Consider the following 57,671-nt stretch of genomic DNA (forward strand, 5'->3'; position numbering starts at 1 on the left):
TGATATGATCATTTGAATTATAAGGAAGAACAGTTACATAAAATCCATCATCATTTTTCACCTTACTTGAAACTTTAATATTTCTTATAGGTTGATTAAGATATTTTAATCTATTTTTATATTCATCATTATAACAATATTCACGAGTTAAAGCAGCTCCATCACCTAAACTATAATTTAAACGTACCTCACATTTAGCAAAAGTATCATCTTTCCATTTTTTGAAATCTTTTGTCTTAAGATTACCATTATCTTCTAATTTCTTTCTTAAAGAATTATTATCTTTTGAAATACAATTCAAAGCTTTAGTTACATTGTCAGATTGACACTTATTTTCAGAAGCCTGTGTGCATGATGACCCTAAGGTACTTAAAATCGTTATGCATAAAGTATACACATATCTATTTTTTAAAAAAAACATACTAAATTCCCTTAAAATTAATAGGTAATACAACTTTAAATGGTTTAGGCATTTTACTTTTTAACTCTTCAACAGTTCCATGTGCATGTATAGCCTTGCCATAACCAAAGACCAACCCTGTTTTTACTGCTTGATCATGAAACTTATCAACCCATAGTCTTCTATTATACTCATCAGAATAATATTTATTTGCATAATTTAGATTCCCTCCAACAATAGATCTCTTTCCTTTTGATCTTTCCAATAAGTAAGAGTTAACAAAATTTCTAATCCTAGCACTAACTTTAGCTAAAGGCATATTCTGAACAGAACCGTAAGGCTTTAAGTTTTGGGGACCTGTAATTTTTGAGAACTGTCTAGGAGCATTAACAACGCTTCTAACTGTTCTCCCCCAAACTCCAGACTTTGTTCTATTTAATATAGTATCAACAACTCCTGCTGCTTGTTCATAGAAAAATTTTTCAGTTTTAAACTGTATTATTTCTGTTTCTGTTACTTTCATAATATCAATTATATCATCCCTCGATAATACTAGTTCAGAATCAAATTCAGAGATATTATTTTTTGAAGTCAAACCTGAACACAATAATAATGACCCTTTATTTATTTTATTAATTATATTCAATAATTTTTCGCCATTAAGATCAGCTACCGACTTCTTAAATAAACTATTCCTAAAATATTCATTAGATAGTAATGTTACATCAAAATGCACCCATGTTGTAGCTCCAGACTTTCCACTTTCAAACACTTTGGGTTCTAAATAAATTTTATTTATATGCCGCTTTTCTGAAGCATCCATTTTCTTAGCCATAACATCTTTTCTAATAAACTCCATATCACTTAACTCTGTTGTTCTCGTTCCATTTTTATTAAAGTGAATATCAAGAGCCAATCCCATATGATTTACCGATGTTCTTCCATGTATTTTATTATTTTAACTTCAACCAACCATGATACATGTCACTTTGTAATGACCTAGTGAAGTTTTAGTTATATTATCGAAAGATAAATGATATTTTCTTGTAAAATTTAAAAAATTCTTACGACTGCCTTCTACTATATAATAATAACCACCCCATTCATTCTCACTATAACTCGGACTAGTTAAAAATGAAATTTTTCTTATAATAACGTTATCCAATTTATAGCTAAACATCAAACTCAAATTAATGTTTTTATCTTTTTCTGCAAAGTTCTTAATATTTTCCACATATATATCACCTACAATCAACGAATTATTGTTTATTTTTTATATTTAATTTATCACTCATTACTAAATAATATAATTTAGAAATATTATCATCAGGTTGTTCAGCTTCACAACTTAATGCTTTTACTGTCAAAATTTTATCTAGTGTATACGACTTTGTATTCAATGAAATATCCGTAATCAACATTAAAGATAATTTTAAAAACTTTCTTTTCATATCTGATTCCCAATAGAACTTGTACTGAACGCTAGAATTTTGTGTGATTGGGCGACAGTGTATGTCGCCATGAAGGAGAATCGACTTATACACCGTTGATTTGGAGTTTTCATCTTCAAATGATAATAACTTTGGGGCTAAATGCCCCATATGTGGAACATCTACATATTTAGTCCCGACACTTAGAGAATGATATTTGCATGTAGATAAATAATTCTATAAAAATTTCACATTAGAATCATGAAGATGTAAAAATTATTGTAGGAAAACGGCTTTGTTGCACAAAGCCTTTTCTTCACTTAATTTCCTCAAAAATCAGGATACTATTTTTATTTTTACATAAAGATGTAATTGGATAATCAAATCCATTATTTTTTAAATACATAGAACACTCCAGAATCAATTTATTATCTTTTATTTTTATATCAATTATTTTTTCTTTATTATGTTCCAAAACAGTCTGTTTATTCTCGATACCAATAATTACTGAATTAGGTTTTAAATATGAAAATGGGGTTCTATCTAAAAATGGCTGCCCATCATCTTCATTCAATAAAGAGTTTATAATATAACCAGACTTATGAGTTCTTATTTTAAATCCTTTATCATTAAAAATAAAATCCACAGGCAACCATTCTTGATTTACTCCGAATTGATCTGTGTAAGTATAATAAATTCCACCAGTGTTAGATTTTATAAAATCAATATAAAATTCATCATTTGTCTTCTTATTTAAATCAGAAATTAGTGCCACCTTACCTTTATACCGATGTGATTTAATAGTTTCACACTGATCTAAACCATTACAAACCTGTTTAGCATAATAAATTTTTCCTGAAAAATAATTATCATCTACATCTTTAGCAAAAGAAAAACCTGAGAAACAAAAAAATAAAAATATTGAAATATTTTTAAAATTCATAGAATTCACCACTTTAAAAACCATATAGAAACATGTATTAACAGTTTTTTTTGCAAAAGGATTATTTTAAAAAATTTTCAGCCTTAATATTTATGTAACAATCAAAATTGACTATTTTTAAATTTTAACTAATGCAAGAATTTTAATAATTAATTATAAGTATTAATCACACTTACTATTCCACCCAGAATAATATCGACTATTTTTAAATCGATAAATTGCTTGTTTCTTACCTTTCTTGCTGTAATAGATTAAACTACCCTCTACAGGAACTTTACAATCAGTCGGCATATCAACCATTCCTAGCCAATCAGACTGAGTAATCATAAATTCGTTCGTATATTTCTGACCTGTTGTATAGAAATCCTGTACTAAAAATCCTGTATTAACCTTTCTAATAAATTTTCGACAAAAGGTAGCTTCATTTCTTTTTGATAGTTCAGGTGGACCATCTTCTTGTTTCTTAGCACAAAATAGTGTTACATCAGGTTTTAATTGATTGATTTGATCTTTTGGAATAATACAAGCCAAATATGAACCATCATTCTGTCGTATACAATCCGATTTGGCATTTATAATTTGGGAATTTCCAAAAAATAGTAATGCAATTAAAAGTTTAACTTTCATAAAACTAATACTCTCCTTTTCAAATTATATTAACGTGTTGCATTACTATCGTATACAGGAAAACCTTGTTCCTTAAGATTTTTTAAATTTTCTTCAGAAGCAATATTAATTACTCCATGAATCTCTTCATAATATTTTTTTGGAAGATAGTACTTATATGTTGTAATTGATCTACTATCAACTGTAATCATGTCTCCTTGGTTACCGCCTAGTCTAATAAAATTAGCTGTTCCGGAAATACCTAATACAAAACAAACATGTCCATATCTTTTATCTTCTTCGCTTGTCCAAACTGCAATTGCTCCATAGGCTGGCTTTGATATTTTCACAAAACTAGAATCCCACTTAAATGATTGTGATGATGCTAAAGCTTTACTCATTTTATAATTTGTTTCTTTTAAACAATAATTAACAAATGAGGCACACCATGGATTCTTATCTCCAACCATTGTTTTATATCCAGATTTAACCATCGTATGATAGTTATCTACTTTTTGAATTTCACCTTCTTTCTTTCCTTTCCACTGCTTTGCTTCTCTTATCGCTATTTTCATCCAAGGAGCTATAGATCCCGAGATTAAAGGTGTTGTCTTAGGTTTAATTGAGCAACCATCCAAATAATTACTTTTATAATTCTCACCATCTTTTAAATAATGACTTACTGCAATTGCTATTTCAGATTTCATGACCTTTCCATCTTTAACACCTTTTTTTACTGCATTTCCTTTGTCATCTATAATATATCCATCCATATTATTTTTTGGAAAAGCATTGACCCTTTTCTGTCTAATAGACTCTTCCTCTCCTTGTGGTATTTTCGATATATTATCTGCAAATACAACATGGTCAGGTTTTCCTGATGATACTGGAAATAATACTAACAAGTAAAAATCAATAAATTCTAAATTTTTTCCTTTTTGAGGTTCAAAATATTTTTTTACGTAATCCAAATATTGTGCAGGTGTTAATTTTGCTAATTGTTTTATTCGCCTCAACTCAATATCAGGCTTTCCTTTTTTGGGCTTCCCCCAATAATTTGTTACTTTTTCTATTATTGGCTCTTCACCAGTTATAGCTCTAAAAGTCTTAGGCATAATTTGTATCAAACCAGTGCCACCAGAATTCGATTGATTTGGGGCATCTGCTCTGAAAGTAAATCCACTTTCCCAAGCGAATACAGCCATCAGCATATTTGCCATTTTGATTTTCTTTTCCTCTCCCCAAAGTTCACTAGCAATAGCCACTACCTTTTTACGAAACTCACAATTTACTTTAGCTCCCCATATCAAATCATATTGCTTACATACGCATCCTGAAAGACTCGCAACAGCAACTGGTTTCTTGTTTTCATTATGCTCTTGCTGTACTGCTATTTTTTGAGGAGTGGCTGTCGTAGTAGCTACTGTTGATGTTTTTTTTGCTGCGGTAGGTTGCTGTGTTTTTTGTGTAACAGCTTTTGATGGTGTTGGGCTTGGTTGTACTTGCGGCGAAGCTGACTTATGTTCAACTTGCGTGGTTGATGTTTGCTGCTTTGCTTGTGGCGTAGCCGTTGTACTCGATGAAGAACCACCAGTAGACTTACGATCTGAAATAACATGACCTGTTGTCTTCTTTGCAGGAGGAACTTTAATCACACTATGTTCATCTAATTTAAGTACTGCATTATCATTGCTTTCACCTAGTTCTATCGCCTGATTTTGATAGATTTGGTTTGGTGATTTAATCGAAGGATTTAAAGCCAATAAAGCAGAGACTGTCGTATGGTGCTCTTTTGCAATTTTAGAAAGCGTATCACCTTTCTTGACTTTATATGTACCCCGCCAATACTTCCCTTGATTTCCCTGTGGTAGTAGAGTCACATCAAATTTCATTTTAGGGCTTATCATTTTTACCTTAATATTCTTATTTGGCGTGTGAATTTCCCCAATTTGCTTCATTTTTTGATCATGTGCTTTTCGCACAAATACCGTAAGAATATTTCCTCCCACATATTTAAGGGAAATCTCACCCTGAGCATTGGTCATGCCCTTTTTCACCATATCTTGCTGATTTTTGATTTCATAATACAAATTGGCAATCGGTTTATGCGTCAAATCATGCAAGATGAAAGTAATATCGTATAATTTATCTTTTGCTACAGTCATTTTAAATTAAAACCTTATTCTCTTGTTTCTTCTGAACTATCTGTATCTTCTTGTTCTTCTATTTCTAAGCCCCAAGACATATTGGTATCAACAAATACCTCTGAAGCTTCGGAAGTTGCTGATGTAATTCGGGATGTCCTACCATTATCATCTAAACTTCCTGTAGAAATTCGCCCATCTTTAAATTTTGCAGTATAGGTGAGTTGAGGTAGGTCAAAATCCCAAAACAAATCATAAACATCTAAACGGTTACTAAATAAAGGCGTATTCGGCAATGTCGGAACTTCATAAGACACCTTTTCCCCACTGGTAAACACATGCTGTCCTGCCTTACTCTCAAACTTGCCTCCCGTCGTTGCAAATACCCCATCACTATTGATTTTGAGTTGTGATCCACCCGCTTTTAATGAAATCTCTTTCGGGCTAATGATTTCGATTTTGTCTTCGGTTGATATGAGCTTGATGACTTTACGAGCAATCACTTCAATCGCATCATCCTGTGCTTGTAGCTCTAGCTTGCCTTTACCCGCAAAAGCCTTAAGCCCTTGCTCCGCGGCAAATAGGCTGATTTTGCTTTGTGCCTGTACCACAATATTTTTTTGGGCACTTAAGTTGATATTGGCTTGGCTTCCTTGAGCAATATCTTGTGAAGCTTGCAACAAGATATCTTCTGGCGTGGTCAGTGCAATACCATTCGGTGAAGCCAGCAGCATAAGTGCCTGACGAAAGAGCTTGCCCTGTTCCTGTTTGGCTTGACTATTACTCGTTTCTAAACCTTGGGTATACCCCTCCATAAAACCCTGTATCTGCTGCAAGGCCTTATTTGGGGTAAATTCATTGAGTTTCTCAAACGAACCACACGTCATATATTTTTCAGGATCAATCTTGACTTGTTCAATGATGTTGCCCAGATCTCCCAACACTTGTAGAGGCTGGTCGTTCACTTTAGCTTTTAAACTTGCCAGCTTGCCTTTTAAGACCTCAGTACCCTGCTCCTCAAGATTCTCTATAGTTTGTTTTAAATTGCTGATAGCCTCTTTGGAATCCGTAAACTGGCTCTTAAATTGCTCAACAATACTTTGTGTACTACTGCCAAACGCTCCCATTTCCTGCACAAAACTGCCACAATTTTTCAAAGTCGAGAGAGGGTCACTACTTAAACCATTTTTAAATAGATCAACTGTACTATTCAAAGCCTGTTGGGTATTTTTGATCTCCAAGGATTCAATAAACTTTGGCAAGCGTGACAGGACATTGAGCGCATCGGTCTGTTGCTTTTCAGCAACCTGACTCAGCACTTGCATACTGTCATGCCCTTGTTTAAGCAATGATTGGGCTTCAGCCGCCGCAAGGTGATCGGCAACTGCCTGATCTTGTGCATAGGTAGAAATCAGTAACCCTTTGCCTGCACGCATTGCGCCCCACTGGTCAGTACGCAACTCAAAGCCCTCACCGCGTCCATCACTGCTTGCCTGTTCTTTCGGGTGGCTGAGATTACCGAGATTTAACTGACTTGCTCCATGACTGCTTTGTAACTGGACACTAATTTGTCCTGTAGTGTCGTCAAAACGCAGTTGGTTAAAGCCTGAACCATCGACTTCTTGTGAGCGAATGCCGCTGAGTTTTTTGGTCTCTGGCAGTTGTCCTTTAACATCAAAACGGGTGGGATGACGTTCTGCTTCATGAATACGCCCAAGGACAAAAGGTCGATCCACATTGCCATCAAAGAAATCAATCACCACCAACTCGCCTACCCGTGGCGAGAATCGTGCGCCATAACCTTCACCCGCCCAAGGCGTCAGCACATCGACCCAAGCCGAGTCGGTATCATTGTCATTGCTGCCTGCACCACCATCATGGCTATGATCATCGCTACGGGTAAATAAGAAACGAACTTTAATCCGTCCCCATTGGTCGACATGTATCGTTTCACCTGAAGGACCAACCACACGGGCATGCTGTGGATAAGCACTAGGGCGATGTTGTAGTGGATCATAATCTGGGAGCATGCGAATTTGGCGACGTACCAAAGTTAAATGATTGCCCTGACGTTCCTGCAATGACCAATGACTTTGTTTAAACAGTGCATCGACTTGAATTTGTAAGTCTTTCGGTAAATTATTCTGCTGATATAACTGTTTGCTATAGATCAGAAATTCACGGTCACTACCACTATGCAGATCAATTTCAGGATGCCCTGTCAGTTCAAACCAGTATCCCACCTGTGCATCACGTACGGTGGTTTGTGCCTTAAAGTATTTGGCTTGTAGTTCCTGATAAGCACTGAGTTGCTGATTGAGCTTGTCAATTTGACTGGCGCCCGATGCTGTACTCTGATCTTCTCCATTTAAGTCACTAATCCAAGCAGGACTAATGCTCCATGCCTGTTCGAGACTCAGTTCTTCATTACCTTGTAGTTCACTATGAATATGTGCGCTGAGGTTTGAACCACTGGCATCGTCCTGACTCAGTTGATCGGCTTGCCAACGCTGTATATGCACTGCGGTGGATTGTAAATCACGGTGGGCAACCAGACTGGTCATACTGTCGAATAGTTCAGTCGCACTGCTACGATGGAAACGAATATTCTTTCGCGTAAGTGCAGTAAAAGCGCTGTTGTCATCAATCAGACGTAGCTTTTGGGGCTGAATTTCGCCACTGATTTGAGCAGAGAATAACTGCGTTTCATCTATCAGCCAGTTAATGCCTTCGCTACGCCACAAACGTGTCAAAAAGTCATAATCCGTTTCATTGGACTGCATCACAAACGGGCGAATATCCTCATCCTGCTTTAAGCCTGAACTGTCCAGACTCAGACTCGCAGCAAACAGTGGGCTTTTACTCTGCCACTCTTTAAAAATGACATCGCTAATTTCCGTGACACTTTTATTCATAAACACACGACTATTACGGCGCTTATGCCAAAGACTGGTGGCATCTTGTAAGGTCAATTGATAGACCGTCAATGCACCATCACTTTGCCCTTGAGATGCCGAAGTGATGATGCCTGTGGTACGAAACAGTTGCCCCATATCTGTGACTTGATCAATCGCAACCTGACAGCCAATAAACTGCTTTAAGCTCAAACTGGCATTGGTCGACAGACAAAAAAGTTGTGCGGTTAATCCCTGATTTAACTCATGTTCACCCTGCATGCTTTGCAGAAATACCTGCGAATTTAACGCGGTATTTGAAAACTGGATATGCAAGGCACGCTTTTGCGTGTTTAGCCCCAGTTGCTCTAAAACTTTATAAATCGTATTCAGCATATTGTTATTCGTTTAAAAATGATTTGATGTTCAATTCCTTGTGATTTTCTTTTCCCCACAAAAGAAAAACGCCAAGACTTAAAATATGGGCAAGCAAATTCACTGATTAATCACTGAGCTTTGTTTTTGAAGTAATTTACAGCCACAAGACAGACTATCATTGACTCTTGCTGCCGCCTTGCCCATCACCTGCATGTTGGGATCACCTGAAACAATCGTGGCTACGGTTTTATGCAAAGGGCATGTGGCTTTATCGCCCACACAGGCCACTGCAATACCTTCGATCACAAAAGCACTGTTGCCCGAAATCACCACACCACCACCCGTCGTCGGGCAACCCATCGTGATATATGCTTTTGACATGACAGTTTTCCTTAGAGCACTTCAAATTCAATACGGCGGTTTTTACGACGACCTTCAGGGGTTGCATTGTCTGCAACAGGTTTGTTTGCTCCCATGCCTTCACTACTCAAATTCGTAGCGGCAATGCTTTTGCCAATCAGATAGGCTTTGACGGCTTCGGCACGTTCCTGACTGAGTTTCAGGTTTTTGGTCGCATCGCCTGAGCTGTCGGTATGCCCAATAATTTTGACTTTTTTATTGCCCACTTTATGTAATGCCGTCGCCATCTCATCCAAGATCGATTTACCTGAATCAGTCAATACAGAGCTGCCTGATTCAAATTCAATAATGCGGTTCTTTAAGGCTTGATCGACAATGCTTTGCTCTGCCTGATTGGCCTGTAACTGCTGAGTAAAATGATAGGGGCTTGGAATTAAACTTTGATACTGCTGGACTAAAGGCTGTAATTCATTGGGATTACTGACTTTTCCAGTCAGTTGAACCTGTGTGCCTTGCACCGTTAATTTGCCCTGACTGACCTTTTTCAGATCGGGGCTAATTGCCTGAGTCACGGTATTGCTCCAGTCACTTGGGGCTGACACGGCACGAACCTGTATCTTATCTACAACTTGGTCTTGCCCATAGACACTACGCATTTTGTTTAAAATGGATTGTTTGGTGGTTTGATCAGGAACAACCCCCTCAACCACAACAGGCTGCGCCCAAAGGGCACAACTACTGAACAATGCGCCTATTAAAATAAGACCACGCAGTAAAGCGATTTTGTTGTTATTTGGCATAATTATTCATCTAAAAAAGTCTGTCGAAAAAGTTTTAAACCTTGATTAAGTCCCATCTGACGCTGGCACAATAGCTGTTCCAAAGTGGCCAAACCTGCATTCTGCTCTAAATAGCTGTCAATCCACTGTGCATCAATCAAAGACACCCAATGCTGGCTATGCATGTTGTCCGTGAAAATATCACTCAGTGCCAAAATATCCGCACCTTGGAAACCAAACATCAATACAGGTTGTTCACGATGTAAAATCCCGATCAGTACTTCCGTATTGTGCTGCTGAATAAACTGGCTAATCAGGTTGACCCAAAATGCAGCAATCGGATAACAGTGTTCACGGTTGTGAATCGGCAGAATCAGAACCTTATTCAGGCGACTGGTTCCATTTTTCAAAATGGGTTGTAACAACAAACCTAAAGCCAACATGCTTTGCGCTAATTGATAGACATTCAGATTCAACAATTGTGCAAAGGAGTGCATGGTGTGATGCTCATAAAAATCTTTGCACTCTTGCTGAGTCAACACCGTCACTTGTTTCGGCAAAGCCTCCAGTTGCTGAAGCAGAGCTTCAGCACTCTGCATGTATCGCAACAAGCGGTTACGCTGTTGTAAATCTTCAAGGACAGACTGATACAGATACGGTGCAAAATTCAGGTTGTAATAGGGCTGTTCCACATCTAGCAACTGACTCAGCACCAAAGGAAAGCTCCGCCCTGAACTGTCTTCACTGGTCAGTAAATTTGCCACCAGAAACATATGCTCTTGCGGATTGGCAATAAAAAAATCCAGTGTCGGCAATGCCGCATAATGCTGTTTAAAGTCAGGATGCTGCATTGCATATTGCAGTGCTTCCTTGAGCCACTGATCAATCACCTGAATCAGTGAATATTGCCCCTGTGACTTAAGAAAGTCACCACGCGCAGGGCTTTTTCCATAATAAAGCGGGATACTTGCTAAGGTCTGCATGGCTTATCCCTCCACTGACTGTGATTTCAAAATCATTATGGGCTTCCTTGTACTTGTTGTGGTTGTGCCTGAGGCTGTGGTTTCGCAGTTGGAGCAGGTGCTTGCTGCGCTGCCACCACACGCACGGCTTTATCCGTTGTGACCTTATCGACCAGTTGTAAGCCTGCGTAACCACGGCTTGAACCAATCGCACCAGAACCACCTGCACCGCCGCCGCTGACCAAACGGAAGTTCACTTTCACATAAAGATCAGGGTTTTGCTTACTGCGCCAAACCATCTCGAAACTGCCATTGAGCTGTTTACGCTCAGCACTGTCAATTAGACGGTTAATCCCGTACTCACCTGGTTCATCAAAAATGGTATGGGTCTGACCTTGCAGATCCACCACGGTAATTCGTGCGCCAGGAATTGCTCCTTTGTTTGGCCAAATAAAGTTGACCCATTGCTGAATGCCGTTCTCATACACCATGCGCTGCCCATCAATCTCAATGCTGTAAGACAGAAGCTGTGGATTTTGGATTGGGTAGAACTGGAAGTTCGATTGCGCTGGTGCAGCGGCGGCCGCAGCAGCAGAAGGCGCATTTAACTCGCCTGTTGCCATGCCGTTGCTTGGCGCAACATAATTTTGGAAGTTGGCAACAAACTGTGGGTTCAGACTAATGCCCAAATCTTTCCATGTTTTTGAGGTCAAGTTATAACCACGACGAATCACCAGTGGATCAAGATTCTCTTTGACATAACGTGCAATTGAACCATTTTCACCAAAGATCTGGCTAATTTCGTTACTGGTTGCCTGTAAACTTGCCGAACCATTAAACGGATATTTTTTGCTTAAATTGGTGCTAAAAGGTTGATAAGCCTGCATCATCCAAAGTTTATTGAGTTCATCCTGTGCGGGTGGTAACAGACTTTCAAAAGATTGAGTGAGTGGGCTGACCAACAGTTTTTGCATTAATTGCTGATCGACATCGTTTAGCCCCACCATGATCTTTTCATCGACCTGTTTTTGCGTCTGATTAAACACCGAGTTTTGGTCATTGATGGTTTGTTTCACTAGGGCAATCGCACTTGGCCCGACTTCACCTGCACTTTTCAGATCATTAAATTTGCTACGGACTTGTGACAGATTCGTCATGTATTCATCCAGTAGTGATTTATTCTGCTGATCGTCACGTTTACGTACCAACTGATAGAACATTTGGAACTGCTGGGAAATTGCCCCTTGTGCCTGATTCATGGCTTGCTGCGACAATTTTTGCTCTCCCTGACGCAACACTTTACGTTTAAACCACGCAATAAAGCCTTTTTTCGGTGTCGCCAATTCCGCCTGAACAATCGGATTGTCCCAGTTGGTTTCGATCGCAATACGTTCCATCATGGTTCGGATTGGTGAGTTTTCAGGTTCACCTAAAACATCCATATAGCGAATCTGCTGGGCAAATTGCGGTGCTTTGGCATAATGCACACCATTGAGGAATTTTCGCCATTCAGCAATATATTCCTGTTTATACAAATCAGTAAGTTGCTTGCGAATCTGGCTTGGGCTTCCAGAGAAAGTGAGATCATCCGATTGACGGCTATTCAACACCCAGTCTTTGCTGTCAGTTGGTTTATTCGCTGCATCCTCAATGGCTTGCTGCACATATTCAGACCATGCTTTTTGGGTAAACATGCCTGGTAAGGCATAACTGCCTAGCACGACATTCTTATTGTTATCCCCCACAATTTGCGCCACGGTTAAGGCAGGATAACGCACCGCTGCACGCATTTTAATTTCGTTATAAACACGGTCACGTGCAGGCATACCACGGATCACAGACAATAAGACCTGACGGGTTTGGTCAACCAAAGTACTGTTGGCATCCAAAGTCGGGAACTGTGGATCATTCGCCAAACTCATCGAATACGACAGAATCTGCTCGGCTTTTTTGATCATGTCATCGCGTGGCATTTGCCCTGCATTGGCATCGAGCCATGAACGCCAGAAACGGGTCACCTGATCACTCAAGTGTCCTGCTTCCATATACTGATGATTACTCAGCATCAGATAGGCTTTCAGTGCATTGTAAGCATCTTGCGGGTCGGTATCAGATGCCTGTAAATACTGCTGTGCTTTTGCCGTCGGCTTAATTTCAACATTGCTATGATTGGCTTTCAGTACAGCTTCATTATTTTTAACGCGCTGTAAATATTCAGCGATATTTTGCTGGGTCGGTTGCAGGACGATTTGCTGAATGCCTTTTAAATATTCAGCTTTCAACTGTTCCCGTAACTGATTGCCCTGATACAGACCAAAGCTATATTTTAACGGGCGATGCTCAGCAAACTCATCCAGTTGTTCTAAACGGTTTTGCAGAATCAGCAAGGCATCTAACTGGGTTGACAGATTTTGCCCTGAGCTTTTCTCCATCTGAGCGACTTGCGCCATGTCTGCCTGTACATCGGCAATCAGTTGCTGATTGTTACGGTACGACCAGACCCACGCCCCAAGCACAATCGACACCCCGATCAGTGCCCCCATAAAACTCAAATAACGCTGACGTTTTTTATTCGGATTAATATGCTGCTTGACCAAGTTACGGTCACGCAAAATCACATCGGAAAATAAGCCTTTAATAAAGTAACCATGATTTTGCCCATAGACTTTTTGCGATGCTGCCTCTCCTGAAATAGAATGAAGCTGAAACTCTTGCGCAATCTGTTCGGTCATCGGGCTTTCCACAATCCCCTCTTGCAAGGCACTGGTGAAATAAAATCCGCGAAAGACAGGTTGGAACTGATAAGGATTGTCTTCAAACAGCGTGGACACAAAACTCTTTAATGCAGGTTTAAGTGTTTTAAACTCGAGGGGAAACGTCATAACACTCGGTGAAATGTTCTGAGAATGACGGCGACTTAAATGCGTCATGCTGACACTTTTCAGCCCGTCATACAACAAGTTATAGTGCTGTTCAAACACATCGGCGGCATTTTGCGAAGAGTTCTTTTCATAAGGCAAAGTTGCCCCCCAAGCCTGATTGTATTCTTCGGCATCATAACAATCGAAAAACTCGGTAAACCCTGAAATCAAATCAATTTTTGAAAAGACCACATAGACAGGAACAATCACTTCCAAACGTTCAGTCAAATCCTGAATACGGGCACGTAGATTTTTTGCCAGTTTCAATGAACTTTCAGGGCTTTGGCTAATCAGCTCAGCAATACTGACCGTAATAATCAAACCGTTAATCGGCGATTTAGAACGGTTTTTCTTGAGAATATTTAAAAAGCCCAGCCATTCGGAATGATCTTCGGAGTACACCGAATAGCGTCCTGCGGTATCCAGTAACACGCCTTCAGTCGAAAAAAACCAGTCACAGTTACGTGTTCCACTTAATCCTGCCGACATCATTTGCTGATGACTTTCTTCAAATGGGAACTTCAAACCCGAGTTATAAATTGCCGAGCTTTTACCCGCCGCAGGGTTACCAATAATCATGTACCACGGCAATTCATACAGCGCAGCATTGCCTTTTTTATCACCTAGTTTTGATTTACGGATCAGCTGGATCGAGTCTTTCATTTGCTGATGAATCAGCTGTAATTCTTCTTTGTTATTTTGTTGACCGTATTCAGCCTGTGCTTCTTTTTCAATGGCTTGAGCCAGTTCTTCACCTTGTTTAATGTGACGGCGACGCTGAATCAGCCAGTAAATTCCATAGCCAATCAGCACTAAAATATAGGCCGCCAACAACGCCCAAAACACATAGTGCGGCACATAGTTATAAGCAGAAATCAGCGCAATCAATAAAGAAAGCGCAATAATCGCTTTCGGATTGGTGATGTATTGCCACAAATAGCCCAAAATCGTATACATTATCTGCTCTTATCTTTAATATTTAGTAAATTCATAAACTTAACCTTATGCCACTTCTGTCAGCCTGAGTGCCTCTGAATGCAGCAAAACATGACTGTCAGGATGTTTCAGGTTCGTGACCAGCGCCATACTTTCAGCCTGAATCTGTAATCCAAGCAATACCCCATAAGCCTCTGCTAATGTTTGGCTACTGCCAACGCTGCCATGCTGTAACAGATAGTGCTGCTGCTGAATTGCGGTTTTGGCAAAGTGTTGTTCTGCTTGTTTGACTACTTTTGCCTGTTTCATATCATCGAGTAGCAACACAAAAGGCTGCTCCGCCTGATACTGCGGCAAATCTGTCCATGCTGTTTGCGTGAAGACTTCACTCAACTCAGGTTGTGCACTGGCAATCGACAAAAACTGGAGTGCTTTGAGATCTTGAAGCTGCAAGTTTGGCTGAGCGATACAGCAACTGGCAGCAAACTCGGCAGGGACATAATGGCTCTGTTGCCATGTCTGTTCATCGAGATAATCCTGATCAATCTCAGAGTCAGCGACCAACAGTAACGTCACCCACGTTGAGTTTTGTGCGGCACGTTGTAACTGTTTAAGCGTCATGCTGTAGGCTTGATCTGCATCGACAAAATGATAATCAAGCTTCAATTGATGTGCTTCAAACCCGAGGGATTGCAAGACCGATGTCAGTGCTTCTTCACTTTGCGACTGATCCCAAGTCAATGCCAAGTTATCAGGCAAGATCAGCTGTACATGCAGCCCATCTAAACGACTCACGGCTTGTGGAGCAAGCACTTCGGTAGAACTCTCGGTTGATGCAGCATTGGGATTGACCCAAGCTGGGTGCATGCGATATTCAGTGGACTGCTTCCCGTCATAAAACAAGGTCGACTGCTGAAGATGCTCCGCAATCTGCCATAACACGGTGCTATGCTGTTCAAGCTGTTGCTGAATCAGCGCTTGAATCCGTTGCTGACGCAAAGACAACCAAGAAAACGGTTCATCCTCATCTTGTGCCGTGACTTGCTGATCTAGATCGGCAATGCGATAAGACAAAATCGGCAAGCCATGTGCATTACACAATTCTGAGTCCAGTTCTGCACAAGGGAATTGCTGTAAAGCTTCAATAATGCTTTGATCTTCGCCCAGACCACTCCATGCATGTGCCGAATAAATCTGTACGGTCTGCCATTCAGTTTGGGCTTTTTCTGGCAATGCGGCTTGCTCGGCTTGTTGTTGCTGTTGCAAAATTTGCTGCTGTTTTTGTTGTTTAAGCGCTGCTTGCTTATCCTGATGAGCACGATATGCTCGGTAAATCAGCCAAGGGGAAAGTAAAATCAGAGTGATTGCAACGGGCAATCCGAGAAAATATAAAACAAAATCAGTGGCACTTGGACTATATTGCACATCACGCCAATACAAAATTACCAAAGCACTCACTGCAATAAAAACAATGACTAAAGTTGCTAAGATTTTCTTGATCATGCTGCTGCTCCAACTAATGCATAGCAGGTTTCATCATTATCAACTGTCGCAGGTTGACTGAGCAGGAATGCCCCCTGCCCCAAACCAAGAGAAGTGACAGTGGCAAGTTGTAAGGGCTGAATATCGGCAACATCTAAAATAAGGCGAACATCGACGAGCAATGTTGGGCTACACCAAGTTTGCAATAAATGTTTGAGTTTCTGGCTCAGTGGCTGCTCAGGTAAAAATTCAAGATAATGCTGATGCTTCATCGGGCCAATCTGGATTTCAATTTTTCCGTCCATTTGGCGAATGCTTTCACCACAAAAACTATTCACGCCAAGTTGAGTAGGTTGCAATCCACCTAAACAACTGCGCTGTTCATCGCTCAAATAAAAACGTTCCGTAATAAATTCTTTAATCTCAATCGGCTGTTTAAACACACAGTTCAACACTGTACGTAATGCATGTGCCGTATTGTTTTGCCCCTGCATCAATCCTGCAAATTCTGCAAAATATTCGTCCAGTTCAGACTGTTGATGCTGATCACGAACATAACCATTTAAAGCATGCAGAATATCCAAATAGTCATTTTTCTGTTCAATCTCATAACGCACAGGTAAGTTATAGGCCAAACTGGCATCAACATATTGCGCAGTTAGGCTGTGATTAAACAGATCAAGAAAGGCTTGAGTTTCCTGACGTTGCTGACGTGGGCTCTGCCGAATTTTATGCGTATAAGTATAAGGTAACGCCCCTTGTGTGCCCGTCAGCCCAACCAGTAAATTACGGATTTGGATCTGTTCATCTTGCAGCGTTAAGGCTTCTACTTCACTCGCTGGGAAACTCAAACTCAGTGACGTACCAAACTGAAATGCATCTGCCCAATGTTGCGTATCGAGTTGATAAGGCGCATGCCGCAATAAACGTGTCGCCTGAATAAACTCAAATGCAGTTGCCTGCTCGAAGATCGCTGCAACTACAGAAGCGTCTTGCCACCAACGTTCTGAACGCATTGGTATAACTCCTGCTGGGTTGCATGATCTTGAACCACCACATCAACAAAACTGTTGATCTGAACTTTTAAATTAAAAATGTGGCTCAGCATTTGGCTAAACAAATACAGACTATGTCCACGGAAAACACGGCTATCGATACTGAGCTTGGCTTTTACACCACGAATAAACATCGGGAAAGGCTTGCTATCCACCAGTTTATGCACCAAGAAAAATTCGACGTGTTTAATCGCATCAATCAACAAATGATTTTCTTTGGAATTCGGTAAGTTATATAAACTGAGCAACTCTTTAAGATGTGTGACGGTATCCCCTTTCATCAAAGCCAAGGTATTCAGTGACAAATGCGAAATAATCCGCCACTGTTCTTGCTGATTTTGCTGAAAATACTGTGGTAATGTCGGACGCTTCAATAACACGGCACGGCGCGCCAAACTGCTCTCATTCAAATTCAAAATATTATTGGTTTGTCCCAGTGCTTCATGTGGCAAATCCCGATTGGAACACAGCAATTTGGTACTGATAAAATCCGACTTGGTGGCATAAGGCTCAAGACTTTTCGAGATAATCGAATATCCCATTTCGATCAGTTCAGACTTGAGTTGCTTCGGGTTCAATGCATAAAAAAACTGATCGCGATCTTGTTGATAATGGCTCATCGCAAAAAAAGGCAATACAGGTGTATAGCTTTGTTCCTGATCGGTTTTTTCCCGAATCATATGCATACCCAAAATTGAATACACCTGATAAAACTCAGGGTGATGGACATCGGTAATCAGTGGATATTCGAGTTGCTGATGATTGATCTTTTGCGGTTCAGCCTGCTTCTCAAACAGGTTGACTGCTGGGCTGGTGAACAGTTTGAAATTGGCAACATCCAATTCAGAATAATTACGCACCAAAGCTTGATCATTGAGATTCAGTTTAAAATGGAGCTGTAATTCAAACTCGCGATGCTGTTTTAAATGGGGTTTTAATGCCGCCAAATTCAGATTGAGATAATTGAATTTCTCAGGAAAACAGAAATATTCCATCAGCAAACGATAAGCGTGGTGCGTATGCTGATCAATCGGCAAAAGACTTTCACTTTCCTCAAATCCCATCACACTAAACGGATTGGCAATCTCAATACGTTGCTGTCCGATTTTTAAAGAAAATGCAGTCCCTTGTTTAAAAATACTGTCGAGAACTTGCAGTGGAAAGTGTGAAATCGCATCCAGATAAATCGGCAAATGTTCTTGTGTCATCCATGCTTGAGCATCGCTATAGATCGCAAATTTAAAACTCAGGGTCGCATTTTGCTTGAGCTGCAAATGAGCACTGGGTGCGGTACTAAAGTTTAGATCGGCCAAGCTCATCGGCAACAGTCGTACCGTCTGTGTGGTATTAAACTCACATTGCACCCCTTTAATACTGCGGGATTTCAAGGTGGTTTGAGCAGGAATGATATGGGCTTCTGTCAACTGTTTAAGTTTGCTTGGGTCTTCAAAACTCACCACCGTACAGGCAGGAAATGGGCGCAAATACTGCGGAAACATCACCTCAAATAAAGCTCGGGTGAATACATCGTAACTGTCGGTCAGTTTTTTATCGATTCGTGCTGAAACCAGCGAAAATGCCTGAATCAAACGCTCAATATGTGGATCATCGATTTGTTCTTGATTTAAAGACAGTCGCTGGGCAATTTTTGGGTATTTTTGTGCGAATGCCCGCGACTGCTGTCCAAATTCTTGTAGTTGTTTTTCATAGTAGGGTAAAAGATCATCAATCACAGTAGACCCGCTTAATTCCGTGTAGAAATTACATATTGTTGTGTTGTTGGTTTTAATAAAGCATCAAAAATGACAGGCTCATATAACGGGTGAATGTTTAAATATGCTTGGATACTTAAACACAATGACCCCATATTGTGCCCGTCAAGTAACATCTCTACTTTGGCTTGCTTTAACCGCGGTTCATGGGCTGCAATCGACTGTTCAATAGACTGGCAAATCTTGTCCCGATCTAGCGGATTGGCTGTCGACAACCCCACAAAATCGATAATGCCAAACTGCAAAATGGACTGACTCACCAATGGATACTGGCTCATGTCCTGATCAAGTTTTGCAACGCGACTATTGAGTAAATCCTCCAGATCACGTGCCACCGATTCACGCAGTTGCTGAATCGACAAACCTTGCACATGGTCATGTTCTGGGGTCAAACGGTCGAATAAAGTCGAACGAAACCCATAAGGATACAGATGATCTAATTTCATTTTAGTTATAAATTTTAATTAAATAGAGATTAACAGCATGCTGTTAATCTCTATAACAATCAGCTCAGTCCAATTACGCTGCGTAAGATGCAGTGTTGTTAGAAAGAGACCATTTCTTGGTTACAGCACCTTTCGCTGTACCGCTAATGTCTTGTTGGTTATATGTCCACTCAACCGCAGCATATTTCAAACCAAAGGCTTCAGTCGGCACACCTTCTTCATTCACGTTTGGCGTTACGCTAGAGACAAGAACGTGTTTCAGTTTGATTTGTAAGTATTTAATGCGCTTGTCACCATTGGCACGGTAAAAGTCGATCTGTACTTCATCAAAGGTATAACCTGCTGAACATGCTTCCCAAAGTTTTGGACTGGTTGCATCCAAATCTTTAATAAACAACATGTCAGAGTGCTCAACACGTTCTGCGGTGTGACCACCTACGCTACTTGAAGTCGCTGATTTTGGTTGGCGAATGTTGTGTGACCAAGAATTCACTTCTAACCAGTCTTTATGTTCTGAGTCACGAGATTCGCCGTCAACTTTGTATTTGCCACGAAACTGGACGTAGATGTCTTTCATTTAGGAATTATCCTTTTTTAATTTAAAGTTATTATGTAGTTGGCTCTAATTAGTTAGAGGGCTGAGGTAACTCAGCAACAAGTCTCAAAGAAACTGATAACTCGTCCAACTGGAAATGCGGTCTTAAAAAGACCACGGATTTGTAGTGACCTGGACGAGCCGGATCTTCTACAACCTTGACTGATGCTTCACGCAGCGGGTACTGCGCTTTGGCTTCTTGCGAAGCCCCATCATCAAGCAAAACGTATTGCGACAACCATCCATTTAAAAATGCTTCGACATTCCCCGCGGAAGCAAAACTTCCAACTTTATCGCGCATCATGGCTTTTAAATAATGGGCAATACGCGATACCGCCATGATGTATTGAATCTGGCTTGACAGCGCAGAATTCGCATTCGCCATATCGGTATCGTATTTTTTTGGTTTTTGTGTCGACTGTGCGCCAAAAAAAGCCGCATAGTCCGTGTTTTTACAGTGCACCAGTGGAATAAAGCCCAGATCACTGAGTTCTTTTTCACGGCGGTCGGTAATCGCAATTTCAGTTGGACACTTAAATACGACTTCACCATCGCTGGTTTTAAAGGTATGCACAGGCAAACCTTCGACCAAGCCACCCCCTTCGACACCACGAATTGCAGCACACCAACCATGTAGGTCAAAGGCGTTGGTTAAACGTGTGGCAAAGGCATAAGCAGCATTCATCCACAAATATTCACCGTGATTTTGACCAGAAACTTCTTCAACATAATTAAAGCCTTCAGTTGCAGTCCCCTCTTTTGGATGGTATGGCAAACGTCCCAAAACATGCGGCATGGTTAAGCCTACATAACGGGAATCTTCACTATCACGGAATGAACGCCACTGCACATATTCAGCGGTTTCAAAAATTTTCGATACATCGCGCGGACGGTCAATATCGGTAAATGAATCCAGACCTAATATGCTTGGGCTAGCTGCTGAAATGAAGGGTGCATGTGACGCTGCTGCAACATGGGCAATTTGCTCAAGCAGATACATGTCTGATGGTGTACGGTCAAACTCAAAATCACCAATCAAGGTTGAGTAAGGTGCACCACCAAATGAACCATATTCTTCTTCGTAGATTTTTTTAAATAAGGTACTTTGATCAAAATCAGTTGCACCCTGAAAGTCTTTCACCAACTCTTTTTTGGTGGTATTGAGCATGCGAATTTTAATCAGGGGATTCGATGGCGTTTCCTGACAAAAATAATATAAACCACGCCAAGTCGCTTCAATTTTTTGGAATTGTTCATGGTGCATAATTTTGCTGAGCTGACTGGAAATCAGGTCATCAATTTCTGCAATCCGCTTGTCAATTGATGAGGTCATGTTTTCCGATACCACAATCGTGCCTGCCATGACTTCTTTGGCTAACTCACTAATCAAACTCTTTGCACGAACATGTTCTTCGTCATTACGTGCGATTCGGCTTTGTTCCACAATCGAGTCAAGTAATCCCACCTGTTCAGCATTTACAGCACTCAGTGCTGACATTTGAGCATTACTCATCAGCCACCTCCGCGCTTAATTTACGCACTTGATCTGTATTTTTCAGTACATCATCCAACAAGTCTTCTAAGCGTTCACTATTAGAGATTTTGTTACGTAAATCGGTCAAACGCGCACGCGCCTCAACCAACTTGCGTAAAGGATCAACTTGCTGAGCCACATTTTCAGGACGGAAGTCTTCCATCGAATTAAAAGTCAAATCCACGGACATGCGACCACCTTCTTCAGTCAAGGTATTTTCAACCTGAAAGGCTGCACGTGGCGCAAGTGACTCCATCACTTCATCAATATTTTCAAGATCAACATTAACGAACTTTTTGTCTTTTAATTTGGTCTTTTCCAGTTCAGATGCCGCAGAAAAATCCCCCATAATTCCCACTACAAACGGGAGTTCTTTTGCTTCTTTTGCATCGCCAATTTCAACATCATAAGTCAGCTGAACACGTGGTGGACGGATACGTTGCAGCTTTTTCTGAACGCTTTCTCGTTTTGCCATGATTTTAATTTCCTATTATCTTAATGCAGCAAATGGGCTACTTGAATTGTGATGTACAGGTGCTACTGTCGCTTTTTGAGTTTTTGGCTTAGTGACAACCGCTGTAGCTGGTGTCTTATGTTTTACTGGAGCCACATACGTTTTTTTAGGTGCAGCATAACGCGGCTTATAACTCTCTTTTTTCGTCTCAATCACCTCAGGTGCTGGCATTGCTAAACGAATATCTTCTGTCAATTTTTTTGCCGCTGGGTAAGTCAGATCCTTACTCAAATAGCGCACTTCTTCTTGACGCATGTGTTGCAAATTTTCTTCTGCAATCGCCACACCCGACAAGAAAGCTACATCTGTCAGCAACGTGCCACGGACATTTTGCTGTTTCAGTTGATTGACCAAGAGCAAGGCATTCAGGTTCTGATCCAACTCATGAAAACGCATGGCAACTTGTGCCAACAGATCATTTTTTCGATCACTGTTTTTCTTATCGCATACTTGAGCATACAAGCTTAACAATGCCTGATCAGTCTGTCCTTCAGCTTGTGGATAATGACGAATACAGCTATGTTTTAATTTAATTTCTGGAGTTTCAGCATAGCCAAAACCACTCCACGACATGCCAAGCAAAATCGTAGAAAATACAATACTTTTTTTCAAAACATGCCTCATTAAAATTATTTAGATTTATGATTGATGAGCGCTAAATTTATTTTTTAAAAAGCATTTCGCCCATCAATTCTTATGTATTTGTACCAAAACAAAACGGGCGGCATTCTAACAAACAAACCCCACACAAAGTCAAGCTTAATATTTTAATATAATCTTTTTTGTGATTTTAATCACAAAACATGTTTAATACATTCAAAAATTATATTTTAAAATCCCCCCTATCCAATAATAACTTTTTTATGTAGAATACCTCACATTAAACGCTGTTAAATTAAATAAGTTATTGTTTTAATTAACTTTAATAAAAAACAGTATAACAAAGAATATCAAATTTAATTTTAAAACTTAGCTTTTTTGATATTCAAAAATATTTGAGATGTATATGAGTAATTTAAAAATTTTAATTACAAAGCTGTCTTCTCCTGCACGTTCTGCATTAGAAAAATCAGCAAACACCTGTATTATTCAACAAAATTTTGAAATAGAAATTGAACATTTTTTCTTAGAAATGTTAAATCAGTCACAATACAATGATTTTAAAATTTTAATTAAGAAATATAAAATCCAACCCAATCATATTATTCAAGATCTTAAAGATTCAATTACCCAATTACCCAAGGGGAATAATCGAACCCCTATTTTTGCAAAATCAATTGTCCAATTATTAGAACAGGCATGGTTAATTGCTTCTGCTGATCAAAATCCGATTATTCGAACTGGACATTTATTAATTGCCTTGCTCACGGCACCTGATTTATATCAAATCGCAATACGGGCATCGAGCCAGTTTGACATCTTTCCAATCGACTCCCTGAAACATAAATTTCTAGAATTTTGCCAAGAAAGTATTGAACAAATTGCTGAAAATGCAGTACCTCAACCAACTGAACATGATGAGCAAGTTGCCCCAAATATCCCAAAAGCAAATCAGACACCAGCACTAGATCAATATACGATTAACCTGACTGAAAAAGCCAAATCGGGTGGCATTGATCCAGTCATTGGGCGTGAATATGAAATCCGATTAATGCTCGATATTCTGATGCGCCGCCGTCAAAACAACCCCATTTTGACAGGAGAACCAGGTGTCGGGAAAACCGCTGTCGTCGAAGGTCTAGCACTTAAAATTGCAAATGGCCAAGTGCCAGACGCTCTCAAAAATGTTCAGTTACATACCCTTGATATGGGCTTGTTACAAGCGGGAGCGAGCGTTAAAGGCGAATTTGAAAATCGTCTTAAAGAAGTCATCAAAGAGGTTCAGGCCTCAACTCATCCAATTATTTTGTTTATTGATGAAGCACACACTTTGATTGGCGCTGGTGGGCAAGCTGGGCAAAATGACGCTGCAAATTTACTCAAACCAGCCTTGGCTCGCGGCGAGCTACGCACGATTGCTGCAACCACATGGGCCGAATACAAACAGTATTTTGAAAAAGATGCTGCTTTGAGCCGTCGCTTTCAGGTCGTTAAAGTTGAAGAACCGACCGAAGCTGTCGCGATTGATATGCTTCGTGCCATGATTCCTGTGATGCAACAACATTTTAAACTCGACATTGATGATCAGGCGATTGTTGCAGCAGTTCAGGCCTCACATCGTTACATCAGTGGTCGCCAACTGCCAGATAAAGCGATTAGTGTACTTGATACGGCAGCAGCACGGGTTGCATTAACCCAAAATGCACAACCTGTAAAGCTCGATCAACTGCAAGCCCAACATCATAATTTAAGTTTAGAGCAAAAAATTTTATTGCAAGAACAGCCACATCAACCTCTGCACAGCGAGCGTTTGCAACAGCTTGAGCAACAGTTATCTGAACTTAATCATGAAATTGCAGTAACTAAGGAGCAATGGCAACAAGAGCTCGAATTAGTCCAGAAAATTCAAGCTTTACAAGCTCAGACTGAATCGGTAGATCCTAAAAAAATTCAAGAACTGCGTCGTGAACTACAACAACAGCAAGGTCAGCACCCCCTCGTTTTTGAACGCGTTAACCCACAGATTATCCACGAGATTATTTCCGACTGGACAGGTATTCCTGTGGGTAACATGATCAATGATGAGATTCAGCAGATTTTGACGCTTGATCAAAAGCTCGCTCAACGGGTGATGGGACAAGATCATGCTCTTGAACAGCTTGTACAAGGCATCAAAACCTCAAAAGCGAAACTTGAAGACCCCAATAAACCACAGGGCGTGTTCTTCTTGGTTGGCCCTAGCGGTGTAGGTAAAACTGAAACAGCGCTGGCACTGGCACATGAACTCTACGGCGGTGAGCAACATCTCATCACGATCAACATGTCTGAATATCAAGAAGCACATAGCGTTTCATCACTGAAAGGCGCACCTCCAGGTTATGTCGGTTACGGTCAAGGCGGTGTTTTGACTGAAGCTGTTCGTCGTAATCCATACAGTGTTGTACTTCTGGATGAAATTGAAAAAGCCCATAGTGATGTGCAGGAACTGTTTTATCAGGTCTTTGACAAAGGCACGCTTGAAGATGGTGAAGGTCGTGTCATTGACTTTAAAAACACCACGATTTTGCTCACATCAAACACAGGCTCCAGCGCCATCATGCAGGCATGTATCAATCAACCTGTCAACGAATGGCCAAATGTTGAAGAATTGCTCGCCCAACTTAAACCGAGTTTATATCAACAATTCAAACCCGCCTTTTTAGGTCGTACTCGGATTGTGCCTTATTTCCCATTGCACGATGATTTACTCTTGCAAATCATCGAACATAAATTGCAAAAAATCACAACCCGCCTGACTCAGCAATATGGCTGTCAGGTGCAATACTCAAATGATGTTCTAGAATTACTGCTTGAACGCTGTACCGAAGTAGATAGCGGCGCACGCAATGCAGATAACATTTTAAATTCCAGCATTTTACCTGCACTGGCAACCGAAATTTTATTGGCACTGGCAGCACAAAAATTGCCTGAAGTGATTGTGATTGATGTTCAGGACAATGACATTGTTTATCAGCTCGATCCTCAACCCAAAAGTAAAAAACGCCAACCCAAAAAAGACAAAGTTGCCGAAGCTTAAATTAATCGAGCCTAATTATGAATATTGTTCTGTCTGATCTGTATCAGCCTGTTGCTGAACATGCGCCTTGCGGTGAAGATTTATCTTTTTCCACGCATTTTCATGACATTAAAAAAGCCAAATCCCAAGATGATTTATTACTGGATCAAGGGGACTGGGTCACTGAACGTAAACAGGCAGATTGGGATTTTGTGGTTATACAGACGACTGAACTGCTTCGTGAAAAGAGTAAAGATATCCGTTTGGTCACATGGCTGACTGAAGGATGGGCAAATTTATATGGCTTTCAGGGCATCGCTCAGGGCATTCAGCTATGTCGTGAACTCTTACAACGTTACTGGCATCAGATTCATCCAGAGATTGAAGATGATGACCTCGATCAACGGATTGGCCTACTACAAGGCTTTATCCAACAACTTCCTAACCTGATCAAGCATGTGCCGCTAACCAGTAGTATTCATCAGCACCATTTGCTGGACTATGAAAATGCACTTTATCATGAAAATAATCGCCGTAAATACAGTGATGAAGATGAGACAACAGTTGTAAGTTTAACTCTAGAACAGTTTGAGCAAGCCCTATTTAATACATCTAAAAGCTTTCAATATCAAAACTACCAAGCCTTTCAAGATGTTTTAACACAGTGGCAAGCGCTTAAACAGATTTTAGATGAGCTGATGGGGCTCGATGCACCAAGTTTTGCCAGTTTAGATTCAGCACTCGACGATATTCACACTACTTTGCGTAAAATTTATAAAACGGAAGCTTTTGGAACAGTCGAAAATCCACAGACTCAAATGTCAAATGAATCCCAAGCCATAGATTATCAACCTGCTATTGCTGTGGCTGCTGCTACTCAACAAATTGGTTTTCAAATGCAAGCCCAAAACCATCTTGCAAACCGCGAACAGGCGATGCGTGTTCTACAGGATATTGCTGATTATTTTCAGGCTAATGAACCACATAGCCCTGTCAGTTACATGCTACAAAAAACCATCAAATGGAGTCAGATGCCGCTGCATGAATGGCTAGCTCAAGTGATTAAAGATGATCAACCGCTGCACATGGTGCAAGACATTTTAGGTGTGCAGCCTAAAAACGAATATGAATAAAGATGGGGAAAGATCATGTTTAAAGCTGAAAAAATTCTCTGGGGCGAAGGTTTATTTTTACGCCCGCAACACTTCCAACTGCAAGATCACTACCATGAACAGCGCCTGAATCACACCATTCATGCCACCATTCCGTTTGCTTACGGCGTGCAAAATCTCCAGTTCGATGAAAGCCAACTCACCAACCACGTGCTGGCATTACAAAGTGTTGAACTGATTTGGCAAGATGGTGAAATCTATCACGCCCCTGCCCAAGATTTACTACCAGAAGCCGTATTGCTCGATGACATGAATTTGCGTGGGGAAATCACGGTCTATTTAACCCTGCCGATTTTGCAACCCAACAAGCACAATGTGACTCATGACGCTGTGGCTCAAGCCAGTCGCTATCATAGCCATCTGGTGGAAACCCATGACCTGTTTACCGATGCCAGTCCTGCCGAAATCACACTGCTGCGTCGACGAGCTTCATTTAAACTGATGGAATCTCAAGTTGAACTGCAAGACCAGCTTGATGGTTGCCTGTATTTACCAGTTGCCAAATTGAAGCGCCACAGTTCAGGGTCTTTTGAGTTAGATCACAAGTTTATTCCACCGTTGTTACATGTTGAAGCATCTGAAAGCCTACATAATAATCTCAAGCGCACACTGAATATTATTAAGGCAAAGATCAAAACCATTCAGAGCAACAACCGTGAAAATGAACAAAAATTAATTGAATTTCGTTCAGGAGATATCGTCTCTTTCTGGTTAGTCAATGCTTTAAATACCGCACATGCGACACTCAACCATTTGCTGCATTATCCACAAATTCATCCTGAGCGCCTGTTCTGTGAATTATTACGCTTAACAGGTTCATTACTCACGTTCTCAAATGGTTATGAAGTTGATGAACTGCCACGCTATCAACATCATCGTTTACAGGAAAGCTTTCAGCAGCTCGATGGCATTTTACGTGAACTGCTCGATACCATTATTTCGAGTCGTTATATCAGCATTGCCCTCAAAGAAATCCGCCCATCATACTGGGTCGGTAGTCTGGAAACCGACAAAATCACCCGTGACTCACGTTTATACATTGCGGTTTCTAGTGGTGCGATGCAAACCCATGAGCTGATTCAAATTGTTCCTTTACGCTTTAAGGTGGGGAGCAATATTGATGTCGAACAACGTGTGGTTGCAGCATTACCTGCTATTCCATTACATCACCTCATGCAAGTTCCAACAGCAATTCCTGTACGTTCAGGAGTGAGCTATTTTGAAATCGAGCCTCATCATGAACTGTATCAACGCATGCTTGATTCAGAGTCAATCTGTATTTACATGCCTGCAGGTTTCCAAGATATGAGTCTGGAATTGATTGCTGTGATGAATGGCTAATGAGAGAAAAATCATGAATCAACCTCTGAATGCGCCATCCCTGTTTGATGATGGGCAAATTGGCACAGGACTGTCCACACCTGTTGCGACCAGTAAGATCCAGACCATCAATTTGGTCGATTTACTGCATGATGGCTTTTACATCATTTTCTTATTGCGTAACCAGTACATTCCCGATCAGCCAACACAGTTTCGTGAAAAAATTTTGGATTTACTCAAGCGTTTTGAACAACAAGCCAAAAAACTGCTGTTTTCTGCCGATGATATTCATGATGCCAAATATGCCTTCTGTGCATTGCTAGATGAAACGATTGTGACCCAGCAAGACCCTGCATTTTTTAACTTGCAAAATGCATGGTTGATCAGCCCACTACAACTCAGTCTGTTTGGTTCTCAACTGGCAGGCTATCAATTCTTCGAAAAACTTGAAGTCATTCGGAGTCATGGCAAAGAACGCCTTGCAGCCTTGGAAGTTTTTCATTACTGCTTGTTACTGGGTTTTCAGGGTAAGTACCGACTTGAAGCAATGGAAAACCTTAATTTGCTGATTGCACGAGTTGGTGATGAAATTGATTTTCTCAAAGGTAAGAAAGCAGCCTTTTCTCCTTTTGCAGCTATCCCCGATCAAATTAAACATGTCATTCATCGCGAATTACCCTTCTTTTGGATTTTGATTTTCTTATTGATCTTTGCAATTGCGACTTTCACAGGTCTACGTGTGTTCCTCACACAACAAGACCATCGTGCTTTGATGCCTTATCAAAATGTGATTTCAGCACCAAGTGAGCAAGCCCACATTACGATTTATTTGCCCTAGATAATCCCTCATGACGCAATCCAAACCTAAATCTTTACGTATTTTACCGAGCCAGAAAAAGAATGGGCGAACGCCTGCTGCCTATTTATTTATCGGATTCCTTTCTGGGGCAATACTTGGAGGCAGTGCAGTCTATCTATGGTCAATCCAGCAAACCGCGCCGATGGCTGAACTCAAACAGGAGAATACAACGGCTGCCCAAACTACAAACCAAGCAGATAATGTAACAAGTGCAACAACTTTACCAACCCCAGAGAGTACAGCCGATCATATTGCTCAACCACAGGACAATGAGCTGCGTAATATTTTTCGACATGAGCATTCTCCAGTCCCAGCCACAAATGCTGTACATGCATCAAGCAAAGGAGCGCATCACAATATCCCACGTCATAACAACACCAAGGAAACTCAGACTGTCGCCTTTCCTGTTGTTACACCATCTAGTGAGAAAACCGTACCAGCAACTAACACAACGACAGAAAATAGCCCACAAGCTTCCTTACACATCGCCGTAACACAATCCCCTTTTACAGTTAAAGAAAATCAATAAATGCTGATTTTTGCCATCTTTTTTGGATTTATCAGCATGGCATGTGGCTTAGCCGTCATGATGTCTTATGAATTACGCCTCAAACTCATGCAGTATGCTCGACTGGCTGTTCCAAATAGTAAAAACCGTTTACAACAAGCTAAATTGTTTGCCTATCGTTTCCGCGATGCTGCTGCACCTGAAGATATTCAAAGTCAATGGCATCTACAGCAATGGTGGATTCTAATCGCAGGTGTATTACTGTGTAGCAGCATTGTAATTTTTGCGCTGACCCGAAGTATTAGCCCGACAAAAATTGAAGCACAGTATCTCAAAGAAGTTGATCCTCAAATTTATACCTTATTACACGGGGAAATGCTGACGCCTCCTGCTGAAGTAGATGAGTCTTTGGTTCAGGCGGCAATTGTAGAAGCAACGCAACTAGAACAACAATATGGAAATTCAGCAGTCAATGCTCAACCTGTTGAAGGTATCAATACCGATAACTTATACAATAGTCAGCTCATTGACCGTAAGTGGGATAAAATCAATCCACGTTATAAACAGCGCTTATTAATGGTCTTTAAAATTATGAAAGAGCGTTATGGTTATGATCTGGTTTTACTCGAAGGCTATCGCAGCCCTGAACGGCAAAATCTGCTTTCAGGCAATCCAAATACCACCCGAGCCAGAGGTTATCAAAGCTATCACCAGTTTGGTTTAGCGGCTGATGTTGCTTTTAAACGCAATGGCAAAGTGGTGATTTCAGAACGTGACCCTTGGGCAATGCGTGGCTATGAGTTGTATGGTGAGGTTGCTGAGTCCGTTGGTTTAACTTGGGGCGGGCGCTGGAAATCAATTAAGGATTATGGACATACGGAATACCGCATGCCAGGCTTAAAGAAAACCAAAGCAATGGCTGATCAACTGATCGCAGAAGGGCAAGTCCAAAACACGCCCCTCTCTGCTGCAGCATTCTAGTTTTTGTTGATTGATTTCATTTGTTTAGAAGGCCATATCATCGTAAAGCGAGCACCGCCCAGCTCTGGACTACGATCAACTTCAACTTTTCCTCGAAACCAAAATGCAATACGACTGACAATCGAAAGACCCAAACCGTAACCACCTGAAGCACGAGTTCGGCTGTCATCTAAACGGGCAAAGGCTTCAAAGACACGTTCACGATCTTGTTCAGGAATCCCCTGACCATCATCTTCAACACAAACATAAGCTTGACCATCAGGGCGAATTCCGCCGCTAATCCGCACACGCTCATTACAGTAGCGCACTGCGTTGCCCACCAGATTTTGCACTACACGATGCAAATAACGGCGCTCGGCATCAGCTACAACATTGAGTTCAGGGGCATTCAGTTCAATAATTTTTTGAGTTTTTAAGGCCTCTGTTTCTTTTGCCACTTGCGCCAAGACATCCGCAATTGGAATACTTTGAATATCGAGGGATGGCGTGCCCTGCTCCAATTTGGCATAAGTCATGATTTCATCAATCAAGGTATTGAGTGCTTCAATATCTTTATCGATCATATCGACCTGACTGAGCCGCGAATCATAATCATCATCTTCCGCCAGCATTTCCATACCAAAACGAATTCGCGCCACTGGGGTACGAAGTTCATGCGAGACTGCACGCATTAACTCACGCTGGGCTTCAATCAAGCGCTGGATATGGCTTGCCATATCATTATAACTCGATGCCAAACTTGACATTTCATCGGTCCCTTCGACATTGAGTCGTGTAGACAGATTCCCTGTTTTCATTTGATCCAAGGCTTTAATGGTTTGTTTGGTTTTACGTTGTAGCGGTAAAATCAGACCATATACGCCTAAGCTGAGCAGGAACAAACTCAGCAAAGTAATCCCCGCAGCCAGCTGAAATGGCATCCAGTTAAACATCGGCACAGGGCCAATCATCAGCACTTCAGCTGGATTATTCGGCATCGGTGAAACAATGGAGATCGTTGTACCACGAATGGTTGCACTGTCTCGATACAATAAAATACTTTGATCTTGGCGTAAGCGACCGATTTGTTCAGAATCCAACCCTAAATCCAGAATAGATTTAATTTCAATCGGATAGGAGAAATGTGAACGGATTTTCTCTAAATATTCTTTTTCCTGTCCAGGATAGTAAATCAGATAATCTAGAATAAATATCGGCAAGGCTTTCATTTGCCGTTCGCCAATTTTATTCACTTTGATGTATAAATAATGCTTCTGATCGTGTGGTAGTCCTAAAAACAAGGTCGCGATCATGCTTTGCGCATCGTATCGCACCACAGCTTGCTCTTGCTCAATCCGTTTCGTTTCTGAACGGGACAAATCTACTTTAGAGCGGTCTACCAAAGTAATCGGTAATTCCAGCAGATCAGATGCATCTGAAATCCAGTCTTTTTTCTGTTGCAAGGTCGGCTGACGCTCAACCCCCTGACTAATCACATAGGAAATACCATCGGTTAAGGATTCACGATATTCTTGCGCGCGCTGGTAGTTAATAATTTGAACCAGCAAATAGCAAAAGACCGCCACCAACGCAACAAGGATGATGACACCTGCGTAAATTCGCAAAAAGATACTGTGCTTAAACACGAATGATGTGTCCTTTGTTCAGGATGTCTGAAAGCAAGAAATGACCTCTTCCACACCAGATGAAAGAGGCTAGAATCAATTCAACTGGCAATACAATTACATGCCATTGGTTTCTTTAACGAATAAATAACCTTTACTACGAACGGTTTTAATACGTTTCGGGTTTTCAGGGTCGTCACCGATTTTTGGACGAATACGTGAAATACGCACGTCGATTGAACGGTCTTGACCATCGTATTCGATACCACGTAAACGCTCAAAAATATCTTCACGAGACAAAATGCGTCCAGCGTTTGAAGCCAACAACCAAAGCAAATCATATTCCGCACTAGTGAAATCAACCAATTCACCATTTAAAGTGACTGAACGACCACCATTGTCGATGACTAGATCATCAAATTCGATGCGTTGTGCAACTTCATCTTCAACTGTTTTATCGGTACGACGTAACAAAGCACGAATACGGGCCAATAGAACACGTGGTTGAACAGGTTTAGCGACATAGTCATCTGCCCCCATTTCCAGACCTAAAACTTGGTCCATATCTTCTGTACGGGCAGTCAGCATGAGAATCGGTTGATGATAGTGAGGACGCACTTCACGACATACCGTTAAGCCATCGGCACCTGGTAGCATGACATCCAACACCACAAGATCTGGTTGCTCACTGATGATACGACGAATCGCTCGGTTACCATCTGGCTCAACCCCAACTTCTAGTCCATTACGGATCAAATACTCTTGGGTCAGACGTGCCAGACGCTCATCATCTTCAACAATTAAAATCTTTGGTAACTTTTCTTCTTGGCTCATCATCGTGCCCCTTAAATTCCGTCAATATTAGCTGTTAGTTATTCAAACAGATACGCTAATTCATAATCTGCAATATACACATGTTTACATTGTAAACAAGATGCCGTTCACCAAACTGATACATCTACAGGGTAAATTGTAATAAATTGGTTAATTATTGAAAAATTTAATATTTTTCTTTTCACGATTGCAAGAACCGTGTAGTTAGCGTAACTCCTGTAACGAATATCCTGACCTGTTTGAGGCACTATGACCCGCTATTTTATGATCAATTAATTGATTTGCTGCGTTCTGTATAAGCAATTTAGAAAGGACTTTGTTATGCTATGCACCTTGGGCAAAATACGCTATGTCGTTGTATCTAAAACAGCTCAAATATCAGTGAAAAGATTTAAAAAAAATTAAAAAAATGTCAATATTGATCTTCAAAAATTTTTCCCGTATCTTGTGCCTTAATTCTTTTTAAACCACTAAATCTTGTGTTTATCCCTCAAACATCGAGGTTCATTTACCCGATTCAAATGGTCCATAGACATAACAACGAATGAGAAATGGAGCTAAGCTGACATGAGCGTAATCTCATCAACACCAGGTCAACTGCAAGTGATTAAGCGCACTGGCGATGTTGCCCATTTTGATGCAGAAAAAATTTCTGTTGCGATTGGAAAAGCCTTTTTAGCCGTAGAGGGTCAACAAAGCGCAGATTCAAGCCGTATTCATGACCGTATTGCACAATTAACAGAAATGGTGATGAACACTTTTCATCGCCGTTTACCATCAGGTGGCACCATTCATATTGAAGAGATTCAAGATCAGGTCGAACTTGCCTTGATGCGTACTGGTGAGCAAAAAGTTGCTCGCGCTTATGTCATTTATCGTGAACAACGTGCGACTGCGCGTCAACAAACCAACGCGAACCACCATCCAACACTTCAAATCACAGATGCTCAAGGTCAGTTACAGCCTCTTGATTTAGCTGAGTTAACTGCAAGTATTGCAACTGCAGCAGAAGGTCTTGAAGGGATTGACGTTCAAGCGATTGCGGATGAAACCGTTAAAAACCTTTATAACGGCGTAAAAGCAAGCGACATCGCGACCACCATGATGATGGCGACGCGTACCCGTATTGAACAAGAACCAAACTATACTTATGTCACTGCACGTTTATTGCGTAATGAACTCGTTGCAACTGGCTTAGAGTTCTTGGGTCTTCCAGCAGATACGCTAGAAAATGATGCGCTTGAGACTTTTCTGAAAAAAGGGATTGAGCTTGAACTGCTTGACCCTGAACTATTGAACTTTGACTTGGCAAAACTTGCTGCGGCAATTCAGCCTGAGCGTTCAAACCAGTTTACGTATTTAGGTCTACAAACATTATTTGACCGTTACTTCATTCACTCTGACGGCATCCGTTACGAACTTCCTCAGTTGTTCTTCATGCGTGTGTCGATGGGCCTTGCGCTGAATGAAGACAACCGTGAAGACCGTGCGATTGAATTCTATAACCTGTTATCGAGCTTCGACTACATGGCGTCAACGCCAACGTTATTTAACGCAGGTACTTTACGTCCACAGTTGTCTAGCTGCTACTTGACCACGATTTCTGATGACTTATATAGCATTTACGGTGCGATCCGTGACAATGCAATGTTGTCTAAATGGGCTGGCGGTTTGGGTAACGACTGGACGCCTGTACGTGCCTTGAACTCATACATCAAAGGTACAAACGGTAAATCACAAGGTGTTGTCCCGTTCCTGAAAGTCGCAAACGATACGGCTGTTGCAGTGAACCAAGGTGGTAAGCGTAAAGGTGCTGTGTGTGCATACCTTGAAACTTGGCACTTGGACATCGAAGAATTCCTAGAGCTTCGTAAAAACACAGGTGATGACCGTCGCCGTACACACGACATGAACACAGCAAACTGGGTTCCTGACCTATTTATGCAACGTGTGATTGAAGATGCTGAATGGACGATGTTCACGCCATCTGATGTCCCTGATTTGCATGACTTAACAGGTACAGCATTTGCTGAACGTTACACGCACTACGAAAACATTGCCAAAGAACAAAACTTGTTGCACAAAAAAATCCGTGCAAAAGACTTGTGGCGCAAAATGTTGTCGATGTTGTTTGAAACAGGCCATCCGTGGATTACGTTCAAAGACGTATGTAACTTGCGTTCACCACAACAACACGTGGGCGTCGTGCATTCATCAAACTTGTGTACAGAAATTACCTTGAACACGAGCGAAGATGAAATCGCAGTCTGTAACTTGGGTTCAATCAACCTTGTACAACACGTTCAAGGTGGTGTATTAGATCGCGAGAAACTGGCACGTACCATCAAAACTGCAGTTCGTATGCTCGACAACGTGATCGACATCAACTACTACGCAGTACCGCAAGCGAAAAACTCAAACATGAAACACCGCCCAGTGGGTATGGGGATCATGGGCTTCCAAGACGCGCTTTATGAAATGGGCATGGCTTACGGTTCACAAGAAGCGGTTGATTTTGCCGATGAATCAATGGAAGTCATTAGCTACTACGCGATTCAAACGTCAAGTGATCTTGCAGTTGAACGTGGCGTGTACTCAACATTCAAAGGTTCGCTATGGGATCAAGGCATTTTGCCAATCGACTCTTTAGAGATCGTAGCGAAATCACGTCCTGAGCGTATGTTTGAAGTAGACCGTACTCAACGTCTGGACTGGGACAGCTTACGTGCCAAAGTTCAAAAAGACGGTATGCGTAACTCAAATGTGATGGCGATTGCACCAACCGCAACTATTTCAAACATTTGTGGCGTGTCTCAATCGATTGAACCGACATTCCAGAACTTGTATGTGAAATCAAACTTGTCTGGTGAATTCACCGTAATCAACCCTTACCTTGTTCGTGCATTAAAAGTACGCGGTTTGTGGGACAGCGTGATGGTGAACGACCTGAAACATTTTGAAGGTTCTGTACAAAAGATTGCACGCATTCCTGAAGACTTGAAAGCGATGTTCTCAACTGCGTTTGAAGTGGAACCACGCTGGATTGTAGATGCTGCATCACGTCGTCAGAAGTGGATTGACCAAGCGCAATCATTGAACCTGTACATTGCAGGTGCAAATGGTAAGAAACTGGATATCACGTACAAAATGGCTTGGTTACGTGGCTTGAAAACCACCTATTACCTCCGTGCATTGGGTGCAACTTCGGCTGAGAAATCAACCATCAATACTGGTGCATTGAATGCAGTGAAACCAACCACTGTTGCGGCTGCCGCAGCTGCTCCTGCCCCTGTTGTGGCGGAGAAAAAAGCGGAAGTGGTTGCTGAAGAGGAAGGTTTCTCTCAAGCAGCACCAGTGCCACAAGCATGTTCCATCGACAATCCAGATTGTGAAGCTTGTCAATAATCACCTCCCCTAACCCCTCCTCAAAGGAGGGGGAATGACACCCAACCTATTTAAGGTGTGAAAGTCCCTCTTTTTAAAAGAGGGATTTAGGGAGATTAGGGATTTAAACCACAAAGGTAGAGACGATGTTTGAACATTTATCTAAAAACTATGAATTAGGTTTGCTCGCATACGTCTTAACCTACGTGGTGTTTTGTATTCCGATTGTGTATGTGATTTATAAAGTTCGCAAAGAGCAGCGTAATCAAAACAAGTAGTGCAGATTGACCTTTTGAACAAAATCAAAACAGCCATCGGTAAAACTTAGTTTTGCTTACTCAGAATAAGCGTATAGTAGAGGGCATCTTCGCTGTAAGGTGTCATAAAAGATATAAGCAACGAAGAGAGAATGATTATGTCTATCCTTAGTTGGGACGATTTTGAAGATGATTCGCAAAAACCGACTACACCAGAGTCCAAGTCTGCGCCCGTCCAACCGCAAGAAGCGCCTGATTCGCAAGTGGTATCTGATCCACAGCCATCGTCGCCGAGTTTGGCAGCTGCTGAACCCACTGGAACCAATTCCAGAACCACAACAGATTCAACCGATTCGCTGGCTCGAGCATCTGAATCCCTGAAAAATCTTGATGCATCAGCAGGCGTAGAAGAACTGGAAACAGGTGCAAGCCGCGTTCAGGTTGATGATAAAGCCATGATCAACTGCCGCGCTGACTTGAACCAGCTTGTTCCGTTTAAATACGAATGGGCTTGGCAAAAATACCTAGATGGTTGTGCAAACCACTGGATGCCTCAAGAAGTTAACATGAACCACGACATCGCACTTTGGAAGTCTGAAAATGGCTTAACTGAAGATGAGCGTATTATTGTTAAACGTAATCTTGGCTTCTTCTCGACTGCGGACTCTCTAGTTGCAAACAACTTGGTCTTGGCAATTTACCGTCTGATTACCAACCCTGAATGCCGCCAGTACATTTTGCGTCAAGCCTTTGAAGAAGCGATTCATACGCATGCTTATCAATACTGTATTGAATCTTTGGGTATGGATGAAGGCGAAATCTTCAACATGTATCATGAGATTCCAAGTGTAGCGCGTAAAGCCGCTTGGGGCTTGAAATATACCCAGTCTTTAAGTGATCCAACATTCCAAACAGGTACACCTGAAACCGATCAGCAATTGCTACGCAACTTGATCGCATTCTACTGTGTCCTTGAAGGAATTTTCTTCTACTGTGGCTTTACTCAAATTTTGAGTATGGGTCGCCGTAACAAGATGAATGGTGTTGCCGAGCAATTCCAATACATTTTGCGTGATGAATCCATGCACGTGAACTTCGGTATCGACATGATCAACCAGATCAAGATCGAAAACCCACAATTGTGGACAGCCGAGTTCCAGCAAGAAGTGACTCAAATGTTGCTTGAAGGCACGATGCTTGAAATCGAATATGCACGTGACACCATGCCACGCGGCGTATTGGGTATGAACGCAGCGATGATGGAAGAATATTTGAAATTCATCTGTAACCGCCGTTTAACTCAGCTTGGCTTGTCTGAGCAGTTCGTTGGTGTGACTAACCCGTTCCAGTGGATGTCTGAAATGATGGACTTACGTAAAGAGAAGAACTTCTTTGAAACGCGTGTGACCGACTACCAAACTGGTGGTGCGTTAAATTGGTAATATATTGATTTTATTTAATTTATTTTTAATATATATCAATTTACGATCAAAAAAATAGAGCCTCAAAGGCTCTATTTTTTATTTCACAAGACCACAATTTTCAATAAAAATCGGATAAATCAAACTGCTTAAATCAAGTTGATGTTCCCACACCAACTGGTGAATGACAGGGTTTTGTCTCAAGCGTCTAGGTTTTTGCATAACGAGTTCCCAAAGGTCGATCTTTAAAATTGGCGAGAATAAAAATGCCGATAGCGATCAGCACACCACCCAACAGTTCTTGGCTACTCGGCTGAATGCCATACAGCACAAAGGAAATCAGCCCCGAAAAAAATGGGCATAAAAATAGATAGCCACTGGTATGTACCGAGCCACCCAGTTTCAGTGCCAAGAACCATAGCCCGATGGCGCCTGTTGAGGCAGGAATCACCAGCCACAGCAACACCCACCAGTCTTGTGCAGTCACAGGCAAAGTCAGTGGCACATGTCGGCATAAGGCTACAAGGGCAATCATCAAGCTGCCGATCAGCATTTGATAAAAGGTCACCAACCAATGAGAAATATGCAGGTTAAATTTCTTGCTGAGAATGGTCGACAGTGCCCAGCAGGTCGATGCCAGCATCACCAGAACTTCGCCTTTGCCGAGTTGTAAATGCTGAAAATTCAATCCCAGACAAATCACCACCCCGACAAACGCAAGCAATAACCCGAATAAGCCCAGTGCCGAGGTTTTCTCCCGAAACAGTACAAAGACCAGAATCACCACCAGTACAGGGTTGCTGGCCATGATGATGGCGGACATGGAGGCTGAGCTATAAACCAGTCCCAAATTCAGAAAGATCATCACGCCCGCGGTTTGCAGTGCCCCAATCATGCTGAGGGCTTTCCACGGCAGATCTCGCAGGCGAATCTGTTGCCAATGTTGCAAATACAGCACCCAAGGCAATAAGCTCAAGGCGGCGAGAAAAAAACGAATGCTGGCTAACCATAACGGCTGCATACTGTGTAGCAAGATTTTGCTACTGACAAAGGAAGACCCTTGTAGCAAGGTCGATGCCAGAATAATGGCAAAATATTTGAAATTAACTTTGCTGGACATGCTCAAGACTCTGGTGAGATTGAATATTCACAGCCAATAAATGGTCGTGATCATGCACCTAAGCATAGTGATTTGAGCAGTCAGATGTTTTGTGAAACAGTCAGCTTCTATTGCAAAAGTGACATCTTGCTGTACTGGGTTGGGGTCATGCCCGTAACCCGTTTAAACATGACCGAAAAAGCGGACTGGGTGGCATAACCCAAATGACTTGCGATATAACTTAAGGATTTCCCCTCCACTAGCAATTGTACTGCATGCATCACTTTAAGCTGTTCTTTCCACAAGCTAAAACCAATCCCCAACTCTTTTTTAAACAGACGCATTAAAGTACGGGGGGATGCACCGACCTGTTCACTCCAGTCTTCCAGTGAGCGTTCATCTTGCGGATGTTGCAACAAATATTGGCAAAGCTGCTGAATCCTTGGGTCTTGCCCGATTGGCAAATTCAGCACAGGTTTTTGGCAATGTAAAATTTCTTCCAACGTCAGTTGTAACAGACGCTGTTCAAAAGAATTGTCAACATAGTTCAGTGGAATACTGGCAGCGCGAATCAATAGCTCTTTGAGCAAGGGTGAAACGGCAATGCCTGTCACCTGCTGCGGCAGTGGTAACGACTGAGGTTCAACATGAATATAAAGCGTTTTTAAATGTACATTGGTTTTTGCCAACATCCGATGCTGACAATAGGCAGGAATCCACAGCCCTTTCAGGGGTGGCAACAGCCAGTAACGCCCTTGCAGATACAATTCCATCACCCCGACATCGGCATAGACCAGTTGCGCACGACTATGCACATGGGTGTCGACCACATGTCCTGCTGTAAAAAAGCGGGGAATCGATACAATCGCCTGCTCTGCAAAGTATTGTTCATTGCTATGCAAATCGGCTTCGGATCGTGTTGTTAAGCGAACACTTGGACTCATGCCACACCTTGTGATTTCAACTCTTGCAAAAACAGATCCAAAATAAAATTGGCACGCCGTCCCTTGCGTGTTGCAATACAAATCTTGGAAAAATAATACATTTCCTCAGGCAGCACCGCACGCATCATACCTCGTTCAACCCAGTGCTTGGCATAGTGTTCGGGCAAAAACCCAATAAATTTGCCTGTTAAAATCAGAAAGGCAATGCCTTCACGGTCACTGGCATTGCCTTTGGCATTTAAGGCTTGCTGCATCTCGATTGCATTTTGAGAGAGCCGATAATTTGGCACAACCGCATCCCAGTTTTTCAGTTGCTCGGCACTATTCACCTGCCCCACATGATGAAACAATGCATGTCCATGACTACAGTACAAATAACTGGCTTCTTCGTATAAATCGTTATATTCCAGGCCTGAAAGCGGGCTGATCATCGGCAATGCCCCGACATGTAACTGTCCGTCCATCAGCCCTTTTTCAATTTCAATCGGGGTACTCATACTCAAATGAATCTGAATATTCGGCCCTTTCTGATACAAACGCGATAAGGCATGGGTAATCTGCATTTGCGGCAAAGTTACCAGATTATTGATGATGCCAATTTTCAGCTCACCTTTAATTTCATGATGCAAACGATTGACATGCTGACGAAAATCTTCAATCGAGGTCAGCAAGGCTTCGCTATAACTCAAAATGTGTTTACCTTCATCGGTCAAGGCAAAACCTGAACGCCCACGCTGACACAAACGCATCCCCAAACGGTTTTCCAAGGTACTCATGTGCAAGCTAATCGCCGAACGGGTAATGCCCAAGGCACTCTCAGCCGCAGAGAAACTGCCACTTTCTGCGACTGCCCGAAAAACCTTTAACAATTTGATGTCGGAGTCCGTGACTTGGTTCAGGATTTTGCTTTTCATTTAGGTGAGTATTTTTGAATCTAAACGTGAGTTAGCTTAAATTTATCTCATCTATTTACTCAATGTAAGCTGTATTTCTCACGAATTTTCAAGGAAGCTCACATGTCCGACGCTCACCACACTCAAGCTCAATATTCCGACGCGCACTGGATGCCATTCAGTGCCAACCGTAATTTCAAACAAGATCCGCGTTTTGTGGTGGCAGCCGAAGGCAATTACCTGATTGATGATCAAGGTCGTCGTATTTATGACTCTTTGTCAGGTTTATGGACATGTGGTGCTGGGCATACCCGCAGCCAAATTCAGGATGCCGTTGCAAAACAACTCGGCACACTGGACTATGCGCCTGCATTCCAGTTTGCGCATCCGCTATCATTCCAACTGGCTGAACAAATTACCGCGTTAACCCCAGATCCACTCAACCATGTGTTTTTTACAGGTTCAGGTTCGGAGTCTGCCGATACAGCGGTCAAAATGGCCAAAGCCTACTGGCGCATTAAAGGTCAGCCAGCCAAAACCAAATTTATTGGTCGTGCCAAAGGCTATCACGGGGTAAACATCGCAGGCACAAGCTTGGGTGGTATCGGTGGGAATCGTAAAATGTTCGGACAGTTCATGGATGTCGACCATTTGCCACACACCTTGCAAACTGACTTGCCATTTACCCAAGGCATGGCAGAAACAGGCGGCGTGGCGCTTGCCAACGAAATGCTGAAACTGATTGAACTGCATGATGCATCGAATATTGCAGCAGTCATTGTGGAACCTGTATCGGGTTCAGCAGGTGCAATTATTCCACCACAAGGTTATTTACAACGTCTGCGTGAAATCTGTGATCAACACAATATCCTGTTGATTTTTGATGAAGTCATTACAGGTTTTGGGCGTATGGGCAAATGGACTGCCGCAGAATACTTTGGCGTTACCCCAGACATTCTGAACTTTGCTAAACAAGTCACCAACGGCGCTGTACCTTTGGGCGGTGTCATTGCTTCAGATGAAATTTTCAATACCTTCATGCAACAAGGCACACCTGAACATTTTGTTGAATTTGCCCATGGTTATACCTATTCAGGTCATCCAGTCGCATGTGCTGCAGGTTTGGCAACGTTGGAACTATTAAAACAAGAGCAACTGATTGAGCAATCGGCTGCGCTTGCACCACATTTCCAAAGCGTGATTCATGACCTGAAAACGGCAAAACACGTGGTTGATATCCGTAACTGCGGTTTGATTGGCGCGATCCAATTAGCAGCGCGTGATGGCGACCCAAGCATTCGTCCATTTGAAGTCGGTACTGCGCTGTGGAAAGCGGGCTTCTATGTGCGCTTTGGCGGTGACTGCTTACAGTTTGGGCCAATGTTCAACAGCAAACCTGAAGACTTAAGCCGTTTATTTGCAGCAATTGGCGATCATTTACAGAAAATCGACTAAAGCCTTTCGCCTTTGAACTAGCGTGATGAATCCACTTGCGATTATGCTGTGAGGACATCACGCTTTTTTCTGTCTAGGTGAATAATAATGATTGATAAAAATATCCCGCTCACCGATTTACACCGCCACCTCGATGGCAACATCCGCCCACAAACCATTTTAGAACTCGGGCAACAATTTCAAATTCAACTGCCTGCCAATACTTTGCAAGAACTACTGCCGCATGTTCAGGTCATGGACAATCAACCCGACCTGCTCAGTTTCTTAAGCAAACTGGACTGGGGCGTGAAAGTCTTAGGTGATTTGGAAGCCTGCCGCCGTGTGGCTTGGGAAAATATGCAGGATGCAGCACAGCAAGGTTTGGACTATGTCGAACTGCGTTTTTCACCGTTTTATATGGCGATGACCCATCAACTTCCGCTGGCGGGCGTGGTCGAGGCCGTGATTGATGGCGTTCAGCAAGGCAGCCGCGACTTTGACCTTCCTGCCAAACTGATCGGCATTATGAGTCGTACTTTTGGTCAGGCACGTTGCCAGCAAGAACTGGATGCCTTACTGGCTCATCGTGACCAGATTACCGCACTGGATTTGGCGGGTGATGAACTGGGCTTTCCAGGGGAACTGTTTATCGAACACTTCAAGCAAGCCCGAGATGCAGGCTGGCAAATCAGCGTACATGCAGGTGAAGCTGCGGATGCAAGCAGTATCTGGCAGGCGATTCAAACCCTTGGTGCAACCCGTATCGGGCATGGGGTCAAAGCCGTGGAAGATGTGAAGTTACTCGATTATTTGGCTGAGCATCAGATTGGGATTGAGTCTTGCATTACCTCAAATCTGCAAACCAGTACGGTTGCTGACATTCGTCAACATCCACTGAAAACCTTTCTCGAACATGGCATTTTAGCCACCATTAACAGCGATGACCCTGCGGTTGAAGGGATTGATATTCAACATGAATATTTACAGGCTGCACCACAGGCAGGTCTGTCCGAAGCACAAATCCGTCAAGCACAGCAGAACGGTTTAAGCATTGCCTTTTTATCGGCACAGGAAAAACAGCAGCTTCAACATAAAGTGGCTCAGCGTAATGCTGCAATCACTACAAATTAAATCACTTGCTCGGCTGATTTTGACTTTGCATCATGATCTATATCTCTGAGGATTTTTCCAATTGAGATTTAAATATCTTGATGTAAAAGATACTCATCCGAGTGCTTTTTTACTTTTGATCAGGACAATCGTTATCGCCCGATTAACTCATTTTTACCCTCAGACCATTTAATTCACAGCACACTGCTGTCGAATATATGGCAGCACATAGTGCTCAGTTAGCGGCGCTAAAGCCAAGTCAATCGGTGCAAAGACATTGACCCATTGAATTTCTGCCAGCTCGGCAGAGACCTGAGCTTCACCTAGCAACTCGACATGAAATAAATGGGCAAACAGCCGATGATTGGCTTCATTGGCAGCGACGGTTTCCACTGTACCCAAATCTTTGATAATTCGTGCAGCTACGCCAATTTCTTCCTGAATTTCTCGTAGTAAGCCCTGCTCAGCCGATTCGTTGGCTTCAAGCTTCCCACCAACCTGCATAAAAAATTCGGTTTGACGTTTACGTGCTAAAAGCGCCTGTCCTTGAGCGTTAAAAATAATCGCGGCGGCAACCGTAATGATGGGCTGTAGAGATGAAGACATGTGAACTGAGTTTTATAGATTTAAAGTGCGAGTTTAGCCTATTTAGGACTATCAGGCTGAAGATCATTGCTTTTTAAAGTATCTGCCCAAGCATTCATAGAAAATTTGGGCAAATACTTAAATTCTATTGTTCTAGTTTAAAATATTGAAACCCTCAACTTAAAACATGATCTAATAAAATTACTCAAGCGACTCTTCTACTTCCTGTATCCGTTCTCGCATCATACTGAGTAATTTAAGATCTTCTTCTGAAACTACAATATGTTTTACAGGCAATTTTCCTGTATCTGCGACATATTGCAACACCGATTTAAACAACTCAGATGGCGTTATTCCTAACTCTTTTAATACACTATATGACTTCTTTTTTAACACATCATCAACTCGAAAATTAACATTCGACATTCATTCTTCTCCTAATATTCTTTCAATAATCTTTAGAAATTCCAATCAGATTACACGTCGAAATACTTTGACTCACCGTCAAATTATATTATTTTTTTAAAAAATTATATTTAATAAAATTAAAATAATTAAAACATCAAATATGCTTTACATATTAATTTACACATGTAAAACAAAATGCATTACACATATAATTCATCTCATTCGAAATATAAAATATTTAAATACAGATTATAATTTAAATTAAATAATTTTATATAATACAATTACTTAAAAAAGATATGTTTATTCATATATTTTCAATTCCAATATACTTTATAAAAATTAAATTCAGTTGCACTAAAAAAAACTCATCGATATAATTAGTTGCATTATTTTTAATCACTTACTATACGGATAAAAAATAGCCTTATTTAATTTTTATTATTTTTCTATTTTAAAATCCAAATAAAAACATCATTTTTTAATTTTTGGTTATTTAAGTATGATTTTACAAAAATATAAAATTGTTTTCGGTGGCCCAATGGGTGCAGGAAAGTCTTCTGCCATTCAGAGTTTATCCGATATTCCTGTTATTTCGACAGAAGCCTTAAATACAGATATAAAATCACATCAAAAAATGCTTACGACAGTTGGTATTGATTATGGTGAAGTCATTTTAGAAGATGATTCAACGATTGGTTTGTACGGCACACCTGGGCAAGAACGTTTTAACTTTTTGTGGCCAATTTTATGTCAGGGTGCAATTGGCAGCATTCTTTTGATTGATCACTCAAGTCCAGATCGTCTTAAAGATTTAGAATTTTATCTTCAGGCCTTTCGTTCCTACAGTAAAAATATAGTGATTGGAATCAGCCATCTCGACGAATACCAAGATCAATTACTCAAGATCTATCGGGATTACATCCAAATTCACCGCTATCACTATCCTGTTTTTGCCATCGATGCACGCAATAAAGCCGATATTTTACTGCTGGTTGAAGCACTCATGACCAATGTTGAAGTCGATTTAATTGGATAAGCTAAAACAGATGAATCTTCCCCACTCTACTCTTTCTAAAGAATTTATTACTTTCTCTAAAACAGAAATTTCTAGCTTACTGAATAAAGTCCAATATGTTCAATTCAGCATGCTCTGTACCACTGATGGCTTAGAAATTGCTATGGCCAGCAAACAAGACTGGGACAACTCCAGCAAAATTGCGGCGGTCAGTAGTTCAATTATGGCGTTAATTTCAGCGTTCATTACCGAAATGCATTTAGATGAATGTAAAACCATTATGTTGGATACATCCAATGGAAAAGCACTGTTGAGCACTGTTCCTCATCCACAGTTTCCAAGCGTGATTGTCGTCTTAGCTCAAAAACAGGTGTTACTGGGAGAGCTGCTTTATGAGCTTAAACAAACTGCTCAACGCTTTTGTGCCTTTCAATCTTTAGCTACTTAATTCATCGATCATGAAAACACTCACTGCCACCATTTTGGGTTTAAATAGTGACGCTTCTCAAGCACTCAAATTAGATATCGAAGCTGCAATCCCTCATGGCTTTGTTCTTGAGTGGGTTACACTCTCAGACAAAACTGTTGATGTCATGTTCATTAATCACCATTTTCTGGACAGCAAATCCATTCAAAACTATCTCCAACAGCATCCTGACGTGCATTATTTATGCCTTGAGTACAATGCCACATTGGCTGGAAAAATTCTGGATAATCAACTGTATTACCCTTTTGAAAATTCAACAGATTTAACTGCCTGGTTGCGCCTTAAATTTGTTCATATCGCACCCAAAGTACAACATATTCCTCTGAACCTCAGCAAATATATTGAAGAAATGCTGGTGGCAAGGAATAGTTTCTTGCGCCTGTATCAACATAGTGAAGATCTCGCAATTATTGATACACGTACCGAGCGAGTCTTTGTTCAACCCAGTTTATCAATACAGCAATTTTTTTCGCCGAACCTCGAACAAAGCTATGCCAAGAGTTCAAGAGTCAATGCCGCACAGGGCTATTTTGTCATTGCTGATTTAAAAATATGGCTTTGGGAGCTGCTTTATCCTGCACGCGCTGCTTTTTCAGCTCAGGAGCTCATGCCATATCACTGCTATAGACTTGTGCAATGGCCACAATTTTCACCGTCAAAAGAACGCAAGTTGTTATTAAAAATGGCAGCGTTATTTGCCAGAGGTGCAGAAATTGAATATGTGATGCGTAAAGCCAACTGCTCAGCCCAACAAGTCAAAGAATTTATTTATCTCACTCAACTTTTAGGCATGAGTGAACAAATTCCCAATCAAGAAGCTCGCTTTCTTGTACACAACGTGGAGCAAGAATCCACATCTATGGGGATATTCCAAGGCCTTTTCGGAAAATTACGCCGCAAACTTGGAATGTAAATCAAAGAGCATTTTGCTCATTTTAATTTTTTTGGAGTACGTAATGGCTCGTTTACAACTTGATCCTTTAGCCAGTATTGATGGCTTTTTTGCAGCTGCACTGATTGACAGTGAAAGTGGCTTAGCGCTGGCAACTTTAGGAAACGGTCTAGATTTAGAATTAGCTGCTGCTGGCAATACAGAAGTATTGCGTGCTAAACGCAAAGTCGCTAAAGCTCTCAACTTAAATGACAGTATTGAAGATATGCTGATCACACTAGGTCGCCAGTATCATTTAATACGTCCGCTAGATGGCAATCAGAATCTGTTCTTATATTTAATTTTAGAACGAAATAAATCGAATCTGGCCATGGCGCGTCATGAGTTACGTAGCTATGAAAAAGAGCTCGATTTCTCATAAATCTTCAAACCAGATTGTCTGCTCAAGCAGACAATCTGCGATCTTATTTTTTTAACTAGCTCGGGTCTCGTGGAATTCGTGTATAACGATCCACCACCACACTCACCATCATATCGCCCTGAACATTGACCACCGTTCTTACGGTATCCAAGATACGGTCTATGGGTAGCAAAATCGCAATGGCTTCGGCAGGCAGTCCCACCGATTGCAATACCATAATCATGGTCACCATGCCCGCACTTGGAATACCAGGTGCCCCGAGTGATGCAATCATAGCGGTTAAACACACAATAATTTGCTGCCCCAGACTCAAATCCAGTCCGACCAAATTGGCAACAAACAAGGCAGCAGCCGCTTCATACAGCGCTGTACCATCCATATTCAGATGCGAACCGAGTGGAATGACAAAACCTGAAATTTGTGAGCGCACGCCTAAATTTTCCTGCACACATTTCATGCTCAGTGGCATGGTGGCGGAACTGGAACTGGTCGCAAATGCCGTCACCAAAGCCAGTCGAGCGCCTTTAAAGAATTTCAGTGGTGTCATCTTGCCAAATAACCAGAGCAAGAGAGGTAAAACCACAAGACCATGAAACAAGGTGGTTCCTGTGACCACCGCAGCGAACTCAGCCAAGCGACTAAGAACCGATAAATCTTCTTTGGCAATCAGTTTGGCAAGCAATGCCAAAATCCCAATCGGTGCAAGCTTCATTAGCCAACTGACCAGTAGCATCACCAAGTCAAAAAATTCCTGACTAAGACGGCGAATCCCCGAAAAGCGCTCTCCACCGTAGACCAGTGCCAGACCAATCAGCATCGAGAAAATCACGACGGATAAAATATTGCCATCACTAAAGGCTTTAAACGGATTGATTAAGGTATTTTGCACAAAGTTCATCAGAAATGACGAAGCATCCAAAGTCTGCGTATTGGTGGGATGCTGCTGCATGGCGTTTTGGAACAAAGCCACATCAAGCCCTTTACCCACTTCAAAGACATGAGCACCGAGCAGACCAAGTACCAATGACAAACTTGTGGTGGTCAAACTACAGAGCAAAGTCACTTTCCAGACACGCCCCAACTGGTGTCCAGACTCCAAACTTGCCACGCCTATGACAATCGAAGAAAACACCAGTGGAACCAGCAACATCTTTAAAAAACCAATAAAAATGCCACTGAGAATGCTCAGTACATACAGGCTGTCATTAAAAAAAGAGGTCTCTGGATAAAGTCGTAGCAATAAGCCATAGGCAATGCCAATCAGTGCCGCAATAAAGATTTTGGTATTTAAGCTCATCTGATCTCGATTTGTTGTTTTATGCAGTTTGCATACTATGGCATGGCAAACCAACTGAATCGAGTGCTATTTTGAATATACAAATCAAGTTGATGGCAAAAGGCTAAGGTGGCTTTGCACCTTAGCCGACATATTTTTTTACTGCGCTTCAATTTCACGTAAACGCATTAAGCCTTCTTGCACGGTACTACACACCAATTCACCATTTTGCCACATGCGTCCAAAATTCAAACCGCGTGAACTCGCACTCACCGTTGCTTCCATTTCGTAGAGCATCCAGTCATCGGCACGTAGCGGTTTATGGAAATAAATCGCATGGTCAATGCTGGCACATTGCAAACTTGGTGATAAATAATTCAGACCATGTGGGCGTAATGCCGTGGTCATGAGCGTAAAGTCCGAATAAAACGCCACAATCGATTGATGCAACGCGATACTGTCCTGCTCTGCCTGAATCTGCTCGTGAGTACGCACATAATGTGAATAATGTGGAAGCTGTGGCTGAGGACGGAACGGATTTTGAATTTCTTCTACAGGACGCAGCTCGACATGTCGGTCACGCATAAAACTGGTGCGCACATTTTCAGGAACAAATTCCAGTAAACCTTCTTTGATTTGTTTCTCATTTTGGAGGTCTTCAGGTGCAGGTGCATCGGGTGCATGATGCTGATAATTCAATCCTTCTTCTGGTGCAGCAAAAGAAATCATGGCAGTAAAAATCGTCCGTCCATGCTGAATGGCACGCACTTGACGGCTCACAAAACTTTTACCATCACGCAAACGGTCAACTTCATAGATAATCGGTGCAGTAATATCCCCCCCAAACAAGAAGTATGCATGCAAGGAATGTGCAGGGCGGTCTGTCGTATATGATGCTGCACGCAGTGCCTGTCCCAAGACTTGCCCACCAAAAACACGCTTGCCGACCAAATTACGGCTTTGTCCACGGTAAATATTTTCTTCCAGCTTTTCCAAACTGAGCAAGTCGATTAATTCTTGGGTGAGTGTCATCATCAATTACCTAATCTAAGCGGTTTTTCAAGACCGTAAAAAACAAGTGATTATTTTGCCACAACATGCCGCCATGGCGGAGATACAGATGCAATTTCACTACTTTTTGAGCTCAGCAGTCACGCTAAAAACCCGTAAGATCAGGCTTTTTCTGAATTCAATGACATGAAACTACGTTTTTTCAACGTAATTTGTGCGCAAAGCCCTGCATTTTGGTTAAAATTGGCAAAAGGTTCGACCTGTTCTATCTCGTGATCCTTCATCCTGTTTGTTTTTATCACTTTGCCATTGTGTTGAAGTAGGAGTTTTTATGTCCAAGAATAGTTTTGGTCAAATGTACCGTAGACTATCAAGCAAAATTCTTGACCTTGTGGTGACTCCACACGTTCTTGGCGATGTTCCACCCGCTTCTGCACAGACCACAGAAAACGGCGAAGTTGCGAATCAATCTCCTAAAATTGTCTGCTATGTTCTACAAAATTACTCGCGTAGTAATGCCTTGGTGGTCGATGGTGAAACACGCCGCCTCAAGTTACCGCCAGCATTGGAACCTTTACAGTTCGGTCATATCAGCGAAAAAAGTTCGGTATTCTTTTTACAACAACCCGACCATAATTATTTATTGAATGCCAGTGCGCCAACCTTACCGCCGCGTCTGTTACGCATGATTGAAATGCTGGAGCAACAGCCAGAGCTCGACATTCAGCTAGTGCCTGTCACCATCTTGTGGGGACGTTCGCCAGACAAAGAAGATTCTTTATTTAAACTGTTGTTTACAGATACTTGGGCAACCCCAGGGACACTCAAACAGCTGATCAATATCGGGATGCATGGTCGTCAATCATTCATTGAGTTTCATCCTGAGCAGTCATTACGTGAGTTGGTGAATTTTGCCAAAGAGCAACGTCCAAACTTATCGCCTGCAACCTATATCATTAACCAGCTCAATCAATATCTGGATCGTCAGCGTGAAGTAGTCTTAGGCCCCGATTTGTCGGATCGTCGTAACGTGATGCAGTCTTTGGTCAAAGCACCCGATGTTCAAGAAGCCATTCGCCGCGAAAGTATCCGTAGCAAAATCAGCCTGTTTGAAGCTGAACGCCGTGCAGTTGGCTATGTCAATGAAATCGTATCGGACTATTCTTACTCGACCGTACGCTTTGCCGATATGGCACTGACCCGCTTATGGACACAACTTTATGACGGCGTTGAAGTGCACAACTTCAATACGGTTCGTGAATTGGCGAAAGACTACGAAGTGGTGTATACCCCATGTCACCGCAGTCATATCGATTATCTGTTGTTGTCTTATATTATTCACCGTCGTGGTTTAATGGTGCCGTATATTGCTGCGGGCGATAACCTGAATTTGCCATTTGTCGGGCAAATGTTACGGGGTGGCGGTGCGTTCTTTATTCGCCGTTCATTCCGCGGAAATGGCCTATATACAACAGTTTTTAAAGAATATTTATACAGCATCGTGTCACGCAACACGCCATTAGAATACTTCATCGAAGGTGGTCGTTCACGTACAGGACGCTTGCTACCGCCGAAAACGGGCATGCTTGCCATGACCGTACATAGTCATTTGCGTAGTGCCAACAACAAGCCGATTGTGTTTATTCCAACCTATATTGGTTATGAACGTCTGATGGAAGGTTCAACCTATATTGGTGAAATGCAAGGTAAACCAAAAGAAGCCGAATCATTGTTCGGAATTGCCAAAACCTTGCGTAAAATCGAGCGCATTTTTGGTAAAGTGCACGTGAACTTTGGCGAGCCTGTGTTCTTGAATGACCTGCTCAAAGCGCACAATGCTGACAACATTCGTATTGAAAAGAATGATGATCCAATTCCTTCTGTCGTTTCAGATGCAGTGACCAGCTCGGCACATGCCATCTTGGAAAAAATTAATAATGCGGTGGTGATCAACCCTGTTTCGCTATTGTCACTGATCTTGTTGGCAACTGATAAACACACACTCGATGAAGAACTGTTTATTAAGCAACTCGATACCTATCGTAATTTAGCCACTTTCCTACCGTACGATACCCGCAGTGAAGTGACTGCACTTTCTGGTAAGGAAATGATCACTTATGGCTTAAAGCTAAAACTGATCACCCGCGTTCAGCATGCTTTGGGCGACATCATTACTGTTGCTGAAAATCAGGCGGTATTGCTGACCTACTTCCGCAATAACATTTTGCATGCGTTTGTTTTGCCATCTTTAATTGCGTCTCTGGTTGAGTTAAATGGCAAAATTAGCCGAGAAGACTTGGGCAATGTGATTTGTACCCTGTACCCATTCTTAAAAGCAGAATTATTTATGAAATGGGATGTGTCTGAGTTGAATCAGCCGATTCAAGCCTATACCGATGCCATGATTCAAGCAGGTCTGATTTCAACCGACAATCAAGGTGATTTACATAGCCCAACGCCAAATTCAGAGGCACACAATCAGCTCGTGTTGATGATGGCACCTGTTAAACAAAGTTTGGAACGCTATTACATGACTTTGGCGCTCATTACGCAGCGTGGTTCTGGCAATATTTCAGCCAAACAGGTTGAAGACTTGAGCCATTTACTCGGTCAGCGTTTGTCTGTGTTGTATGAATTCAATTCGCCAGAATTCTTTGACAAGGCATTATTCCAAAGCTTCCTGAAAGTCTTAACACAGCAAAACTACATTAAGACCAACGAACATGGCTTCTTGGAATATGACGAAAACTTTAGCCGTGTCGCACAATATGCCAACTTGGTTCTAGACGACACCACGCGTCAAATGCTGCGTCATATCACCACGTTCAGTGATGAAGAATTGCAACAAGCCTTGGCAGCAATGGCAGAGCACAATGCCAAACGCCGTTCAAAACGTAAGAAAAAATAAGTGATCTAAATTTTAAAAACCGCATCTTTGAATGCGGTTTTTTATTTCATATCTTTTTAAATCAACCAGTTCAATCTGACTGCTGCGCCAATAACGCTGCATAATCTTGAAAGCAATCGGCATGCTGCAACTGGAAACCACTTTGCTGTAAATGTGTCGCATACAAACGTTTTCCCGAAACCCGTTCAGGATGCGCCACCGTTAACTGTGGCAAAGCCAATTGCTGCTGAAACCACTCAAGTACTTCATGCAGCAAGGTCGGCTGAGCATTGGTCACAATATAACTAGGCTGATGTTGTGGTAACGCTGTTAAATACGCCAGAAAACCTGCCAGATCATCAACATGAATACGGTTACTCCAGTGCGTATTGGGATAAATACTGGTGTTTTTTGCCAGCTTGCACATCCTCGCGATACTGTCTCCATAAATCCCGCTTGGACGAATGATGATACTTTGTTCAGGATAGGCCTGTTGCCAAAGTCGCTCCATTTCCCACAGCAAATGGCCCTGCTCGTCCATCGGTTGCACGGGGTGGTCATCATCAATCTTCTGCCCTGCATTTTCGCCATACACCCGCGTTGAAGACACGACAACGACCTTTTTCACAGGATGCGAAGCTAATGCCGCCACAATCGGTGCAACCGAATCCACATAAGTCTGCTGATAACCTTCGACACTGCTCTGATCAGGACTGAGCAAAACATAGACCCAATCAATCGGTGCAAGTTGGCTTAAATCCAAAGCATGAATATCTTGCGTATAATGCTGGGCGAAGCGATCTGTTTTCGGGCTGCGACTAATTGTGCTAATCTGGTGTCCTTGTGCAAATAGCTGTTTTGCAACACGTTGAGATGTTTTACCATAACCAATAAATACAATATGCATGACATGACCTAAGCTGGAGGGACATGGCTTTAATTCATCAATTACAAGGCGTAGGTCAAGCAACTGCTGCGCTCTTAGAAAAACTGAATCTTTTCACCACCGATGATTTGCTATTTCACTTACCACGTGACTATGAAGATCGTAGCAGCATTATTGCCATGAACCAACTGCAAGTTGGGCGCAGTTATTTGCTTGAGGGTGTAGTGCAATCGGTCGATTTTCCTGCGGGAAAACGTAAGTCTATGGCGGTGGCACTGCAAGATGATTTTGGCAAAGTCACCTTGCGTTTTTACCATATCTATAAAAACCTGACCAATACCTTACAGGTCGGACATCGGGTGCGCGTGTTTGGGGAAATCCGTGTGGGTGCGCGTGGCTTAGAGTTATATCACCCTGAAATTCAGGCAATTCATGCCCATACGCCCTTACCCAAAACCCAGCTTACGGCGATTTACCCCAGTACTGAGGGCTTAACCCAAGCCAAACTCCGTGAATATGTCAAGCAAGCCTTACAACAACACAGTGATGACTTGCCTGAGCTGATGCCAAGCCAGTTTTGTAATGGCTACGCTCTCAAAGATGCATTGTTCTATATTCATGAACCGCCCCTCAGTGCCAACATGCTACAACTGGCACAAGGTTCACATCCTGCACAGCAACGCCTGATTTTTGAAGAACTGGTGGCCCATCAACTGAGTTTACTCACCCGTCGTGCTTATATTCAGCAAATCCAAGCCCCTGTTTTGTCCAGTAGTAAAGTCCTTGCCAAACAGCTTTTGGCTGGGCTGCCATTTAAAATGACCAACGCACAAAAACGGGTGTCCAAAGAAATCGCAGATGACCTGAAACAGAACAAACCCATGCTGCGCTTAGTTCAGGGCGATGTGGGTGCAGGAAAAACTTTGGTTGCTGGTGTCGCTGCCTGTCATGCCCTAGAAGCCGAATGGCAAGTCGCGCTGATGGCACCGACCGAGATTTTGGCGGAGCAGCATTATCTGAACTTTAAACGCTGGTTTGAGCCTTTGGGTTTAAGCGTGGCATGGCTCTCAGGCAAACAAAAAGGTAAAGCGCGTGCCGCAGCAGAGAACCTGATTGCGACAGGCGCAGCACAACTGGTGATTGGTACGCATGCCTTGTTTCAGGAGAATGTGAAATTCGCCAAACTCGGTTTAGTCATCATTGATGAACAGCACCGCTTCGGGGTCGATCAGCGTTTGGCGCTACGCAATAAAGGTGATGCCCTATACACACCGCATCAACTAGTGATGACTGCTACTCCGATTCCACGTACCCTCGCCATGAGTGCCTATGGTGATTTGGATACCTCGATTATTGACGAACTTCCCCCTGGGCGTACGCCGATTCAAACCGTTGCCATTCCCATTGACCGCCGCGAAGAAGTGCTGCAACGCATTGCCAATAACTGCGGCGAAGGTAAACAAGCCTACTGGGTCTGCACACTGGTCGAGCAATCCGAAACCCTCGATGCTCAAGCCGCTGAAGCCACTTATCAGGAAATTCAGCAGCGTTTCCCTGACCTGAAAATCGGTCTCGTCCACGGTAAAATGAAAGCCGAAGACAAGCAGACTGTGATGCAGCAGTTCAAAGACAACCAACTGCAACTGCTGATTGCCACTACGGTAATTGAGGTCGGGGTTGATGTTCCCAATGCCAGTCTGATGATTATTGAAAATGCCGAACGGCTCGGTTTATCTCAGTTACACCAGTTGCGTGGCCGAGTTGGACGTGGCGCTCTCGCCAGTTTTTGCGTGTTGCTGTATAAAACCCCACTATCGCAAAATGGACATGAACGCCTATCGATTTTAAGGGAAAGTAATGATGGCTTTGTGATTGCAGAAAAAGACTTGGAACTGCGTGGGCCTGGTGAGCTGCTCGGCACCAAACAAACGGGGGATTTGGGTTTTCGGGTGGCTAAACTGGAACGTGATGATCACTTGCTGAATCAAGCGCATTATGTGGCACAGCAAATCATGCAAAAGCATCCGCAACTGGTTGAACCGCTACTGAAACGCTGGCTCCCCGAGGCACCGCGCTATGCTTATGTCTAGGTTTTCACGACTGCTACAGCCCTTTTTAAACTGTAGCTTGTGTCAAAGTGATCGAGTAACCCAAGCTTCTGTGTGTCAGGATTGCTGGCAGCAATTGCCGTGGCTCAAGCAAACCATTCATCGTCAGGAAATTCCGATTCAGGTGGCAGCTTATTATCGGTATCCTCTAGATCGGATGATTCAACAGTTTAAATACGAACAGCAACTGCATTATTTACCATTATTTGGGCATATCCTGAACCAGTTGAAATTCCCCAAAGTTCAAGCCATCGTACCGATGCCGATCTCACAGCAGCGTTTGATTGAACGGGGTTATAACCAAGCTCTGCTGTTGGCAGAACATTTAGCCAAACAGCTCAATGTCCCGATTTGGCAACCGATTCTTCGGCAAGAGCAGCAGCATCAAAAGGGTCTGAATCGACTAGAACGGCTGAGTAATATTGAACAGCAGTTTGTGCTACACGCACCGAGTAAAGTACGTTATCGACGTATCCTGATTGTGGATGATGTCGTCACGACAGGTAGCTCAATTCAGGCACTTTCACTCAAATTACAACAACTCGGTTGTCAGCAGATTCATGTAGCTTGTCTGGCAACACCCTCTTATATAGACAACATCATATGACATATGCTTAAAATATAAACTTTCGAGAAACTATAAGAATGTATAAGAAGATGAAAAAATTAATTTTATATTCTAGTGTCGTCTTGGTCTTATCGGGATGTACTTCCATTGAAATCAACAACAGCCAAGGATTCCAAGCTCAAACCCTCAAACAGATTTGCATCATTGAAAACCCCAAAGTCACCATTAATGGTTTTAGTCAGTCAATTGCTCGGAGTTTTGCACGTTATCAAATTCAAGCGCAAATTTATCCTGCAAACTCCAAACCATTATTCTGCCAGACTAGCCTGAATTATACAGCGAGACGTTCATGGGACATGACAACTTACCTGTCCTACGCCCAATTCACATTAATACAAGATGGGCATCAGGTTTCCCAAGCCACGTTTGAATTACGCAATAAAGGTGGCTTGGCATTGAATAAATGGCGAAGTGTCGATACAAAAATTGATGAACTGGTCGATCAACTCTTAGAAAAAACTAAAAATAAGCCATAAGCTACAACTCAACCTGAACTGAATGACGATAATTTCCGTATTCAGTTCAGCGGAATATTTCATGTTTTATGGCGTAACTTCTTTTACGCCCCATTTTGGCTGTGGTGGCTGATATTGTTCAAATTTCGACAATAACGTCTCGATCTTGTCCGACACCAAAAGCGTATCGGCAAAACGAGAATAGGTAAAACCCTGCTGCACGGTATTGTTGATCATGGTAATTAACGGATCATAAAAACCACCCGCATTGAGAAAAGCACACGGTTTTAAATGAATGCCCAATTGTGCCCATGTCCACTGCTCAAAGATTTCTTCCAAGGTTCCTGCACCACCTGGTAAGGCAATAAATCCATCTGCCAGCTCAGACATCTTGGTTTTACGTTCATGCATATTCTGTACGACATGTAATTCTGTCAGTCGTGGATGTGCCAACTCTCGATCAACCAGTGCTTCAGGAATCACACCGATCACCTTTCCACCAGCATCTAGTGCGCTATCAGCCACTACGCCCATCAGACCCGAACAGCCACCACCGTACACCAACGTTTTACCTTGCTCAGCGATCAATCGTCCTGCCTGCTGTGCAGTTTGAACAAAAATTGTGTCATTGCCTATTTTAGAGCCACAGAAGATTGCAATTGAATTCATAAAATTGACCTGTTATTGATCTGTCATGTATTAAAAATAAACTAAAGCGATTTTTTTTTGGAAAAATAACAAAGTGATCAGTGTTTTTCCCTAACTCCTTGTCTAAAATACACCCACCACTTCACCCCCAGTCCAACCCAAGGGAGAAAGACACCGATGCTTGAAGCTTTTTACGCCACAGAGCGTGGTAGTCTCGAAGATGCGACCATTAATGGTGGATTCGACTTGCACCCAGAATTAGTGTGGATTGATCTGATTGCCCCTTCACAAGAGGAGCAACAATGGGTTATTGATGCCTATGAGCAAAATCTCCC

General features: G+C 42.1%; 50 protein-coding genes and 2 pseudogenes (2 of these 52 running past the window's edge). 20 read left to right on the plus strand and 32 right to left on the minus strand.

Going from position 1 to position 57,671, the window contains the following annotated elements; all coding sequences use genetic code 11:
* The 20 genes and pseudogenes from C1A47_RS18015 to C1A47_RS06295 all read right to left on the minus strand — a co-directional run.
* A protein-coding gene (locus C1A47_RS18015) for a hypothetical protein (protein ID WP_111893479.1) crosses the window boundary here: on the minus strand, nucleotides 1–421 show its 5' portion. Its footprint begins 341 nt before the window's first position; 421 of the gene's 762 nt are visible here — the first part of the coding sequence; it begins with the start codon at nucleotides 419–421; the stop codon falls past the left edge of the window.
* Between the two features lies 1 nt (nucleotide 422).
* Nucleotides 423–1,358, minus strand: a pseudogene (locus C1A47_RS06205) (peptidoglycan-binding protein); the annotation flags it as partial.
* 6 nt (nucleotides 1,359–1,364) lie between these two features.
* On the minus strand, nucleotides 1,365–1,634 hold the full coding sequence (locus C1A47_RS06210) for a hypothetical protein (RefSeq protein ID WP_111893483.1): 270 nt from the start codon (nucleotides 1,632–1,634) through the stop codon (nucleotides 1,365–1,367).
* A 25-nt stretch (nucleotides 1,635–1,659) separates the two neighbouring features.
* On the minus strand, nucleotides 1,660–1,851 hold the full coding sequence (locus C1A47_RS17645) for a hypothetical protein (RefSeq protein ID WP_162625921.1): 192 nt from the start codon (nucleotides 1,849–1,851) through the stop codon (nucleotides 1,660–1,662).
* A gap of 295 nt (nucleotides 1,852–2,146) precedes the next feature.
* Nucleotides 2,147–2,773, minus strand: coding sequence for a hypothetical protein (locus C1A47_RS06220; RefSeq protein ID WP_111893487.1), 627 nt, complete (start codon nucleotides 2,771–2,773; stop codon nucleotides 2,147–2,149).
* 162 nt (nucleotides 2,774–2,935) lie between these two features.
* Nucleotides 2,936–3,400 carry a hypothetical protein gene (locus C1A47_RS06225; RefSeq protein WP_111893489.1) on the minus strand — a complete coding sequence of 155 codons (465 nt, stop codon included), beginning with the start codon at nucleotides 3,398–3,400 and terminating at the stop codon, nucleotides 2,936–2,938.
* Nucleotides 3,401–3,429: 29 nt separating this feature from the next.
* Nucleotides 3,430–5,544: a TIGR02594 family protein gene (locus C1A47_RS06230; RefSeq protein ID WP_111893491.1), complete on the minus strand. Its 2,115-nt coding sequence runs from the start codon at nucleotides 5,542–5,544 to the stop codon at nucleotides 3,430–3,432.
* 14 nt (nucleotides 5,545–5,558) lie between these two features.
* Entirely contained in the window at nucleotides 5,559–8,813 is a 3,255-nt protein-coding gene (locus tag C1A47_RS06235) for a type VI secretion system Vgr family protein (protein WP_111893493.1), read from the minus strand.
* A gap of 99 nt (nucleotides 8,814–8,912) precedes the next feature.
* Complete coding sequence (locus C1A47_RS06240; RefSeq protein WP_111893495.1) at nucleotides 8,913–9,176, minus strand: PAAR domain-containing protein; 264 nt, start codon at nucleotides 9,174–9,176, stop codon at nucleotides 8,913–8,915.
* Between the two features lie 11 nt (nucleotides 9,177–9,187).
* A complete protein-coding gene (locus tag C1A47_RS06245) occupies nucleotides 9,188–9,955 on the minus strand; it encodes an OmpA family protein (protein ID WP_111893497.1) in 768 nt (255 codons plus the stop codon).
* 2 nt (nucleotides 9,956–9,957) lie between these two features.
* Nucleotides 9,958–10,917 carry a type VI secretion system-associated protein TagF gene (gene tagF / locus C1A47_RS06250; RefSeq protein ID WP_111893499.1) on the minus strand — a complete coding sequence of 320 codons (960 nt, stop codon included), beginning with the start codon at nucleotides 10,915–10,917 and terminating at the stop codon, nucleotides 9,958–9,960.
* A gap of 35 nt (nucleotides 10,918–10,952) precedes the next feature.
* Nucleotides 10,953–14,774 carry a type VI secretion system membrane subunit TssM gene (tssM, locus tag C1A47_RS06255; RefSeq protein WP_111893501.1) on the minus strand — a complete coding sequence of 1,274 codons (3,822 nt, stop codon included), beginning with the start codon at nucleotides 14,772–14,774 and terminating at the stop codon, nucleotides 10,953–10,955.
* Nucleotides 14,775–14,819: 45 nt separating this feature from the next.
* On the minus strand, nucleotides 14,820–16,256 hold the full coding sequence (locus tag C1A47_RS06260; RefSeq protein WP_111893503.1) for a hypothetical protein: 1,437 nt from the start codon (nucleotides 16,254–16,256) through the stop codon (nucleotides 14,820–14,822).
* On the minus strand, nucleotides 16,253–17,251 hold the full coding sequence (tssG, locus tag C1A47_RS06265) for a type VI secretion system baseplate subunit TssG (protein WP_111893505.1): 999 nt from the start codon (nucleotides 17,249–17,251) through the stop codon (nucleotides 16,253–16,255). Before tssG ends, C1A47_RS06260 begins: the two co-directional genes overlap by 4 nt.
* Entirely contained in the window at nucleotides 17,215–19,023 is a 1,809-nt protein-coding gene (gene tssF / locus C1A47_RS06270) for a type VI secretion system baseplate subunit TssF (protein WP_111893507.1), read from the minus strand. Before tssF ends, tssG begins: the two co-directional genes overlap by 37 nt.
* Before the next feature lie 11 nt (nucleotides 19,024–19,034).
* Nucleotides 19,035–19,508: a type VI secretion system baseplate subunit TssE gene (tssE, locus tag C1A47_RS06275; RefSeq protein ID WP_111893509.1), complete on the minus strand. Its 474-nt coding sequence runs from the start codon at nucleotides 19,506–19,508 to the stop codon at nucleotides 19,035–19,037.
* A 73-nt stretch (nucleotides 19,509–19,581) separates the two neighbouring features.
* Complete coding sequence (locus C1A47_RS06280; RefSeq protein ID WP_111893511.1) at nucleotides 19,582–20,085, minus strand: Hcp family type VI secretion system effector; 504 nt, start codon at nucleotides 20,083–20,085, stop codon at nucleotides 19,582–19,584.
* Nucleotides 20,086–20,134: 49 nt separating this feature from the next.
* Nucleotides 20,135–21,616, minus strand: a complete 1,482-nt coding sequence (gene tssC / locus C1A47_RS06285; RefSeq protein ID WP_111893513.1) for a type VI secretion system contractile sheath large subunit — start codon at nucleotides 21,614–21,616, stop codon at nucleotides 20,135–20,137.
* The gene (gene tssB / locus C1A47_RS06290; RefSeq protein WP_111893515.1) at nucleotides 21,609–22,112 is read right to left on the minus strand and encodes a type VI secretion system contractile sheath small subunit; all 504 of its coding nucleotides are present in this window, start codon (nucleotides 22,110–22,112) and stop codon (nucleotides 21,609–21,611) included. Before tssB ends, tssC begins: the two co-directional genes overlap by 8 nt.
* Before the next feature lie 15 nt (nucleotides 22,113–22,127).
* Complete coding sequence (locus C1A47_RS06295; RefSeq protein ID WP_205669581.1) at nucleotides 22,128–22,763, minus strand: hypothetical protein; 636 nt, start codon at nucleotides 22,761–22,763, stop codon at nucleotides 22,128–22,130.
* A 394-nt stretch (nucleotides 22,764–23,157) separates the two neighbouring features.
* Here C1A47_RS06295 and tssH point away from each other — a divergent pair, with 394 nt between their 5' ends.
* The 6 genes and pseudogenes from tssH to C1A47_RS06325 form a co-directional block, all read left to right on the plus strand.
* Entirely contained in the window at nucleotides 23,158–25,827 is a 2,670-nt protein-coding gene (gene tssH, locus C1A47_RS06300; RefSeq protein WP_111893519.1) for a type VI secretion system ATPase TssH, read from the plus strand.
* Between the two features lie 17 nt (nucleotides 25,828–25,844).
* On the plus strand, nucleotides 25,845–26,939 hold the full coding sequence (tssA, locus tag C1A47_RS06305) for a type VI secretion system protein TssA (protein ID WP_111893521.1): 1,095 nt from the start codon (nucleotides 25,845–25,847) through the stop codon (nucleotides 26,937–26,939).
* Between the two features lie 15 nt (nucleotides 26,940–26,954).
* Nucleotides 26,955–28,319: a type VI secretion system baseplate subunit TssK gene (tssK, locus tag C1A47_RS06310; protein ID WP_111893523.1), complete on the plus strand. Its 1,365-nt coding sequence runs from the start codon at nucleotides 26,955–26,957 to the stop codon at nucleotides 28,317–28,319.
* Between the two features lie 13 nt (nucleotides 28,320–28,332).
* A complete protein-coding gene (locus C1A47_RS06315; RefSeq protein ID WP_111893525.1) occupies nucleotides 28,333–29,136 on the plus strand; it encodes a DotU family type IV/VI secretion system protein in 804 nt (267 codons plus the stop codon).
* Nucleotides 29,137–29,146: 10 nt separating this feature from the next.
* On the plus strand, nucleotides 29,147–29,686 hold the full coding sequence (locus tag C1A47_RS06320) for a hypothetical protein (protein ID WP_111893527.1): 540 nt from the start codon (nucleotides 29,147–29,149) through the stop codon (nucleotides 29,684–29,686).
* Nucleotides 29,687–29,854: 168 nt separating this feature from the next.
* A pseudogene (locus C1A47_RS06325) lies at nucleotides 29,855–30,646 on the plus strand (M15 family metallopeptidase); the annotation flags it as partial.
* On the opposite strand, the gene bfmS reads toward C1A47_RS06325, so the two are convergent.
* Together bfmS and bfmR are read right to left on the minus strand one after the other, a co-directional pair.
* On the minus strand, nucleotides 30,643–32,271 hold the full coding sequence (bfmS, locus tag C1A47_RS06330; RefSeq protein ID WP_111893531.1) for a sensor histidine kinase BfmS: 1,629 nt from the start codon (nucleotides 32,269–32,271) through the stop codon (nucleotides 30,643–30,645). The pseudogene C1A47_RS06325 and the gene bfmS sit on opposite strands and share 4 nt — an antisense overlap.
* Nucleotides 32,272–32,367: 96 nt before the next feature.
* On the minus strand, nucleotides 32,368–33,084 hold the full coding sequence (bfmR, locus tag C1A47_RS06335) for a response regulator transcription factor BfmR (RefSeq protein ID WP_111893533.1): 717 nt from the start codon (nucleotides 33,082–33,084) through the stop codon (nucleotides 32,368–32,370).
* Between the two features lie 567 nt (nucleotides 33,085–33,651).
* Here bfmR and C1A47_RS06340 point away from each other — a divergent pair.
* From C1A47_RS06340 to C1A47_RS06345, 3 genes are all read left to right on the plus strand, one after another.
* Entirely contained in the window at nucleotides 33,652–36,489 is a 2,838-nt protein-coding gene (locus C1A47_RS06340) for a ribonucleoside-diphosphate reductase subunit alpha (RefSeq protein WP_111893535.1), read from the plus strand.
* Nucleotides 36,490–36,614: 125 nt separating this feature from the next.
* Entirely contained in the window at nucleotides 36,615–36,746 is a 132-nt protein-coding gene (locus C1A47_RS17770) for a preprotein translocase subunit YajC (protein ID WP_205669582.1), read from the plus strand.
* A 137-nt stretch (nucleotides 36,747–36,883) separates the two neighbouring features.
* The gene (locus C1A47_RS06345) at nucleotides 36,884–38,167 is read left to right on the plus strand and encodes a ribonucleotide-diphosphate reductase subunit beta (RefSeq protein WP_111893537.1); all 1,284 of its coding nucleotides are present in this window, start codon (nucleotides 36,884–36,886) and stop codon (nucleotides 38,165–38,167) included.
* A 78-nt stretch (nucleotides 38,168–38,245) separates the two neighbouring features.
* On the opposite strand, the gene C1A47_RS06350 is transcribed toward C1A47_RS06345, so the two are convergent.
* The 4 genes from C1A47_RS06350 to C1A47_RS06365 all read right to left on the minus strand — a co-directional run bounded on the left by C1A47_RS06350 (nucleotide 38,246) and on the right by C1A47_RS06365 (nucleotide 41,103).
* Entirely contained in the window at nucleotides 38,246–38,368 is a 123-nt protein-coding gene (locus tag C1A47_RS06350; protein ID WP_111893539.1) for a hypothetical protein, read from the minus strand.
* Nucleotides 38,355–39,266 (minus strand): DMT family transporter, encoded by a 912-nt coding sequence (locus tag C1A47_RS06355; RefSeq protein WP_111893541.1) that lies wholly within the window; start codon nucleotides 39,264–39,266, stop codon nucleotides 38,355–38,357. Before C1A47_RS06355 ends, C1A47_RS06350 begins: the two co-directional genes overlap by 14 nt.
* A 107-nt stretch (nucleotides 39,267–39,373) precedes the next feature.
* A complete protein-coding gene (locus C1A47_RS06360) occupies nucleotides 39,374–40,189 on the minus strand; it encodes a helix-turn-helix domain-containing protein (RefSeq protein WP_111893543.1) in 816 nt (271 codons plus the stop codon).
* Nucleotides 40,186–41,103, minus strand: a complete 918-nt coding sequence (locus C1A47_RS06365) for a LysR family transcriptional regulator (RefSeq protein WP_111893545.1) — start codon at nucleotides 41,101–41,103, stop codon at nucleotides 40,186–40,188. The genes C1A47_RS06360 and C1A47_RS06365 overlap by 4 nt, the downstream gene beginning before the upstream one ends.
* 102 nt (nucleotides 41,104–41,205) lie before the next feature.
* On the opposite strand from C1A47_RS06365, the gene C1A47_RS06370 reads away from it, so the two are divergent.
* Together C1A47_RS06370 and add are read left to right on the plus strand one after the other, a co-directional pair.
* Nucleotides 41,206–42,537, plus strand: a complete 1,332-nt coding sequence (locus C1A47_RS06370; RefSeq protein ID WP_111893547.1) for an aspartate aminotransferase family protein — start codon at nucleotides 41,206–41,208, stop codon at nucleotides 42,535–42,537.
* Nucleotides 42,538–42,624: 87 nt separating this feature from the next.
* Nucleotides 42,625–43,647 (plus strand): adenosine deaminase, encoded by a 1,023-nt coding sequence (gene add, locus C1A47_RS06375; protein WP_111893549.1) that lies wholly within the window; start codon nucleotides 42,625–42,627, stop codon nucleotides 43,645–43,647.
* Between the two features lie 168 nt (nucleotides 43,648–43,815).
* Here add and C1A47_RS06380 read toward each other — a convergent pair whose 3' ends face one another.
* A complete protein-coding gene (locus C1A47_RS06380) occupies nucleotides 43,816–44,232 on the minus strand; it encodes an NUDIX hydrolase (protein WP_111893551.1) in 417 nt (138 codons plus the stop codon).
* Between the two features lie 180 nt (nucleotides 44,233–44,412).
* Entirely contained in the window at nucleotides 44,413–44,637 is a 225-nt protein-coding gene (locus C1A47_RS06385) for a type II toxin-antitoxin system RelB/DinJ family antitoxin (RefSeq protein WP_045794556.1), read from the minus strand.
* 484 nt (nucleotides 44,638–45,121) lie between these two features.
* Here C1A47_RS06385 and C1A47_RS06390 point away from each other — a divergent pair, with 484 nt between their 5' ends.
* The 4 genes from C1A47_RS06390 to C1A47_RS06405 are packed head-to-tail and all read left to right on the plus strand — an operon-like array spanning nucleotide 45,122 to nucleotide 47,437.
* On the plus strand, nucleotides 45,122–45,658 hold the full coding sequence (locus tag C1A47_RS06390) for a GTP-binding protein (RefSeq protein WP_111893553.1): 537 nt from the start codon (nucleotides 45,122–45,124) through the stop codon (nucleotides 45,656–45,658).
* A gap of 10 nt (nucleotides 45,659–45,668) precedes the next feature.
* Nucleotides 45,669–46,085, plus strand: coding sequence for a roadblock/LC7 domain-containing protein (locus tag C1A47_RS06395; protein ID WP_111893555.1), 417 nt, complete (start codon nucleotides 45,669–45,671; stop codon nucleotides 46,083–46,085).
* Nucleotides 46,086–46,095: 10 nt separating this feature from the next.
* The gene (locus C1A47_RS06400) at nucleotides 46,096–47,037 is read left to right on the plus strand and encodes a hypothetical protein (protein ID WP_111893557.1); all 942 of its coding nucleotides are present in this window, start codon (nucleotides 46,096–46,098) and stop codon (nucleotides 47,035–47,037) included.
* A gap of 43 nt (nucleotides 47,038–47,080) precedes the next feature.
* A complete protein-coding gene (locus C1A47_RS06405) occupies nucleotides 47,081–47,437 on the plus strand; it encodes a roadblock/LC7 domain-containing protein (RefSeq protein WP_111893559.1) in 357 nt (118 codons plus the stop codon).
* Between the two features lie 55 nt (nucleotides 47,438–47,492).
* Here C1A47_RS06405 and C1A47_RS06410 read toward each other — a convergent pair whose 3' ends face one another.
* Entirely contained in the window at nucleotides 47,493–48,734 is a 1,242-nt protein-coding gene (locus C1A47_RS06410) for a dicarboxylate/amino acid:cation symporter (protein ID WP_111893561.1), read from the minus strand.
* A gap of 138 nt (nucleotides 48,735–48,872) precedes the next feature.
* On the minus strand, nucleotides 48,873–49,748 hold the full coding sequence (locus tag C1A47_RS06415; protein ID WP_111893563.1) for an acyl-CoA thioesterase: 876 nt from the start codon (nucleotides 49,746–49,748) through the stop codon (nucleotides 48,873–48,875).
* A 307-nt stretch (nucleotides 49,749–50,055) separates the two neighbouring features.
* Between C1A47_RS06415 and plsB the strand changes: the two genes are divergently transcribed.
* Nucleotides 50,056–52,632, plus strand: coding sequence for a glycerol-3-phosphate 1-O-acyltransferase PlsB (gene plsB / locus C1A47_RS06420; protein WP_111893565.1), 2,577 nt, complete (start codon nucleotides 50,056–50,058; stop codon nucleotides 52,630–52,632).
* Nucleotides 52,633–52,702: 70 nt separating this feature from the next.
* On the opposite strand, the gene C1A47_RS06425 is transcribed toward plsB, so the two are convergent.
* Complete coding sequence (locus C1A47_RS06425; protein WP_111893567.1) at nucleotides 52,703–53,518, minus strand: NAD-dependent epimerase/dehydratase family protein; 816 nt, start codon at nucleotides 53,516–53,518, stop codon at nucleotides 52,703–52,705.
* 23 nt (nucleotides 53,519–53,541) lie between these two features.
* On the opposite strand from C1A47_RS06425, the gene recG reads away from it, so the two are divergent.
* From recG to C1A47_RS06440, 3 genes are read left to right on the plus strand one after another with little or no spacing between them, the layout of a single operon-like run.
* Entirely contained in the window at nucleotides 53,542–55,587 is a 2,046-nt protein-coding gene (recG, locus tag C1A47_RS06430) for an ATP-dependent DNA helicase RecG (protein WP_111893569.1), read from the plus strand.
* The gene (locus tag C1A47_RS06435; RefSeq protein ID WP_111893571.1) at nucleotides 55,574–56,212 is read left to right on the plus strand and encodes a ComF family protein; all 639 of its coding nucleotides are present in this window, start codon (nucleotides 55,574–55,576) and stop codon (nucleotides 56,210–56,212) included. The genes recG and C1A47_RS06435 overlap by 14 nt, the downstream gene beginning before the upstream one ends.
* Nucleotides 56,213–56,262: 50 nt before the next feature.
* Nucleotides 56,263–56,709: an Sbal_3080 family lipoprotein gene (locus tag C1A47_RS06440; RefSeq protein WP_111893573.1), complete on the plus strand. Its 447-nt coding sequence runs from the start codon at nucleotides 56,263–56,265 to the stop codon at nucleotides 56,707–56,709.
* Nucleotides 56,710–56,775: 66 nt separating this feature from the next.
* Here the strand turns inward: C1A47_RS06440 and C1A47_RS06445 are convergent, their stop codons facing one another.
* A complete protein-coding gene (locus C1A47_RS06445) occupies nucleotides 56,776–57,357 on the minus strand; it encodes a TIGR00730 family Rossman fold protein (RefSeq protein WP_111893575.1) in 582 nt (193 codons plus the stop codon).
* 156 nt (nucleotides 57,358–57,513) lie between these two features.
* Between C1A47_RS06445 and C1A47_RS06450 the strand changes: the two genes are divergently transcribed.
* Nucleotides 57,514–57,671, plus strand: the 5' portion of a protein-coding gene (locus tag C1A47_RS06450; RefSeq protein ID WP_111893577.1) for a CorA family divalent cation transporter. It continues 856 nt past the right edge of the window; 158 of the gene's 1,014 nt are visible here — the first part of the coding sequence; its start codon is at nucleotides 57,514–57,516; its stop codon lies off the right edge, out of view.

Origin of the sequence: Acinetobacter sp. MB5 (assembly GCF_003261585.1) — a bacterium.
GTDB lineage: Bacteria > Pseudomonadota > Gammaproteobacteria > Pseudomonadales > Moraxellaceae > Acinetobacter.

Coding starts and splice junctions, on each gene's coding strand:
- C1A47_RS06350 (WP_111893539.1), bottom strand. CDS start 38,368: ATGCAAAAACCTAGACGCTTGAGACAAAACCCTGTCATTCACCAGTTG.
- C1A47_RS06235 (WP_111893493.1), bottom strand. CDS start 8,813: ATGCTGAATACGATTTATAAAGTTTTAGAGCAACTGGGGCTAAACACG.
- C1A47_RS06315 (WP_111893525.1), top strand. CDS start 28,333: ATGAATCAACCTCTGAATGCGCCATCCCTGTTTGATGATGGGCAAATT.
- C1A47_RS06395 (WP_111893555.1), top strand. CDS start 45,669: ATGAATCTTCCCCACTCTACTCTTTCTAAAGAATTTATTACTTTCTCT.
- tssH (WP_111893519.1), top strand. CDS start 23,158: ATGAGTAATTTAAAAATTTTAATTACAAAGCTGTCTTCTCCTGCACGT.
- C1A47_RS06370 (WP_111893547.1), top strand. CDS start 41,206: ATGTCCGACGCTCACCACACTCAAGCTCAATATTCCGACGCGCACTGG.
- C1A47_RS06405 (WP_111893559.1), top strand. CDS start 47,081: ATGGCTCGTTTACAACTTGATCCTTTAGCCAGTATTGATGGCTTTTTT.
- recG (WP_111893569.1), top strand. CDS start 53,542: ATGGCTTTAATTCATCAATTACAAGGCGTAGGTCAAGCAACTGCTGCG.
- C1A47_RS06425 (WP_111893567.1), bottom strand. CDS start 53,518: ATGCATATTGTATTTATTGGTTATGGTAAAACATCTCAACGTGTTGCA.
- C1A47_RS06280 (WP_111893511.1), bottom strand. CDS start 20,085: ATGAAAGACATCTACGTCCAGTTTCGTGGCAAATACAAAGTTGACGGC.
- C1A47_RS06225 (WP_111893489.1), bottom strand. CDS start 3,400: ATGAAAGTTAAACTTTTAATTGCATTACTATTTTTTGGAAATTCCCAA.
- C1A47_RS06380 (WP_111893551.1), bottom strand. CDS start 44,232: ATGTCTTCATCTCTACAGCCCATCATTACGGTTGCCGCCGCGATTATT.
- C1A47_RS06360 (WP_111893543.1), bottom strand. CDS start 40,189: ATGAGTCCAAGTGTTCGCTTAACAACACGATCCGAAGCCGATTTGCAT.
- C1A47_RS06355 (WP_111893541.1), bottom strand. CDS start 39,266: ATGTCCAGCAAAGTTAATTTCAAATATTTTGCCATTATTCTGGCATCG.
- plsB (WP_111893565.1), top strand. CDS start 50,056: ATGTCCAAGAATAGTTTTGGTCAAATGTACCGTAGACTATCAAGCAAA.
- tssE (WP_111893509.1), bottom strand. CDS start 19,508: ATGAAATTAGATCATCTGTATCCTTATGGGTTTCGTTCGACTTTATTC.
- C1A47_RS06345 (WP_111893537.1), top strand. CDS start 36,884: ATGTCTATCCTTAGTTGGGACGATTTTGAAGATGATTCGCAAAAACCG.
- tssB (WP_111893515.1), bottom strand. CDS start 22,112: ATGGCAAAACGAGAAAGCGTTCAGAAAAAGCTGCAACGTATCCGTCCA.
- C1A47_RS06390 (WP_111893553.1), top strand. CDS start 45,122: ATGATTTTACAAAAATATAAAATTGTTTTCGGTGGCCCAATGGGTGCA.
- C1A47_RS06240 (WP_111893495.1), bottom strand. CDS start 9,176: ATGTCAAAAGCATATATCACGATGGGTTGCCCGACGACGGGTGGTGGT.
- C1A47_RS06320 (WP_111893527.1), top strand. CDS start 29,147: ATGACGCAATCCAAACCTAAATCTTTACGTATTTTACCGAGCCAGAAA.
- add (WP_111893549.1), top strand. CDS start 42,625: ATGATTGATAAAAATATCCCGCTCACCGATTTACACCGCCACCTCGAT.
- tssM (WP_111893501.1), bottom strand. CDS start 14,774: ATGTATACGATTTTGGGCTATTTGTGGCAATACATCACCAATCCGAAA.
- C1A47_RS06220 (WP_111893487.1), bottom strand. CDS start 2,773: ATGAATTTTAAAAATATTTCAATATTTTTATTTTTTTGTTTCTCAGGT.
- tagF (WP_111893499.1), bottom strand. CDS start 10,917: ATGCAGACCTTAGCAAGTATCCCGCTTTATTATGGAAAAAGCCCTGCG.
- C1A47_RS06260 (WP_111893503.1), bottom strand. CDS start 16,256: ATGATCAAGAAAATCTTAGCAACTTTAGTCATTGTTTTTATTGCAGTG.
- C1A47_RS06340 (WP_111893535.1), top strand. CDS start 33,652: ATGAGCGTAATCTCATCAACACCAGGTCAACTGCAAGTGATTAAGCGC.
- tssC (WP_111893513.1), bottom strand. CDS start 21,616: ATGAGTAATGCTCAAATGTCAGCACTGAGTGCTGTAAATGCTGAACAG.
- C1A47_RS06435 (WP_111893571.1), top strand. CDS start 55,574: ATGCTTATGTCTAGGTTTTCACGACTGCTACAGCCCTTTTTAAACTGT.
- C1A47_RS06385 (WP_045794556.1), bottom strand. CDS start 44,637: ATGTCGAATGTTAATTTTCGAGTTGATGATGTGTTAAAAAAGAAGTCA.
- bfmR (WP_111893533.1), bottom strand. CDS start 33,084: ATGAGCCAAGAAGAAAAGTTACCAAAGATTTTAATTGTTGAAGATGAT.
- C1A47_RS06415 (WP_111893563.1), bottom strand. CDS start 49,748: ATGATGACACTCACCCAAGAATTAATCGACTTGCTCAGTTTGGAAAAG.
- tssA (WP_111893521.1), top strand. CDS start 25,845: ATGAATATTGTTCTGTCTGATCTGTATCAGCCTGTTGCTGAACATGCG.
- C1A47_RS17770 (WP_205669582.1), top strand. CDS start 36,615: ATGTTTGAACATTTATCTAAAAACTATGAATTAGGTTTGCTCGCATAC.
- C1A47_RS06365 (WP_111893545.1), bottom strand. CDS start 41,103: ATGAAAAGCAAAATCCTGAACCAAGTCACGGACTCCGACATCAAATTG.
- C1A47_RS06440 (WP_111893573.1), top strand. CDS start 56,263: ATGAAAAAATTAATTTTATATTCTAGTGTCGTCTTGGTCTTATCGGGA.
- C1A47_RS06400 (WP_111893557.1), top strand. CDS start 46,096: ATGAAAACACTCACTGCCACCATTTTGGGTTTAAATAGTGACGCTTCT.
- tssK (WP_111893523.1), top strand. CDS start 26,955: ATGTTTAAAGCTGAAAAAATTCTCTGGGGCGAAGGTTTATTTTTACGC.
- tssG (WP_111893505.1), bottom strand. CDS start 17,251: ATGCGTTCAGAACGTTGGTGGCAAGACGCTTCTGTAGTTGCAGCGATC.
- C1A47_RS06245 (WP_111893497.1), bottom strand. CDS start 9,955: ATGCCAAATAACAACAAAATCGCTTTACTGCGTGGTCTTATTTTAATA.
- C1A47_RS06410 (WP_111893561.1), bottom strand. CDS start 48,734: ATGAGCTTAAATACCAAAATCTTTATTGCGGCACTGATTGGCATTGCC.
- C1A47_RS06230 (WP_111893491.1), bottom strand. CDS start 5,544: ATGACTGTAGCAAAAGATAAATTATACGATATTACTTTCATCTTGCAT.
- C1A47_RS06445 (WP_111893575.1), bottom strand. CDS start 57,357: ATGAATTCAATTGCAATCTTCTGTGGCTCTAAAATAGGCAATGACACA.
- C1A47_RS17645 (WP_162625921.1), bottom strand. CDS start 1,851: ATGAAAAGAAAGTTTTTAAAATTATCTTTAATGTTGATTACGGATATT.